The organism is Pseudomonas sp. EB271-G4-1 (assembly GCF_058791355.1).
This window is the reverse complement of the sequence record NZ_JBYTEO010000012.1, coordinates 1-51,727: the sequence shown is the minus strand read 5'-3', so window position 1 is coordinate 51,727 and position 51,727 is coordinate 1. Positions and strand designations below refer to the sequence as shown.

Annotated in this window: 45 protein-coding genes; 25 read left to right on the top strand and 20 right to left on the bottom strand. The window is 60.2% G+C overall.

Going from position 1 to position 51,727, the window contains the following annotated elements; all coding sequences use genetic code 11:
* Positions 1–272 precede the first annotated feature (272 nt).
* The 9 genes from glyA (at position 273) to AC3WWR_RS08465 (ending at position 10,214) form a co-directional block, all read left to right on the top strand.
* Positions 273–1,526 carry a serine hydroxymethyltransferase gene (gene glyA, locus AC3WWR_RS08505; RefSeq protein WP_020796061.1) on the top strand — a complete coding sequence of 418 codons (1,254 nt, stop codon included), beginning with the start codon at positions 273–275 and terminating at the stop codon, positions 1,524–1,526.
* A gap of 23 nt (positions 1,527–1,549) precedes the next feature.
* The gene (locus AC3WWR_RS08500) at positions 1,550–2,800 is read left to right on the top strand and encodes a sarcosine oxidase subunit beta (RefSeq protein ID WP_007980419.1); all 1,251 of its coding nucleotides are present in this window, start codon (positions 1,550–1,552) and stop codon (positions 2,798–2,800) included.
* A gap of 14 nt (positions 2,801–2,814) precedes the next feature.
* Positions 2,815–3,144 carry a sarcosine oxidase subunit delta gene (locus tag AC3WWR_RS08495; RefSeq protein WP_008057118.1) on the top strand — a complete coding sequence of 110 codons (330 nt, stop codon included), beginning with the start codon at positions 2,815–2,817 and terminating at the stop codon, positions 3,142–3,144.
* Complete coding sequence (locus AC3WWR_RS08490; RefSeq protein WP_168759054.1) at positions 3,141–6,158, top strand: sarcosine oxidase subunit alpha; 3,018 nt, start codon at positions 3,141–3,143, stop codon at positions 6,156–6,158. Before AC3WWR_RS08495 ends, AC3WWR_RS08490 begins: the two co-directional genes overlap by 4 nt.
* A gap of 148 nt (positions 6,159–6,306) precedes the next feature.
* On the top strand, positions 6,307–6,939 hold the full coding sequence (locus AC3WWR_RS08485; RefSeq protein WP_020796059.1) for a sarcosine oxidase subunit gamma: 633 nt from the start codon (positions 6,307–6,309) through the stop codon (positions 6,937–6,939).
* Positions 6,940–6,951: 12 nt separating this feature from the next.
* Complete coding sequence (locus tag AC3WWR_RS08480; protein ID WP_454866333.1) at positions 6,952–7,113, top strand: hypothetical protein; 162 nt, start codon at positions 6,952–6,954, stop codon at positions 7,111–7,113.
* The gene (gene purU / locus AC3WWR_RS08475) at positions 7,110–7,967 is read left to right on the top strand and encodes a formyltetrahydrofolate deformylase (protein WP_020796057.1); all 858 of its coding nucleotides are present in this window, start codon (positions 7,110–7,112) and stop codon (positions 7,965–7,967) included. Before AC3WWR_RS08480 ends, purU begins: the two co-directional genes overlap by 4 nt.
* A 190-nt stretch (positions 7,968–8,157) precedes the next feature.
* Positions 8,158–9,357, top strand: a complete 1,200-nt coding sequence (fdhA, locus tag AC3WWR_RS08470; RefSeq protein ID WP_020796056.1) for a formaldehyde dehydrogenase, glutathione-independent — start codon at positions 8,158–8,160, stop codon at positions 9,355–9,357.
* Between the two features lie 263 nt (positions 9,358–9,620).
* A complete protein-coding gene (locus AC3WWR_RS08465) occupies positions 9,621–10,214 on the top strand; it encodes a DUF2780 domain-containing protein (protein WP_492598643.1) in 594 nt (197 codons plus the stop codon).
* A gap of 1 nt (position 10,215) precedes the next feature.
* Here AC3WWR_RS08465 and yihG read toward each other — a convergent pair whose 3' ends face one another.
* Positions 10,216–11,103, bottom strand: coding sequence for a 1-acylglycerol-3-phosphate O-acyltransferase, YihG family (gene yihG / locus AC3WWR_RS08460; RefSeq protein ID WP_020796054.1), 888 nt, complete (start codon positions 11,101–11,103; stop codon positions 10,216–10,218).
* A gap of 274 nt (positions 11,104–11,377) precedes the next feature.
* Between yihG and rloA2 the strand changes: the two genes are divergently transcribed.
* Positions 11,378–11,884, top strand: coding sequence for a retropepsin-like aspartic peptidase RloA2 (gene rloA2, locus AC3WWR_RS08455; RefSeq protein WP_020796053.1), 507 nt, complete (start codon positions 11,378–11,380; stop codon positions 11,882–11,884).
* A gap of 29 nt (positions 11,885–11,913) precedes the next feature.
* On the opposite strand, the gene AC3WWR_RS08450 is transcribed toward rloA2, so the two are convergent.
* The 8 genes from AC3WWR_RS08450 to AC3WWR_RS08415 all read right to left on the bottom strand — a co-directional run bounded on the left by AC3WWR_RS08450 (position 11,914) and on the right by AC3WWR_RS08415 (position 21,085).
* Positions 11,914–12,543 (bottom strand): glutathione S-transferase, encoded by a 630-nt coding sequence (locus tag AC3WWR_RS08450; protein ID WP_033045382.1) that lies wholly within the window; start codon positions 12,541–12,543, stop codon positions 11,914–11,916.
* 174 nt (positions 12,544–12,717) lie between these two features.
* Positions 12,718–12,897 (bottom strand): hypothetical protein, encoded by a 180-nt coding sequence (locus AC3WWR_RS08445; protein WP_020796051.1) that lies wholly within the window; start codon positions 12,895–12,897, stop codon positions 12,718–12,720.
* Entirely contained in the window at positions 12,894–14,024 is a 1,131-nt protein-coding gene (locus tag AC3WWR_RS08440) for a PepSY-associated TM helix domain-containing protein (protein ID WP_020796050.1), read from the bottom strand. Before AC3WWR_RS08440 ends, AC3WWR_RS08445 begins: the two co-directional genes overlap by 4 nt.
* A 72-nt stretch (positions 14,025–14,096) precedes the next feature.
* On the bottom strand, positions 14,097–16,532 hold the full coding sequence (locus AC3WWR_RS08435) for a TonB-dependent siderophore receptor (RefSeq protein ID WP_020796049.1): 2,436 nt from the start codon (positions 16,530–16,532) through the stop codon (positions 14,097–14,099).
* 247 nt (positions 16,533–16,779) lie between these two features.
* Positions 16,780–17,754, bottom strand: coding sequence for a FecR domain-containing protein (locus tag AC3WWR_RS08430; protein ID WP_083349834.1), 975 nt, complete (start codon positions 17,752–17,754; stop codon positions 16,780–16,782).
* On the bottom strand, positions 17,751–18,269 hold the full coding sequence (locus AC3WWR_RS08425) for an RNA polymerase sigma factor (protein ID WP_033045381.1): 519 nt from the start codon (positions 18,267–18,269) through the stop codon (positions 17,751–17,753). Before AC3WWR_RS08425 ends, AC3WWR_RS08430 begins: the two co-directional genes overlap by 4 nt.
* Positions 18,270–18,432: 163 nt before the next feature.
* Positions 18,433–19,140, bottom strand: coding sequence for a 3'-5' exonuclease (locus AC3WWR_RS08420; RefSeq protein ID WP_454866329.1), 708 nt, complete (start codon positions 19,138–19,140; stop codon positions 18,433–18,435).
* 10 nt (positions 19,141–19,150) lie between these two features.
* Positions 19,151–21,085 carry a putative nucleotidyltransferase substrate binding domain-containing protein gene (locus AC3WWR_RS08415; protein ID WP_318646591.1) on the bottom strand — a complete coding sequence of 645 codons (1,935 nt, stop codon included), beginning with the start codon at positions 21,083–21,085 and terminating at the stop codon, positions 19,151–19,153.
* Positions 21,086–21,344: 259 nt separating this feature from the next.
* Here AC3WWR_RS08415 and AC3WWR_RS08410 point away from each other — a divergent pair, with 259 nt between their 5' ends.
* Positions 21,345–21,803 (top strand): response regulator, encoded by a 459-nt coding sequence (locus AC3WWR_RS08410; protein ID WP_033038636.1) that lies wholly within the window; start codon positions 21,345–21,347, stop codon positions 21,801–21,803.
* A gap of 381 nt (positions 21,804–22,184) precedes the next feature.
* Entirely contained in the window at positions 22,185–23,093 is a 909-nt protein-coding gene (locus tag AC3WWR_RS08405; protein ID WP_151143587.1) for an EamA family transporter, read from the top strand.
* A gap of 63 nt (positions 23,094–23,156) precedes the next feature.
* Here the strand turns inward: AC3WWR_RS08405 and AC3WWR_RS08400 are convergent, their stop codons facing one another.
* A complete protein-coding gene (locus AC3WWR_RS08400; RefSeq protein WP_151143584.1) occupies positions 23,157–25,334 on the bottom strand; it encodes a malate synthase G in 2,178 nt (725 codons plus the stop codon).
* 535 nt (positions 25,335–25,869) lie between these two features.
* On the opposite strand from AC3WWR_RS08400, the gene AC3WWR_RS08395 reads away from it, so the two are divergent.
* Positions 25,870–26,388 carry a glycine cleavage system transcriptional repressor gene (locus AC3WWR_RS08395; RefSeq protein ID WP_020796041.1) on the top strand — a complete coding sequence of 173 codons (519 nt, stop codon included), beginning with the start codon at positions 25,870–25,872 and terminating at the stop codon, positions 26,386–26,388.
* Positions 26,389–26,603: 215 nt separating this feature from the next.
* On the opposite strand, the gene rarD is transcribed toward AC3WWR_RS08395, so the two are convergent.
* The 5 genes from rarD to AC3WWR_RS08370 all read right to left on the bottom strand — a co-directional run bounded on the left by rarD (position 26,604) and on the right by AC3WWR_RS08370 (position 32,420).
* Positions 26,604–27,491 carry an EamA family transporter RarD gene (rarD, locus tag AC3WWR_RS08390; RefSeq protein WP_083349832.1) on the bottom strand — a complete coding sequence of 296 codons (888 nt, stop codon included), beginning with the start codon at positions 27,489–27,491 and terminating at the stop codon, positions 26,604–26,606.
* A 159-nt stretch (positions 27,492–27,650) separates the two neighbouring features.
* Positions 27,651–28,625 carry a serine/threonine protein kinase gene (locus AC3WWR_RS08385; RefSeq protein WP_020796039.1) on the bottom strand — a complete coding sequence of 325 codons (975 nt, stop codon included), beginning with the start codon at positions 28,623–28,625 and terminating at the stop codon, positions 27,651–27,653.
* Positions 28,626–28,811: 186 nt separating this feature from the next.
* On the bottom strand, positions 28,812–30,713 hold the full coding sequence (locus tag AC3WWR_RS08380; protein WP_033044568.1) for a PhoX family protein: 1,902 nt from the start codon (positions 30,711–30,713) through the stop codon (positions 28,812–28,814).
* A 139-nt stretch (positions 30,714–30,852) separates the two neighbouring features.
* Positions 30,853–31,617, bottom strand: a complete 765-nt coding sequence (locus tag AC3WWR_RS08375) for a TOBE domain-containing protein (protein WP_033043278.1) — start codon at positions 31,615–31,617, stop codon at positions 30,853–30,855.
* A 62-nt stretch (positions 31,618–31,679) separates the two neighbouring features.
* A complete protein-coding gene (locus AC3WWR_RS08370) occupies positions 31,680–32,420 on the bottom strand; it encodes a ComFC family protein (protein WP_033043279.1) in 741 nt (246 codons plus the stop codon).
* 94 nt (positions 32,421–32,514) lie between these two features.
* On the opposite strand from AC3WWR_RS08370, the gene bioB reads away from it, so the two are divergent.
* The 10 genes from bioB to AC3WWR_RS08320 all read left to right on the top strand — a co-directional run bounded on the left by bioB (position 32,515) and on the right by AC3WWR_RS08320 (position 45,026).
* Positions 32,515–33,570 (top strand): biotin synthase BioB, encoded by a 1,056-nt coding sequence (bioB, locus tag AC3WWR_RS08365; protein ID WP_020796035.1) that lies wholly within the window; start codon positions 32,515–32,517, stop codon positions 33,568–33,570.
* A gap of 147 nt (positions 33,571–33,717) precedes the next feature.
* Positions 33,718–34,896, top strand: coding sequence for an 8-amino-7-oxononanoate synthase (bioF, locus tag AC3WWR_RS08360; protein WP_033043280.1), 1,179 nt, complete (start codon positions 33,718–33,720; stop codon positions 34,894–34,896).
* Complete coding sequence (locus AC3WWR_RS08355; protein ID WP_020796032.1) at positions 34,889–35,620, top strand: alpha/beta fold hydrolase; 732 nt, start codon at positions 34,889–34,891, stop codon at positions 35,618–35,620. Before bioF ends, AC3WWR_RS08355 begins: the two co-directional genes overlap by 8 nt.
* Entirely contained in the window at positions 35,613–36,425 is an 813-nt protein-coding gene (bioC, locus tag AC3WWR_RS08350) for a malonyl-ACP O-methyltransferase BioC (protein WP_492598642.1), read from the top strand. The genes AC3WWR_RS08355 and bioC overlap by 8 nt, the downstream gene beginning before the upstream one ends.
* Positions 36,422–37,102, top strand: coding sequence for a dethiobiotin synthase (gene bioD, locus AC3WWR_RS08345; protein WP_179056990.1), 681 nt, complete (start codon positions 36,422–36,424; stop codon positions 37,100–37,102). Before bioC ends, bioD begins: the two co-directional genes overlap by 4 nt.
* Before the next feature lie 107 nt (positions 37,103–37,209).
* A complete protein-coding gene (locus AC3WWR_RS08340) occupies positions 37,210–37,506 on the top strand; it encodes a pyrroloquinoline quinone biosynthesis protein PqqE (protein WP_492598641.1) in 297 nt (98 codons plus the stop codon).
* 252 nt (positions 37,507–37,758) lie between these two features.
* Positions 37,759–39,564 carry a phenylacyl-CoA dehydrogenase gene (locus AC3WWR_RS08335; RefSeq protein WP_020796028.1) on the top strand — a complete coding sequence of 602 codons (1,806 nt, stop codon included), beginning with the start codon at positions 37,759–37,761 and terminating at the stop codon, positions 39,562–39,564.
* A 241-nt stretch (positions 39,565–39,805) separates the two neighbouring features.
* Positions 39,806–41,098 (top strand): GGDEF domain-containing protein, encoded by a 1,293-nt coding sequence (locus AC3WWR_RS08330; protein WP_432668666.1) that lies wholly within the window; start codon positions 39,806–39,808, stop codon positions 41,096–41,098.
* Positions 41,099–41,185: 87 nt separating this feature from the next.
* A complete protein-coding gene (locus tag AC3WWR_RS08325) occupies positions 41,186–42,982 on the top strand; it encodes an acyl-CoA dehydrogenase C-terminal domain-containing protein (protein WP_492598640.1) in 1,797 nt (598 codons plus the stop codon).
* Positions 42,983–43,247: 265 nt separating this feature from the next.
* Positions 43,248–45,026 carry an acyl-CoA dehydrogenase C-terminal domain-containing protein gene (locus AC3WWR_RS08320; RefSeq protein WP_033044806.1) on the top strand — a complete coding sequence of 593 codons (1,779 nt, stop codon included), beginning with the start codon at positions 43,248–43,250 and terminating at the stop codon, positions 45,024–45,026.
* A 227-nt stretch (positions 45,027–45,253) separates the two neighbouring features.
* Here AC3WWR_RS08320 and AC3WWR_RS08315 read toward each other — a convergent pair whose 3' ends face one another.
* Positions 45,254–46,183, bottom strand: a complete 930-nt coding sequence (locus AC3WWR_RS08315) for a LysR family transcriptional regulator (RefSeq protein ID WP_020796023.1) — start codon at positions 46,181–46,183, stop codon at positions 45,254–45,256.
* Positions 46,184–46,352: 169 nt separating this feature from the next.
* Here AC3WWR_RS08315 and AC3WWR_RS08310 point away from each other — a divergent pair, with 169 nt between their 5' ends.
* Both AC3WWR_RS08310 and AC3WWR_RS08305 read left to right on the top strand, forming a co-directional pair.
* Positions 46,353–47,636: an aspartate aminotransferase family protein gene (locus AC3WWR_RS08310; protein ID WP_033044804.1), complete on the top strand. Its 1,284-nt coding sequence runs from the start codon at positions 46,353–46,355 to the stop codon at positions 47,634–47,636.
* 217 nt (positions 47,637–47,853) lie between these two features.
* A complete protein-coding gene (locus tag AC3WWR_RS08305; protein WP_003228885.1) occupies positions 47,854–48,012 on the top strand; it encodes a YqaE/Pmp3 family membrane protein in 159 nt (52 codons plus the stop codon).
* A gap of 24 nt (positions 48,013–48,036) precedes the next feature.
* Here AC3WWR_RS08305 and AC3WWR_RS08300 read toward each other — a convergent pair whose 3' ends face one another.
* The 4 genes from AC3WWR_RS08300 to pqqC all read right to left on the bottom strand — a co-directional run.
* Positions 48,037–49,863, bottom strand: a complete 1,827-nt coding sequence (locus AC3WWR_RS08300; protein WP_033044802.1) for a S9 family peptidase — start codon at positions 49,861–49,863, stop codon at positions 48,037–48,039.
* Positions 49,829–51,001, bottom strand: a complete 1,173-nt coding sequence (gene pqqE, locus AC3WWR_RS08295) for a pyrroloquinoline quinone biosynthesis protein PqqE (protein ID WP_492598639.1) — start codon at positions 50,999–51,001, stop codon at positions 49,829–49,831. Before pqqE ends, AC3WWR_RS08300 begins: the two co-directional genes overlap by 35 nt.
* Positions 50,973–51,248 (bottom strand): pyrroloquinoline quinone biosynthesis peptide chaperone PqqD, encoded by a 276-nt coding sequence (gene pqqD, locus AC3WWR_RS08290; protein ID WP_492598638.1) that lies wholly within the window; start codon positions 51,246–51,248, stop codon positions 50,973–50,975. The genes pqqE and pqqD overlap by 29 nt, the downstream gene beginning before the upstream one ends.
* The coding region (gene pqqC / locus AC3WWR_RS08285; protein ID WP_492598637.1) for a pyrroloquinoline-quinone synthase PqqC at positions 51,245–51,727 on the bottom strand (483 nt) is incomplete at its 5' end. The genes pqqC and pqqD, both read right to left, overlap by 4 nt.

Here is a 51,727-nt window from a genome sequence, read left to right as displayed (position 1 = left end):
CGAGCCTGCTCGCGAAGAGGGAGTGTCAGGCGACATCAATGTTTCTGACTCATCGCCTTCGCGAGCAGGCTCGCTCCCACAGGGGATTGCAGTTGGTTCGCGGGTCGTGTCCGACCTGCCATTTCCCGCCATGTCGTAAACGCACCTTTACGTGGCGCGCGTAGGCATTTGACGACTCGAAGCCGGTCATACCATCGCTATCAAAGGGCACTGCCGAAAAGCCAGTGCCTCACCGAGACGAATGGCGCAGTGCCGCCGCTGGGAGAGACGCGATGTTCAGCAAGCAAGACCAGATCCAGGGTTACGACGATGCACTGCTGGCGGCGATGAATGCCGAGGAGCAACGCCAGGAAGATCACATCGAGCTGATCGCGTCAGAGAACTACACCAGCAAACGTGTGATGGAAGCGCAAGGCAGCGGCCTGACCAACAAATACGCCGAAGGCTATCCGGGCAAGCGCTACTACGGTGGCTGCGAGCACGTGGACAAGGTTGAAGCCCTGGCCATCGAACGCGCCAAGCAACTGTTCGGCGCCGACTACGCCAACGTCCAGCCGCACTCCGGTTCCTCGGCCAACAGCGCCGTGTACCTGGCGCTGCTGCAAGCCGGCGACACCATCCTCGGCATGAGCCTGGCCCACGGTGGTCACCTGACCCACGGTGCGAAAGTGTCGTCCTCGGGCAAGCTGTACAACGCCGTGCAGTACGGCATCGACACCAAGACCGGCCTGATCGACTACGACGAAGTCGAGCGCCTGGCCGTCGAGTGCAAGCCGAAGATGATCGTCGCCGGCTTCTCGGCCTACTCCAAGACCCTCGACTTCCCACGTTTCCGTCAGATCGCTGACAAAGTCGGTGCGCTGCTGTTCGTCGACATGGCCCACGTTGCCGGCCTGGTCGCCGCCGGCCTGTACCCGAACCCGCTGCCTTACGCCGACGTGGTCACCACCACCACCCACAAGACCCTGCGCGGTCCACGTGGCGGGCTGATCCTGGCCAAGTCCAACGAAGAAATCGAGAAGAAACTCAACGCTGCAGTGTTCCCCGGTGCCCAGGGCGGCCCGCTGATGCACGTGATTGCCGGTAAGGCGGTGTGCTTCAAGGAAGCGCTGGAGCCAGGCTTCAAGGCCTACCAGCAGCAAGTGATCGACAACGCCCAGGCCATGGCCGGCGTATTTATCAAACGCGGCTACGATGTAGTGTCCGGCGGCACCGACAACCACCTGTTCCTGGTCAGCCTGATCCGTCAGGGCCTCACCGGCAAAGAGGCGGATGCAGCCCTCGGTCGCGCCCACATCACCGTGAACAAGAACGCTGTCCCGAACGATCCACAGTCGCCGTTCGTGACCTCCGGCCTGCGTATCGGCACCCCGGCGGTGACCACTCGCGGCTTCAAGGTGACCCAGTGCGTGACGCTGGCCGGCTGGATCTGCGACATCCTCGACAACCTCGGCGATGCCGACGTCGAGGCCAATGTTGCGCAGCAAGTGTCGGCTCTGTGCGCGGACTTCCCGGTTTATCGCTGAGTGCGGTTTTGGAGTAAATGACTATGCAACGCTATTCGGGCTTCGGCCTCTTCAAACACTCTCTCAGTCACCATGAAAACTGGCAGCGCATGTGGCGCACGCCGACCCCTAAAAAGGTCTACGACGTAGTCATCGTCGGCGGTGGCGGGCACGGTCTGGCGACCGCCTATTACCTGGCCAAGGAACACGGCATCACTAACGTAGCCGTGGTCGAGAAAGGCTGGCTGGGTGGCGGTAACACCGCGCGCAACACCACCATCGTTCGCTCCAACTACCTGTGGGACGAGTCTGCGCACCTGTACGAACACGCGATGAAACTGTGGGAAGGCCTGTCCCAGGACCTCAACTACAACGTGATGTTCTCCCAGCGTGGCGTCTACAACCTGTGCCACACCCTGCAGGACATCCGTGATTCCGAGCGTCGGGTCAGCGCCAACCGCCTCAACGGCGTGGACGGCGAGCTGCTCGATGCCAAGCAAGTGGCCGATGAGATCCCGTACCTCGACTGCTCGAAGAACACCCGCTACCCGGTGATGGGCGCTACCGTCCAGCGTCGCGGCGGCGTGGCCCGTCACGATGCCGTGGCCTGGGGTTTTGCCCGTGCCGCCGACGCCTTGGGCGTGGACCTGATCCAGCAGACCGAAGTAATCGGCTTCCGCAAGGAAAACGGCGTGTGCATCGGCGTGGAAACCAACAAGGGCTTCATCGGCGCCAAGCGCGTCGGCGTAGTGACCGCCGGTAACTCCGGGCACATGGCCAAGCTGGCCGGTTTCCGTCTGCCGATCGAATCCCACCCGCTGCAAGCGCTGGTGTCCGAGCCGATCAAGCCGATTATCGACAGCGTGATCATGTCCAACGCCGTACACGGCTACATCAGCCAGTCCGACAAGGGCGACCTGGTGATCGGCGCCGGTATCGATGGCTACAACGGCTATGGCCAGCGTGGTTCGTACCCGGTGATCGAGCACACCATCCAGGCCATCGTCGAGATGTTCCCGGTCTTGTCCCGCGTACGCATGAACCGTCAGTGGGGCGGCATCGTCGACACCACGCCGGATGCGTGCCCGATCATTTCGAAAACCCCGGTCCCGAACATGTTCTTCAACTGCGGTTGGGGTACCGGTGGCTTCAAGGCAACACCTGGCTCGGGCAACGTGTTTGCCGCAAGCCTGGCCAAGGGTGAAATGCACCCGTTGGCCGCACCTTTCTCCATCGACCGTTTCCACAACGGTGCGTTGATCGATGAACACGGCGCTGCTGCGGTTGCCCACTAACAGGAGAAATCCCCATGTTGCATATCTTCTGTCCTCACTGCGGCGAACTGCGCTCCGAAGAGGAATTCCATGCATCCGGCCAGGCGCACATCCCGCGTCCACTGGACCCCAACAGCTGCACCGACGAGGAGTGGGGCGACTACATGTTCTTCCGCGATAACCCTCGCGGCTTGCACCACGAGTTGTGGGATCACGTTGCCGGTTGCCGCCAGTACTTCAACGTCACCCGCGACACCGTGACCTACGAGATTCTCGAAACCTACAAGATCGGCACCAAGCCACAATTTACCGACAAGACCGATAGCCCGAAAGCGGCCACCACGGCTCTGGGAGAGAAGGTATGAGCCAGATCAATCGCCTGTCCAACGGCGGACGGATCGACCGCAACAAAGTCCTGACGTTCACCTTCAACGGTCAGAGCTACAAAGGCTTTGAAGGCGACTCCCTGGCCGCAGCACTGCTGGCTAACGGCGTCGACATCATCGGTCGCAGCTTCAAGTATTCCCGTCCGCGCGGCATCTTCGCTGCCGGTGCCGAAGAGCCGAACGCGGTGCTGCAGATCGGTGCCACCGAAGCCACGCAAATCCCGAACGTGCGCGCCACGCAACAAGCGCTGTACCAGGGCCTGGTCGCCACCAGCACCAACGGCTGGCCAAGCGTGAACAACGACATGATGGGGATTCTCGGCAAGGTCGGCGGCAAGCTGATGCCACCGGGTTTCTACTACAAAACCTTCATGTACCCGCAATCGTTCTGGATGACCTACGAGAAGTACATTCGTAAGGCAGCCGGTCTTGGCCGCTCGCCGACCGAGAACGATCCGGACACCTACGACTACATGAACCAGCACTGCGACGTGCTGATCGTCGGCGCCGGCCCTGCAGGCCTGGCCGCTGCACTGGCGGCTGCGCGTAGCGGTGCCCGGGTGATCCTGGCGGACGAACAGGAAGAGTTCGGCGGCAGCCTGCTCGACTCCCGCGAAAGCCTCGACGGCAAGCCTGCGACCGAGTGGGTCGCCAGCGTCATCGCCGAGCTGAAGAACACCCCGGACGTGCTGCTGTTGCCGCGCGCCACGGTCAACGGCTACCACGACCACAACTTCCTGACCATTCACGAACGCCTCACCGATCACCTCGGTGACCGCGCGCCGATTGGCCAGGTACGTCAGCGCATCCACCGTGTTCGCGCCAAGCGTGTCGTGCTGGCGACCGGCGCTCACGAGCGTCCACTGGTCTACGGCAACAACGACGTGCCGGGCAACATGCTGGCCGGTGCCGTCTCGACTTATGTGCGCCGCTACGGTGTAGCACCGGGCAAGAAACTGGTGCTGTCGACCAATAACGACCACGCCTATCGCGTGGCCCTGGACTGGCTCGATGCCGGCCTGCAAGTGGTGGCCGTCGCCGACGCCCGCAGCAACCCGCGCGGTGCGCTGGTGGAAGAAGCACGCGCCAAGGGCATCCGCATCCTCACCGGCAGCGCCGTGATCGAGGCCCGTGGCACCAAGCACGTGACCGCTGCCCGCGTGGCCGCGATCGATGTCAAAGGCCACAAAGTCACCAGCCCTGGTGAATGGCTCGACTGCGACATCGTCGCCAGTTCCGGCGGTTACAGCCCGGTGGTTCACTTGGCCTCGCACCTGGGCGGCAAGCCGATCTGGCGCGAAGATATCCTTGGTTTCGTACCGGGCGAAGCACCGCAGAAACGTGTATGCGTCGGTGGAATCAACGGCGTCTACGGTCTCGGCGATTCCCTGGCTGACGGTTTTGAAGGCGGTGTTCGCGCTGCCAGCGAAGCCGGTTTCGGTGCGGTCGAAGCGACCTTGCCAAAAGCCCTGACCCGTCTGGAAGAGCCGACGCTGGCGCTGTTCCAGGTGCCGCACGAAAAGAACACCGCACGGGCGCCGAAGCAATTCGTCGACCTGCAGAATGACGTCACCGCCGCCGCCATCGAACTGGCGACCCGCGAGGGCTTCGAGTCGGTCGAGCACGTCAAGCGCTATACCGCGCTGGGCTTCGGCACCGATCAGGGCAAGCTCGGCAACGTCAACGGCTTGGCCATTGCTGCCCGTTCGCTGAACGTGACCATCCCGCAGATGGGCACCACCATGTTCCGTCCGAACTACACGCCGGTGACCTTCGGCGCGGTGGCTGGTCGTCACTGTGGGCACATTTTCGAGCCTGTGCGCTACACCGCGCTGCATCAGTGGCACCTGAAAAATGGTGCCGAGTTTGAAGATGTTGGCCAGTGGAAACGTCCATGGTACTTCCCGAAATCCGGTGAAGACATGCACGCGGCAGTCAAGCGCGAATGCAAAGCCGTGCGCGACAGCGTCGGCCTGCTGGATGCTTCGACCCTGGGCAAGATCGACATCCAGGGCCCGGATTCACGCGAGTTCCTCAACCGCATCTACACCAACGCCTGGACCAAGCTCGACGTGGGCAAGGCCCGCTACGGCCTGATGTGCAAAGAAGACGGCATGGTCTTCGACGACGGCGTAACCGCCTGCCTCGCCGACAACCATTTCGTGATGACCACCACCACTGGCGGCGCTGCACGCGTGCTGCAATGGCTGGAGATCTACCACCAGACCGAATGGCCGGACCTGAAGGTGTACTTCACTTCCGTGACCGATCACTGGGCGACCATGACCCTGTCCGGGCCGAACAGCCGCAAGCTGCTCAGCGAAGTCACCGACGCCGACCTGAGCAACGAAGCCTTCCCGTTCATGACCTGGAAAGAAGCCCAGGTCGGTGGCGTGCCGGCGCGGATTTTCCGGATTTCGTTTACCGGTGAGCTGTCGTACGAGGTCAACGTGCAAGCCGACTACGCCATGGGCGTGCTGGAAAAAATCGTCGACGCGGGCAAGAAGTACAACCTGACGCCGTACGGCACCGAAACCATGCACGTGCTGCGGGCCGAGAAGGGCTTCATCATCGTCGGCCAGGACACTGACAGCTCGATGACCCCAGATGACCTGAACATGGGCTGGTGTGTCGGTCGCAACAAACCGTTCTCGTGGATCGGCTGGCGCGGGATGAACCGTGAAGACTGCGTGCGTGATCAGCGCAAGCAGCTGGTCGGCCTCAAGCCGATCGATCCGAACAAGTGGCTGCCGGAAGGTGCGCAGCTGGTGTTCAACACCAAGCAGGCCATCCCGATGACCATGGTCGGTCACGTGACCTCCAGCTACCTGCACAACTCCCTGGGCTATTCGTTTGCCATGGGCGTGGTCAAGGGCGGCCTGAACCGCATGGGCGAACGTGTGTTCGCGCCACTGGCGGATGGCAGCGTGATCGAGGCGGAAATCGTTTCTTCGGTGTTCTTCGATCCGAAAGGCGAACGCCAGAACGTGTAATTGCCCGGGCCCTGTGGTGAGCCTGCCGACGCTTTCGCGAGCAGGCTCGCTCCCACAGAGATTGCGTAACCCTTGTGGGAGCGAGCCTGCTCGCGAAGGCGGCGGAACAGCCTCCACAGGGCCAACAGAATTCAGGAACAGGTGCTTTATGACCGCAGCCAATGTTTACCAACAGCGCCCAACCAACGGGGCCAAGGCCGAGTCGTCGCTGCATCACGCCGACCTCGCCAGCCTCGTGGGCAAGGGTCGCAAGAACGCCGGCGTTACCGTGCGTGAGAAAAAACTCCTTGGTCACCTGACCATCCGTGGTGATGGCCACGACGCTGCATTTGCCGCGGGCGTGCACAAGGCCCTGGGCATCGAATTGCCGGGCGCTCTGACCGTCATCGTCAAAGGCGAGACCAGCCTGCAATGGATGGGGCCGGATGAGTGGCTGCTGATCGTCCCGACCGGCGAAGAATTCGCCGCCGAGCAAAAACTGCGCAAAGCGCTGGGCGACCTGCACATCCAGATCGTCAACGTCAGCGGTGGCCAGCAGATCCTCGAACTGAGCGGCCCGAACGTGCGCCAGGTATTGATGAAGTCCACCAGCTACGACGTGCACCCCAACAACTTCCCGGTGGGCAAGGCTGTTGGCACGGTGTTCGCCAAATCGCAACTGGTGATCCGTCACACCGCTGAAGACACCTGGGAGCTGCTGATCCGTCGCAGCTTCTCGGATTACTGGTGGTTGTGGTTGCAGGATGCGTCTGCCGAATACGGGCTTAGCGTCCAGGCTTGATTAGAGCCAGTCATGGAGGCGATCAACTGTGGGAGCGAGCCTGCTCGCGATGAACTTGAGGGCAACGCGTTGATTCAGGAAATGCGCGTTATCGTTAACGTCCATCGCGAGCAGGCTCGCTCCCACAAGATGCAGCTTTCGTTTATCGATGCCTCAGGAGTCACCGCACTATGAGCCGCGCCCCAGACACATGGATCTTGACCGCCGACTGCCCCAGCGTGCTCGGCACCGTGGACGCGGTGACGCGCTTTCTGTTCGAGCAGGGCTGTTACGTCACCGAGCACCACTCCTTCGATGACCGGCTCTCGGGCCGTTTCTTCATTCGGGTGGAGTTCCGCCAGCCGGAGGGTTTCGACGAACAGTCGTTTCGCGCAGGCCTCGCTGAACGCGGTGCATCTTTCGGCATGGTCTTCGAACTGACGCCGCCGCATTACCGGCCTAAAGTGGTGATCATGGTCTCCAAGGCCGATCACTGCCTCAACGACCTGCTCTACCGCCAACGCATCGGCCAATTGTCGATGGACGTAGTCGCCGTGGTCTCCAACCACCCGGACCTCAAGCCGCTGGCCGACTGGCACCAGATCCCGTACTACCATTTCCCGCTGGACCCGAACGACAAACCATCCCAAGAGCGTCAGGTCTTGCAGGTGATCGAGGAGTCCGGTGCCGAGTTGGTGATCCTTGCCCGCTACATGCAGGTGCTGTCGCCGGAGCTGTGCCGCAAGCTCGACGGCAGGGCGATCAACATCCACCACTCCCTGCTGCCGGGTTTCAAGGGTGCCAAACCCTATCACCAGGCCTACAACAAAGGCGTGAAACTGGTCGGTGCCACGGCGCACTACATCAACAACGACCTGGACGAAGGACCGATCATCGCCCAAGGCGTCGAGGTGGTGGATCACAGTCATTACCCGGAAGACCTGATCGCCAAGGGGCGCGATATCGAAGGGCTGACCCTGGCGCGGGCGGTCGGTTATCACATTGAGAGAAGAGTGTTCTTGAACGCCAATCGTACGGTCGTTCTTTAGATCGCCTTCGCGAGCAGGCTCGCTCCCACAGGTTTTTTGTGTTGTTCCGAGATTCACTGTGGGAGCGAGCCTGCTCGCGAAGAGGCCCTGACAAGCAACACAAGACAAACAGGCAATAACCCGAGCAATCAACGCGCCGCCGATTCATGGCGACGCGACCGCTACATAAAAACAACAGCGAGGTGAAAGCATGTCTGGCAATCGTGGTGTGGTGTATCTCGGCGCTGGCAAGGTCGAAGTACAGAAAATCGACTATCCGAAAATGCAGGACCCGCGCGGCAGGAAAATCAACCACGCCGTCATCCTGCGCGTGGTTTCCACCAATATCTGTGGTTCCGACCAGCACATGGTGCGCGGCCGTACCACTGCGCAAACCGGCCTGGTCCTGGGTCACGAGATCACCGGTGAAGTGATCGAGAAGGGCAGCGACGTCGAGAACCTGCAGATCGGCGACCTGGTGTCTGTTCCGTTCAACGTGGCTTGCGGGCGCTGCCGTTCCTGCAAGGAAATGCATACCGGCGTGTGCCTGAGCGTTAACCCGGCGCGTCCCGGTGGTGCTTATGGTTACGTCGACATGGGTGACTGGACCGGTGGCCAGGCTGAATACGCGATGGTGCCTTACGCCGACTTCAACCTGCTGAAACTGCCGGACCGCGATCGCGCGATGGAAAAAATCCGCGACCTGACCTGCCTCTCCGACATCCTGCCGACCGGCTACCACGGCGCAGTGACCGCCGGCGTTGGCCCAGGCAGCACCGTATACATCGCCGGTGCTGGCCCGGTCGGCTTGGCGGCGGCCGCTTCCGCTCGCCTGCTGGGTGCGGCGGTGGTAATCGTCGGTGACGTCAATACTGTGCGCCTGGCCCACGCCAAGGCCCAGGGTTTCGAAATCGCCGACCTGTCCCTTGACACTCCACTGCACGAGCAAATCGCCGCACTGCTGGGCGAGCCAGAAGTGGATTGCGCCATCGACGCCGTAGGCTTCGAAGCCCGCGGTCACGGCCATGACGGCGTGAAACACGAAGCTCCGGCCACCGTGCTCAATTCGCTGATGGGCGTAGTACGCGTCGCCGGCAAGATCGGTATCCCAGGTCTCTACGTCACCGAAGACCCGGGCGCCGTGGACGCCGCCGCGAAAATGGGCAGCCTGAGCATTCGCTTTGGTCTGGGCTGGGCCAAATCCCACAGCTTCCACACCGGCCAGACCCCGGTCATGAAGTACAACCGCCAGCTGATGCAGGCGATCATGTGGGACCGTATCAACATTGCTGAAGTGGTGGGTGTGCAGGTGATTAGCCTGGATCAGGCGCCGGAAGGGTATGGCGAGTTTGATGCGGGCGTGCCGAAGAAATTTGTGATTGATCCGCATAAGTTGTTCAGCGCGGCGTAAACGCTGTATAGGTAAAAAAGGGCGATCTTGGATCGCCCTTTTTTTGTAAGTTGCATTTGCTCAATGCGCGTTTTTTAGAGCTGCGTGTGCACATCACTTTTTCGTTTGAAAATCTGATATTGCCGCAGGCTTCAGGGCTCCTTTGTGACGAACGGATGAGAAATGGATGCAGGCCTGAGGAACATGCCCGCGGCTACCCGGTCAAACCGGCAGCTTTGCGCCCGAAAGCCGGGTGTTTTTTCTCGACGCAAGAGGATGTCTGAATGAAGATTTCACGCGGTTTTGTCCTGGCATCGCTCATGACCCTGGTGGTCAGCCCGGCTTTTGCACAATTCAGCCTGAGCGATGCGGCCAGTGCCATTTCCGGCATGAAGGGCAACGCGGCCACGGAGGCTGCGCCGACCTCTGAGACAGCAGACCTGCTGGGCGCGCTCACCCAATTGAACATCACGCCAGAGCAAGCCGTCGGCGGCGCCGGGGCGATGCTTGGGTTGGCGAAGAATCAGCTGAGTTCGACCGATTATTCGGAGCTGGCCAAAAGCGTGCCGGGCATCGACATTCTCTCGGGTGGGGGAGAGTTGGGGGCGCTCGCCGGTTTGCTCGGTTCGAGCGGCAAGGCCGCAGGGCTGGATAACGCCCTGGGCAACGTCAAGGACACCAATGACCTGAACAACGCCTTCAGCGCCCTGGGCATGGACACCGGCATGATCGGGATGTTTACCCCGGTGATCCTGCAGTACCTAGGTCAACAAGGCGTCGGCGGTTCCCTGCTGAGTAGCTTGGGCAGCATCTGGGGCACAGGCACAGGCACAGGCACAGACACAGACACAGGATTCGGCACCAGCACCGGTAGCTGATTCAGCGACTCTCGGCGCGCAAATCGTCGATACGCCGGTCCTTCTCGTTCCAGAGCTGGTTGACCCAGTTCTGGACTTTCTCGCGAAACAGTGGATCGTTTTCGTAGTCGCCCTGCCAAAGCGCCGGGTCGAGTTCGCGGGTCTTGATGTCAATGATGACCCTCGGAACGTTGCCGCTGATCAAGTCCCAGAACCCCGGAATCGCTTGCTGTGGATAGACCACGGTGACGTCGAGAATGGCATCCAGTTGTTCGCCCATCGCTGCCAGCACAAAGGCTACCCCACCGGCCTTGGGCCTGAGCAGGTGAGTGAAGGGTGATTGTTGCTGGGTGCTTTTGGCGCTGGTGTAGCGAGTGCCTTCCAGATAGTTGACCACGGTCACGGGCTGGCGCTTGAACAGTTCGCAGGCCTGTTTGGTGATCTCCAGATCCTTGCCGGCCAGTTCCGGGTTCTTCGCCAGAAAAGCCTTGGTGTAGCGCTTCATGAATGGGTAATCCAGCGCCCACCATGCCAGGCCGAGGAACGGCACCCAGATCAGTTCTTTCTTGAGGAAGAATTTGAAAAACGGTGTGCGTCGGTTCAGCGTCTGGATCAGCGCCGGGATATCGACCCAGGACTGATGATTGCTGATCACCAGATACGAAGTGTCACGACGCAGATCGTCACCGCCGCGGATATCCCATCGGGTGGGAATGCACAGGCGAAAGATCAGCTTGTCGATTTCCGACCAGGTCTCGGCAATCCACATCACCACCCAGGACGCATAATCGCGAAAGCGGCCGGGCAGGACCAGCTTGAGCAGGGCAAACACCATCAAGGGGCCGATCAGGACCAGGGTGTTAAGTAACAGCAGCAATGTGACAAAACAGCCGGTGAGCAGGCGGCGCATAAAGAACTCTTGGAAGCGTTTGGGCGCGCCATGATAAGCAGCTTCGGGCGACAGGCCAAATCACCGGTGACGAATGTTTCACCTTTGACGCGCTAACCTCCTGACACCGATCATTCCCACGCTCCGCGTGGGAATGCAGACCGGGACGCGCTGCGTCCCAAATCAGGGGCCGAACGCAGAGCGTACGTTGAGGCAATCCTTTGCGCTGCGTGGGAACGATCTATTCGACAACGGTCTAAAATTGCGCTGCCCATCTCTCAAGGACTCCCCGTACGTGAAATCCCTTCTTGCACTGTTTTCACTCATCGCCCTGCCGGTCATGGCCGCCGAGCCGACCCTGTACGGTCGCTACGAATACATCGCGCTACCGGAAATCGGCGGCGAAGTGCTCAAGGCCAAGATGGACACCGGCGCCCTGACCGCGTCGCTGTCGGCCAAGGACATCGAAACCTTCACCCGCGACGGCGAAGACTGGGTGCGCTTCCGTCTCGCCACCAAGGGCGCGAGCAATAAGGTTTACGAACACAAGGTCGCGCGGATCAGCAAGATCAAGACCCGTTCCGAAGAGGACGAAGATGACAGCGAAGTGATCGCGCCCACCAAGCGACCGGTGGTGGATCTGGAGTTGTGCCTGGGCAATGTCAAACGCACGGTCGAGGTTAACCTCACCGATCGCAGTAGCTTCAATTACCCATTGTTGATCGGCGCCAAGGCCTTGCGCGAGTTTGGCGCGGCGGTGAATCCGGCTCGCAGGTTTACGGCGGACAAGCCGGATTGTTGATCGGTTCACAGGGTGTTGGTGTAGCTTCATCAAACCTTCGGCATCGTCGCCAACATCGAAGGCCTTTGACTCACCTCGAAATACCACGCCGCCAACTGCGGATTGGCCGATCGCCAGTCCAGGTCCGGATGGCGCAAATCCAGATACCCTAACGCACAGGCCACTCCGATCGCGGCGATGTCGAAATGGCTGGCCAGCTCGGCCATCGCATCTTTTTCCAGCAACGCCAGGGCACGGCGGATTTTGTCGCGCTGGCCGTCGAGCCATTGGTCCCAGTGTTTTTCCGGGGCGCGCAGGGCGACTTCGTAGCGCACCAGTACCGCGGCGTCCATGATGCCGTCGGCCAGGGAGGCGAGTGTCAGGCGCCGCCAGCGGGCCGAGCCTTCGCGGGGGATCAGCGGGTTGCCGACGTGCTGGTGATCCAGATAGTCGAGGATCACCCGGCTGTCGTGGATGATGCTGCCATCGGCCAGTCGCAGGGCGGGGATCTTGCTCAAGGGGTTGTCGTCGATCAGGGTCTGGTCCGGATCAACCGGTGTGAGCACGCAATTCTGTAGGGCAACGCGGTCCTGTTGACCGGTTTCGTGCAAGAGCACCATGACTTTGCGGACGAAGGGGGAGAGGGGGTTGTGGTACAGGGTCATGCTCGGGGTGGACATGGCAGTGACTCGGTTGGTGGCGGTGTCACGCAGCATAACGTGTGGAGGCGAGAGCTCAAGATCACATTCAATTGTGGGAGCGAGCCTGCTCGCGAAGAGGCCGTGTCAGTTGACATCAATGCTCTCTGACACACCGCTTTCGCGAGCAGGCTCGCTCCTACAGGGGGATGTCCGTTACCGGCATTGCAGGAGGCCGCGCAGGGCGAGGACGGCAGGGATGCCTAATCCAAGCCAGCTCAGGGCATCCCAAACGCCATCGCCGAGCAACGCGGCAAATAACCCGCCCGCGCTGAACAAGGCGATAACAGTTGGGGTGGCGAACACCTTCCAGAAACTCGACTGGCGGGGCCTCATGCCACGCTCTCCGCTTTCTCCAGTACGGGTTTCACCGCCTTGCGCCGCACCACCCACAGGTAAACGCCACTGCCGAGCACAATGATCGTCAGCACATCCAGGGTGGCCCAGAGGATTTGCATCGGCATGCCGCCGTAGTCACCGAAATGCAAAGGCTGCGACATGCCCATGGCGTCCATGTACCAGGGACGCTCGGCCACGGCGGTGACTTTCAGGGTGCTGGCGTCGATCAGCACCGGTGTCAGCAAGTGCGAGGTCAGGTGCGTGCTGCCTTTCATGAACACAGCGTAATGGTGTTCGCTGGAGAACCGCGTGCCGGGAAAGGCAATGAAGTCCGGTTGCATGCCGGGTGCGACTTCCTTGGCGATATCGAGCAAACGTGTAGCCGGCGCCAGTTGCGACAGCGGGGGCGCATCGCGATACGGCGCAACCATCGCGCTCAGGCTGTCGTTGCGCCACGCGGCGATCAACAGGTCGGCGCAGGCACTGATCACGCCGGTTACGCCGACCACCAGGGCCCAGGTCAGGGTCACCACGCCGATCAGGTTGTGCAGGTCGAGCCAGCGCAGGCGGGTGGATTTGTCCTGGCGCACGGTGGCGAATTTCAGGCGACGCATGAATGGCAGGTACAGCACGGTGCCGGACACGATCGCGACGACGAACAGCAAACCCATGAACGCCAGCAACAACTTGCCCGGCAGCCCGGCGAACATGTCTACATGCAAGCGCAGCATGACCATCATGAAGCCGCCATTGGCCGATGGCATCTCCAGCGCTTCGCCGGTGCGGGCGTCGAGCATGAAGGTGTGGGAAGAGTTCGGCTCGGTGCCGGCGGTGGCCGCCATGATCGCGATTGCGCCGTTGGGCTCATCATCGTCGAAACCGAAATACTGCATGACGTCACCGGGACGATGCTTTTCAGCCGCCTGCACAAGCTGCTGCAGATTCAGTTGCGGTGTGTCTGCCGGCATTTGCTTCAATTCGGCGGCATCGCCCAGCAAATGGTCGATCTCATGGTGAAAGATCAACGGCAGGCCGGTGAGTGCCAGCATCAGCAGGAACACCGTGCAGATCAGGCTGGTCCAGGTGTGGACAAAGGACCAGCGGCGAATTGTTTTACTTTTCATTTCGTAGCCTCCAGAAATACCCAGGCCGTCCTCGAAGGACGGCCTGGGTACCGGGCGTGTCAGATCAAGTCGTTACCACTTGTAGTCAAGGCTGGCCATGACGTTGCGACGGTCGCCGTAGTAGCAGTAGAAACCGTCACAGGTCGAGATGTATTCCTTGTCGAATACGTTGTTGGCGTTGACGCTGACACTGACGCCCTTGAGTGCATTGTCCAGGCGGCCCAGGTCGTAATGAACGGCCGCGTCATAGACGGTATAGGAATCGCTGTGGCCGTCTGACGGATCGCGTACAAAGGCCATGCTGCCGATGGCGATGTTGTCGGTTTCGCCGATATAGCGCACACCAAAGCCGATTCCAAAGCCATCCAGAACACCGGTATGCCAGGTGTAGTCAGCCCATGCCGCGGCCTGGTTTTCCGGGGTCAGTGGCAGCGGGCGATTTTTGTCCAGCGGATCGGTGACTTTGGTCATCTTGCTGTTGGCGTAGGTGTACGAAGCCGTCAGATTCAGGTTTTCGTTGACGTTGCCGGTTGCCTCCAGCTCGAAGCCTCGGACTTTCGCTTCACCCAGCGGGCGAGAAACGCCCAGGGTGTCGCTGAGTACGATGTCCTTGCGGGTCAGGTCATAGGCGGCAGCCGTGAACAGCATGTCGGTGCCCGGTGGTTGGTACTTGAGTCCGATTTCATATTGCTTGCCAGTGCCAGGGCGGAATGCCTCGCCGTTGGCGCCACCTGCTTCTGCCTGGAAGGATTCGGCGTAGGAGATGTAGGGAGTGAAGCCGGAGTCGAACACATAGCTGATGGCCGCGTTGCCGCTGAAGTTGGTGTCGTCGCGGGTGTCCTTGGCATTGTTCATGTTGTAGAACGTCGATTCCGTGTGCAGCCAGTCCTGACGACCGCCCAGGGTCAGGCGCCAGTTGTCGAGGGCCATCTGGTCCTGGACATAGAGGCCTGTGTCATGGGTCTTCTGGTTGTAGTCATTGAACGCGGTGTATTGGACGTTACTGAAGTCCTGCCCGTAGATCGGGTGGGTGATGTTGCTGGTTGGCGCGTTGCCGAACAGCCATTTGTAGTTGGTGTTGACGCGTTGGTGATCCAGCCCCAGCAACAGTGTGTGCCTGATGGCAGCGGTGTCGAAATCGGCCTGGAAATTGTTATCCACGGCAAACTGGCTGAGGTCTTCGTCAACTACGTTGGCACCCCGGGACAGGGTGCCGTCGTCTTCGACCGAACCATAGAAACCGCCCGCGGTAATGCTCTGGAAGGACAGATCGCTCTTGGTATAGCGAAGGTTCTGACGGAACTGCCAAACGTCGTTCATCCGGTGCTCAAAGGCATATCCCAACGCGTAATAGGTCTTGTCGTAGAACTCCCATTCCGGATCACCGAGATTCTTGTGGAACTTCACTTCTCCAGCGGGCGAGGACAGTTTGGTGCCCTGTAGCGGAAGGAACTGGCTGGTGGTGCCGGTATCGTCACGGTTGTACTGGCTGAGGAAAGTCAGCGTGGTATCGGGATCGATGTTCCAGGTCAGGCTGGGAGCGATGTTGTAACGCTTGTCGTCGATGTGCTCGATGGTGGTGTTGCTATCACGCACCACACCGCTGACGCGGTACAGAAAACGCCCTTCGTCATCGACCGGACCGGTACTGTCGAAACTGATCTGCTTACGCTCGTAGCTGCCAACTTGCAATTGCACTTCGTTGCTGGCCAACGCATCAGGGCGTCGGCTGACCATGTCGAGCAAGCCGCCAGGCGGTGTCTGGCCGTAAAGCGAGGAGGCAGGGCCACGCAGCAGTGCTACTCGCTCAAGGTCCCAGGTCTCTATTTTCGGCATGGTGTAAGTGCCCTTTGGCAGCGGCAATCCATCGAGGAACTGAGTGGGCTCAAATCCACGAACTTTCAGCCACTCGGCACGGCTATCGCTGCCGTAGCTGCTGGCAATGACCCCGGGCATGTAGCGTACAGCGTCATCGAGATTCTGTACGGCACGGTCTTGCATCTGCTCGCGGGTGGCAACAGAAATCGAGCGTGGTACTTCTGCCAGTGCCGTGTCGGTCTTGGTGCCGGCAGCGGTGCGCTTGGCCAGGTAGCCTTGCACCGGACCCCAGGCGTTTTCAGTCTCTGCTTCTACACCGATGACGCTGGTTGCCGGCAAAGCCATCACACCCTCAGGCACGGTCACCAGGGTGTAGGTGCCGCCGCTTTGCTCCAGTTGCAGCCCGGTGCCACGCAGGGCTTCGCGCAGGGCGCCGGCAGCGTCGAACTGGCCCTGGACCGGGGCCGAACTCTTGCCGGCGGCCAGCGACGGGTTCAACGACAACGCCAGGCCGGCCTGGCTAGCAATCTGGTTCAGGGTGCTGGCCAGTGGTGCGGCCGGCAGGTTGTAGGCACGAACGCTGGACGCCTGTTCAGCGGCGATCAATTGGCTGCTGGCCAAAGGCGTGCAAAGAGCAATGGCAAGCGCCAGCAAACCGGGGCGCAACAAGGCGTCTAACGAACGGGACATACAGCGGCTCCTGAAAGTGAATACTTCTCAATTGCCTAAGTACCGAACGAAAATCAAAAAGTGATAGGGCTGGATGGAAATAATTTCGATTCAGTAAACAAAGTTGGGTTTTGTGGCAGATCTGATGGCCTCACCGCGGGCAAGACCGCTCCCACAGGTTCTGCACTGACTGGTAATTTTGTGACCGACACAAAACCTGTGGGAGCGTGGCTTGCCCGCGAAGGCGGCTTCACTGACACAGCACCTTTTAGGGCTTGGCCTCGGTCTTCGCCGCCACCGTCACCCACCATTGCGTACGATGCTCAATCTGCACCGGCAGCGTTGGCAACAGCGCGCTCAGGGCCAGGTCGGTGTTTTGCAACGGGAAGCTACCGGTGATCCGCAGGTCGGCCACTTCCGGTGCCACACCCAGTAGACCCGGGCGATAGCGACCGATTTCACGCACCAGATCTTCCAGTCGCGCGTTGTCCACTACCAGCATGCCGCGGGTCCAGGCATCGGCGCCGAGGTTGAGCGCGACAATCGGGCCCAGGCCGTCGCTGCGGATCAGCATTTGCTGGCCTTCGCGCAGGACCTGCTCTTCAGGACTCGATTGTGGATGGGCAGCCACCGCCGATTGCAACACGCTCAGGCGCGTACCTTGCTCTTCACGCTTGACCAGGAACCTTGTGCCCAAGGCACGCATGCGGCCTTCGCGGGTTTCAACGATGAACGGCCGTGCGTCGCCGTGGCCGGTTTCGATCAGTATTTCGCCTTCCTGGAGGATGACTCGCCGCTGCTTGTCATCGAAGCGCACGTCCACGGCACTGTGGGTGTTGAGGTTGATCAGGGTGCCGTCGTCCAGGCGAATCGTGCGTTGTTCGCCGGTGGCAGTGCGCTGGTCGGCCAGCCAATAATCGATCGGCAAATAGCGCTCACCGGCAAACAGTGCCAGCCCGAACACCGCAACGATGCTGGCCAGGCCGCTGCCGAGCTTGCGCACCCGGCGGCGAATGCCTTCGCGCGATTGCAGCAGGGCGGCGCGGGCGGGGCCGCTGGCGACGCTGAAACGCTGGTCGAGCATGCCCAATTGACGCCAGGCGCGGGCATGTTCTTCGTGGGCGGCGTGCCATTTGGCGAACTCTTCGCGTTCCACAGGGCTGCCGGAGTCCAGGGACAGTTGCCAGGCGATGGCAGCGTCGAGCACCTGTGCCGACACCGGCTTGGAACTGACCGGGTTCATGTCGGCTCCCCGTACAAGGCGATGTAGCACTGACGGATGCCTTGGGCCAGGTACTGGCGCACTCGCGGCACCGACACACCAAGGCGCTCGGCGATTTGCGCGTGGCCGAGGCCATCGAGTCGATTGTAGAGGAACGCCGCACGGGCCTTGCTCGACAGCTTGCCGAGCAGGCGATCGATGTTTTTCAGGTCTTCGAGGATCATTTGCTGTTCTTCCACCGACGGTTGTTCGGCTTCTGGAATCAGCATCAGTTCGGTGAGATAAGCCTGCTCCAGCGCGGCGCGGCGGAAGTAGTCGAACAGCAGGCCCTTGGCAATCGCCACCAGCAATGCCCGCGGCTCGCGCGGCTCTTTCAGTTCTTCGCGCCCGAGCAAGCGCACGAAAGTGTCCTGGCTCAAGTCCTCGGCCCGTTGCGGGCAGGTGACATTGCGACGTAGCCAAGCCAATAGCCAACCACGGTGGTCGCGATACAACGCACCGACGAGCTCACTTTGGGGGCTTGGAACTGACGACACGCAGCATCACCGATTGGGAAATGTTAACTAACGAGAATTGTTCGCGATTGTGTCAGAGGCGGGGGAGTGAAAGCAATCGGCGTTGGTCGGGCAGGAGATTGTCGTATGACCCTGTAGGAGCTGCCGCAGCCTGCGGCAGCTCCTACACGGGACGGCGTGACCGTTAGAAAGAATGTGTTTGCTGCCGCCGCTTCCACTGGTTCAACCGCTGCTGCAGGTTCAGCGGGCTGTGGATCTGCTGCTGACGTGCACGGCTGAACAGGATCAGCGCCAGTTCGGCGGTTGCCAGGGCGTCGGCGCTGGCGTTATGCCGCTCGAAGACTTCCAGTTTGAACCAATCGATCCACTCGTCCAGGCCGGCCTCGCGGATATTGGCCTGCGGACACAGCAGCGGGGCGATGTCCGCCACATCCATAAAGGGATGTTGCAACTTGTAGCCCAGGTGCTCTTTCGATGCGCGTCCGAGCATGTGCTGGTCGAAAGGCGCATGAAAGGCCAGCACCGGGCTATCGCCGACAAACTCCATGAACTCGAGCAACGCCTCAGCCGGGTCACTGCCGGCGGCGATTGCACTGGGCCCCAAGCCGTGAATCAGCACACTGGGGCCGAGTTTGAGTTCGTCGCACTGCAAGGTGCGCTCGAACTGCCGGCTGAAATCGATCGCGCCATCCTCGATCACCACGGCGCCGATGGACAGTACCCGGTCCTTGTTCATATTCAGCCCGGTGGTTTCCAGGTCGAGCACTACCCAGCGCTGTTCGCGCAGGCTGCATTCACTTAATCCCTGGACCACAGGCAGGCGTTGAAGGCGTTGTTGCAGGTCCGCGGACAAGCTCGGGCCGGCGGGGCGCAACCATGAAAAAAGACTCATAGTTGGTAGCTCATAATTGGTATCGCAGGGACAGGCTGCTTTGCAGGCGTTGGGCCTGGCGCAGGGATTCGCGCAGGATTCGTCGATCCAGATGATTGAGGCTGTCGGGGTCGACCCGGTTGGAGTAGGGCAAATTCTCCCGGGTCTGTAGCTGATGTTGCTGCATGCGGGTTTGCTGGATGAAGTGATAGGCCTCTTCATACGCCGCACCGTCCAGTGGCTCGATGACCTCTTTGGCCACCAGTTGGCGAAAGCGCTCCAGGGTATTGTTCGCTTCGATGCCGTGGGCGAGGGCGAGTAACCGCGCCCCGTCGACAAAGGGGGTCAGGCCCTGGATCTTCAGGTCCAGCGTGGCTTTTTCGCCATTTTTACGCGCCAGCACGAACTCACGGAAACGTCCTACAGGCGGACGATTTCGCAACGCGTTTTCAGCCATCATGCGCTGGAACAGTCGGTTGTCGGCCACCTGGTCGAGAATCGCACGGCGCAGTTGTTCGCAGCCTAGCTCGCTGCCCCAGACCACGCGCAAATCGAAATAGATGCTCGACCCTAACAGGTTCTCCGGCGTGGCTTCGCGAATGAACGCGCTGAAGCGTCGGGCCCATTCGACCCGCGACAGGCACAGTTCTGGATTGCTGGCCATGATGTTGCCTTTGCACAGCGTGAAACCGCAAAGCGCCAGGCTTTGGTTGATCTGATGGGCAATGGGCAGCAATTTCCCACGAATCTCGGCGGCGTGGGCCGCGTCCCGCGCTTCGAACAGAATGCCGTTGTCTTGATCGGTGTGCAGTGTCTGTTCGCGGCGACCTTCGCTGCCGAAACACAGCCAACTGAACGGGATGCCCGGATCGCCTTTCTCAGCCAGGGTCAGCTCGATCACCCGGCACACGGTGTGGTCGTTGAGCAGGGTAATGATGTGGGTGATCTGGGTCGAAGACGCACCGTGGGCCAGCATGCGCTCCACCAGTTGACCAATTTCGCCACGCAGCAGCACCAGGTTTTCCACACGCTGGGCGCTGCGGATGGTGCGCGCCAGGTGAACCAGGTCGACCCGTTGCAGGGAAAACAGATCGCGTTCCGAAACCACACCGCACAGGCGCTGATCCTTGACCAGGCAGACGTGGGCGATATGCCGCTCTGTCATCGCAATCGCGGCATCGAAGGCACTATGGTCTGGAGACAGGTAAAACGGCGACGGGGTCATGTGCCGCTCGATCGCCTCGCTGAAATCGCCGATACCGTTGGCCACGACATGGCGCAAATCGCGCAGGGTGAAAATGCCCAGCGGCGCTTTATGTTCATTGACGATCACGATGCTGCCGACCTGCTGCTCGTGCATTTGGGTCACGGCTTCACGCAAGGGTGTGGTTGGGGCGCATGTCACCGGATGGCGCATGGCCAATTCGCCCAGGCGGGTATTAAGCGAGTATTGGGTGCCGAGGGTTTCCACGGCTTTTTGCTGGACCTGCTGGTTGACCTGGTCCAACAGGCTGCTCACCCCGCGTAGGGCAAAGTCGCGGAAGGTGCCGGAAATGGCGAACAGCTTGATGAATGCAAGTTTGTTCAGCTGTAGGCAAAAAGTGTCTTCGGCAGCCAGGTGTTCGGTGCGTGTCGCACGCTCCCCCAGCAGCGCAGCGAGTGGAAAGCACTCGCCCGTGGTGATTTCGAAGGTGGTTTCGGTCCCGCCCTTGGCCGAGTGCGGGCGTTCACCGACAACACGACCCTGTTTGACGATGTAAAAATGCTCAACCGGGCCGTCGGCGGGTTTGATGATGCTCTCGCCGGGGGCATAAAAACGCAGCTGACATTGCTCGACCAGATACGCCAGGTGGGCGTGTTCCATCTGGTTGAAGGGCGGGAAGCGCTGAAGGAATTGCAAAGTGCCCTGAATGTTTTGCAACACCGCGGTTTTCCCTGCCTGGGTGAAGGCGTCCGCTTTACTCATAACCATTACCGCAGTCTTTTTTTGAATTGTTGTTGTCGGATGACTCACCCATGGTCGACCCCTACGGTCGGGGTGCCCATTGGACGTAAGTCTAGGTAGGCTGGAAAAGTGATGCATTGTCGGAAAGAACCTACCTAAATGTGAGAAAAACCTCACCTTTCCCCATTGGAAAATTATCCGACGGAGTGCACATTGATGGTGTGCTTAGCGATGTCTTACCACTGTGCTAGGGAATTGAATTGAACATGTAGAGAATGCCATGTCCGACCACGATATTTTGAGTGATGCCGAGCGCCAGGCACTCAGTGACGTCATGCTGGAACCCGACCTGCCGCCGCAGCGGGTGCTGATCGTTGACGACGACAAGGATGCCCGGGAGCTGTTGTCGGAGATTCTGGCACTGGACGGCATTCGTTGCATGACGGCAGCCAGTGGCGAGACCGCACTCAAGATGCTGGTGTCAGAAGCGGAGATCAAGAAACCTTCAATTGGCCTGCTGATTACCGATTTGCGCATGGGCAATGTGGATGGTCTGGAACTGGTTCGGCAGATTCGTGAAACCGTACGAGCCGCGCTGCCGATTATCATCGTTTCCGGCGATGCCGACGTCAAAGACGCCATTGCCGCGATGCATTTGAGCGTGGTCGACTTTTTGCTCAAACCGATTGATACCGGAAAGTTGTTAGCACTGGTCAAACATGAGTTGGGGATTGAGTAACCAAAGATTTGTAAGTGATAGTTGCCTGAAAGCCAACGCGCAGAGGTATTCGAGTTAAGTCTGCGTCTATTCGATGTAATGAAGTTTTTCTGCCGTGGTTGAGAAATATCCATTCATAAATGTCTGTCAGCTGCGGCTGTAGTTTCAGATATCGTCGTGATGATTGAAGTGCGGGTGGCTGTTTATAGTTAGCCTTTGTTTTAATCAAATTCGAAAATATTAATTTATTATTCCACGCTGAAGTTTACGCCCGTGCTTGTGACCTCCTTGAGGAGGACTATTGAACGAACGTTTGTTTCCATGCGCCTGAAAAACTATGGCTTGATCGGGAAAGGCGATTTTCCTGGTTTGCATGCGTGTGAATGATAATCAGGACACAACATGATAAAAATGGATTTGCGCGACCTGCTCCTGATTCTTGTTGTAACGGTTATGTGGGGAAGTAACTATTCGGTCATTGATATCAGTCTCGACGGTATAGACCCGTATATGCTGACGGCCTTGCGTTTAACTTTCTGCGCCTTTCCGTTGGTGTTCTTCGTTCCCAAGCCGAAAAACATCAGTTCCTCAACTATCGCTTTATATGGTTTTTTGTTCGGAGTCGGGATGTGTTGGCTGATGAACTATGGCATGTTTCTCGGGGTCAGTGCCGGTGTGACTTCTCTGCTCCTGCAATTCAGTGCCTTTTTTACAGTCATCTGGGGGGTGATGTTGTTCGGCGAAAAAATGTCGGGGATCCAGGTGGCAGGAATTCTCCTGGCATTGGTGGGGCTTATGTTCATCATCAATGTGACCGAGACGCAAGGCCAGAGCCATGGTCTGTTTCTGATACTGCTGGCAGCTTTGTGCTGGAGTCTTTGCAATGTCGTGATCAAGAAAAGCAAGGTAATCGACATTTTTTCCTTCGTTGTCTGGTCGAGTCTGTATGCAATTGCGCCGTTGTACTTGATGACCTACTGGGCCAAGGGGGCTGCGCCTTTCCAGGCGTTATTGACGGACTTCAAGGCTCCGGTGCTGCTGTCCATTCTGTTCCAGGCCTATGTGGCGACGATTTTCGGTTATTGGGCATGGAACCGCTTGATCAGGAAATATCCGGCGAGCCAGGTTGCCCCATTGTCGATCATCATTCCGATATCCGGCATCGTGACTTCCTGGTATGTGCTCGACGAACCCATTGGGGGCGAGAAACTGTTCGCCCTTTTGCTTACGGTCCTGGGTATTGCCTTGTTCATGTGTGCACCGAAAATCGCTAACTGCATCGCTGAAAGCGCGTTGCGCCACAGGAAATGACCGGTCAGAAACTACAATCCCCCGGTCGTGAGGCCGGGGGATTGTTGTCTGGCAGACTATTTTTTACAGCGCGTTCCTGGCCTTGAACTCGCGACGACGACGGTGCAGGACCGGCTCGGTGTAGCCGTTGGGCTGCTTGGTACCTTCCACCACCAGCTCGACTGCCGCCTGGAAGGCGATGTTGCTGTCGAAGTTCGGTGCCAGCGGACGGTACAGCGCATCACCGGCATTCTGACGGTCCACCACCGGCGCCATGCGCTTAAGGCTGGCCATCACCTGCTCTTCGGTAACGATGCCATGACGCAGCCAGTTGGCGATGTGCTGGCTGGAAATACGCAGCGTCGCACGGTCTTCCATCAGGCCGACGTCATTGATGTCCGGCACCTTCGAGCAACCAACGCCCTGGTCGATCCAGCGCACCACATAACCCAGAATGCCTTGGCTGTTGTTGTCCAGTTCGTTCTGGATCTGTTCTGCGGTCCACTGTGGGTTCACTGCCAGCGGGATGGTCAGGATATCGTCCACCGACGCAGGAGCACGCTTGGCCAGTTCGGCCTGACGGGCGAACACGTCAACCTTGTGGTAATGCAGCGCGTGCAGCGCGGCAGCGGTCGGCGAAGGCACCCATGCGGTGTTGGCACCCGCCAGTGGGTGAGCGATTTTCTGTTCCAGCATCGCCGCCATCAGGTCGGGCATGGCCCACATGCCTTTACCGATCTGCGCACGGCCTTGCAGGCCGGTGCTCAAGCCGATATCAACGTTGGAGTTCTCGTAGGCGCCAATCCATTTTTCGGCCTTCATGTCGGCCTTGCGCACCATCGGGCCGGCTTCCATGGAGGTGTGGATTTCATCGCCCGTGCGATCGAGGAAGCCGGTGTTGATGAACACCACGCGCTCGCTGGCAGCCTTGATACAGGCCTTGAGGTTGACCGTGGTACGGCGCTCCTCGTCCATGATCCCGACCTTCAGGGTGTTGCGAGGCAGGCCCAGCACGTCTTCGATGCGCCCGAACAGCTCGTTGGTGAACGCAGCTTCTTCAGGACCGTGCATCTTTGGCTTCACGATGTAGACGGAACCGGTGCGGGTATTTTTGCGCGAGGTATTGCCGTTCAGGTTGTGCATCGCCGCCAGAACAGTCACCAGACCGTCGAGGATGCCTTCCGGTACTTCGTTGCCATCTTTATCGAGGATCGCATCGATGGTCATCAGGTGACCGACGTTACGCACGAACAACAACGAACGACCATGCAGGCTCAATTCGCTGCCGTCGACGGCGGTGTAGGTGCGGTCGGCGTTCATGGTGCGAGTAAACGTCTTGCCGCCCTTGGCGACTTCTTCCGCCAGGTCGCCCTTCATCAGGCCGAGCCAGTTGCGGTAGATCACTACCTTGTCATCGGCGTCGACGGCGGCGACGGAGTCTTCGCAGTCCATGATGGTGGTGAGTGCGGCTTCCATCAGGATGTCTTTGACACCGGCAGCGTCGGTCTGGCCGACCGGGGTGCTGGCATCGACCTGGATTTCGAAATGCAGGCCATTGTTTTTCAGCAGGATCGCGGTGGGTGCCGCCGCATCGCCCTGGAAACCGATCAGTTGGGCGTCGTTGCGCAGGCCGCTGTTGCTACCGCCTTTAAGGGCGACGACCAGTTTGCCGTCAACGATTTTGTAGTGTGTCGAATCGACGTGGGAGCCGGCCGCCAATGGCGCCGCTTCGTCGAGGAAGGCCCGGGCGAAGGCGATGACCTTGTCGCCGCGAACCTTGTTGTAGCCTTTGCCTTTTTCCGCGCCGTCAGCCTCGCTGATGGCGTCGGTGCCGTAGAGCGCGTCGTACAGCGAACCCCAGCGGGCGTTCGAAGCGTTAAGCGCGAAGCGGGCATTCATCACCGGCACCACAAGCTGTGGGCCGGCCATGTGGGCGATTTCTTCATCGACGTTTTGCGTCGTTGCCTGGAAATCGGCCGCTTCTGGCAGCAGATAACCGATGTCTTGCAGAAAGGCTTTGTAGGCCACGGCGTCGTGCGCTTGACCTGCGCGTTCCTGGTGCCAGGAATCGATACGAGCCTGGAAATCATCGCGTTTGGCGAGTAGGGCTTTGTTCTTCGGCGCCAGGTCATGGATGACCTTGTCGGCACCGGCCCAGAATTGGTCGGCGGTGAGGCCGGTTCCGGGAATGGCTTCGTTGTTCACGAAGTCGAACAGGACTTTGGCGACCTGCAGGCCACCGACTTGAACGTGTTCAGTCATTGCTTGCCTCACTCTGCTCAGCTATTTCGCTTTTCAGCTCTTCAATTTAACAATGAAGCCTCTGGCCATTTAAACCACAAACCCTGCGACCAGTACATGCCATTTCTGACGGCTGGGTGGGGACCAATCAACGGCTTTAGGGCCTTGCTGACAGGGCTTTCAGGGATGCGTCTGCGCCTGTGGCGGACATCGATCCAACGTTATGTAGTGCGCGCAGCGGCATACTACATGATGAGTTGCGGTTGTGAAAATTAGACTAATTACGTCGTTCTGCGACCCCATGACGCATTGCAGTCACGTCGGGGATGAGGATGTTCTCAAAAAAGCATGAGATTGTTCCAGTTAAATATAAAAAGTTGTACACGATTTATGTTGCGCAGGTTCTTGGGCGGGACTCATTCGCGAGCAGGCTCGCTCCCACAAAGCCCTGCGCCGACCTTGTGGGAGCGAGCCTGCTCGCGAAGAGGTCGGACCTGCCAGCGCCGAATCAACCCTTGCCTATACTTCTCTTTCAATAACAAAAGAGGGCTGCGCCATGGACCACCTCGTACTCACTGTTTTTGCACCGGACAAGCCTGGGCAGGTCGAGCGCATAGCCCAATGCATCGCCGAGCATGGTGGCAACTGGCTGGAAAGCCGCATGTCGCGCATGGCCGGGCAATTCGCCGGGATTCTTCGGGTGGGGGTCCCGGCGGAAGCCTACGACTCACTGGTCGACGCCCTGCAAGGATTATCGTCCCACGGCATTCGCGTCTTGATCGCCGAAAGCGGTATCGAACAGTCGTGCACCTGGAAGCCGATCGCCATGGAGTTGGTGGGCAATGACCGGCCGGGGATCGTGCGCGACATCACGCGCTTGCTCAGTGAGCAGGGGGTGAACCTGGAGCGGCTGGTGACGGAGGTGCGTCCGGCCCCCATGAGCAGCGAGCCGCTGTTCCACGCCGAAGCGATACTGGCGGTGCCCCTGACGCTGTCACTGGACGTGCTGCAATCGCGCCTGGAAACCCTGGCGGACGACCTGATGGTGGAATTGGTGCTGCGCAGTGAACCTTGATCAGGTTATCCAGTTTAAACGTGCACCTGCCTGTGGATAACCTGTAGAGACAGCCCGCCAGGCCACGCCGGCCGTGGCTCTTCAAAGATTGATCAAAAAACCAGCAGTTTCAGTAACTTGCGCACAAACGGCGGGGATCACGCTGTGGATAACCTTGGGAAGGATCTATGCAGGCCACGGATAACGTGGCCTGTAGAGAGTTGTGTATTTTTTGATCAGCTGCGGCGGCGCAGGCTGAACCAGGCATCGACGCTGTAAACCGCCAGGCCTGCCCAGATGAAGATGAACGCAACCAGCGTACTCGACGATAGGTGCTCATCAAACAGCAGGACGGCCTGCAGCAGCACCAGGGTCGGTGCCAGGTATTGCAGGAATCCCAGGGTCGTGTAGGGCAAATGCCGCGCGGCAGCGTTGAAGCAGACCAGCGGCACCAGCGTTACCGGACCGGCAGCCACCAGCCACCAGGCTTCGGAGGTGGTCCAGAATTCAGCCTGGGCGCTGCTGGCGGTTGGATTGAGCAGTAACCAGGCCAGCGCTATCGGCACCAACATCCAGGTTTCGACCACCAATCCCGGGAGCGCCTTGACCGGCGCCTGCTTGCGAATCAACCCGTAGAAACCGAAGGTCAATGCCAGCACCAGCGACACCCAAGGCAGGCTGCCCACTTGCCATACTTGTTGCGCCACGCCAACCGCCGCCAGCCCCACGGCAATCCATTGCATGCGTCGCAGCCGCTCACCGAGGATCAGCATCCCCAGCAGCACGTTCACCAAGGGGTTGATGTAGTAACCGAGGCTGGCCTCCAACATGCGCCCGTTGTTCACCGACCACACATACGTCAGCCAGTTGGCGGCGATCAGCGTACCGCTCAGGGCCAGGATCGCCAGCCGACGTGGGTTCTCCCGTAGCTCGCGCCACCAGCCCGGATGTTTCCAGACCATCAGCAACAAGGCGCCGAACAACGCCGACCACAGCACGCGGTGAATGATGATCTCCACGGCGGGCACGTTGGCAATGGCCTTGAAGTAGAGCGGGAAAAGTCCCCAGATGATGTAGGCACTCAGGCCCAGAATGTACCCGCGACGCAGGTTGGCGGCTTGCATGCAGAATCCTTGCTTAGGCAGCTAACAAAGGAGGGATTGTAGGGCGGTTGTATAGATGTGTCGCTTCTGAAAGCAAAAGATCGCAGCCTGCGGCAGCTCCTACAGGGAATGGTGTACACCCGTAGGAGCTGCCGCAGGCTGCGATCTTTTGATCCCGGATTAAAAAAGCTTCAGTGGTTCTTCATTGAGCGCCGCGAGCTGCTCGCGCAACGCCAACACCTGGTCGCCCCAATAGCGTTCGGTGCCGAACCACGGAAAGCTGCGCGGGAATGCCGGGTCGTCCCAGCGACGGGCGAGCCAGGCGCTGTAGTGCATCAGGCGCAGCGCGCGAAGGGGTTCGATCAGCGCCAGTTCCCGGGGATTGAAATCGTGGAATTCGTTGTAGCCATCCATCAATTCCGACAACTGGCCCAGGCATTCCTGGCGATCGCCGGCCAGCATCATCCAGATGTCCTGTACCGCCGGGCCCATGCGGCAGTCGTCGAGGTCGACGATGTGGAACATCTCATCACGGCACATCATGTTGCCGGGGTGGCAATCGCCGTGCATGCGGATGTTCTGGTGCGGCGTATTGCTGTAGACATCCTCCACACGCTTGAGCAGATCGCGGGCCACGGACTCGTAGGCCGGCAGCAGGCTGCGGGGAATGAAGTTGCCTTCGAGCAAAGTCGTCAGCGAATCATGGCCAAAGTTTTTCACCGCCAGCGCCTCACGGTGCTCAAACGGTTTGGTCGAGCCCACTGCATGCAGTCGGCCGAGCAGTTGACCCAGGCGATACAGCTGATCGAGATTGCCAGGTTCCGGCGCGCGTCCGCCGCGGCGGGGGAACAGGGTGAAACGGAAGCCGTTGTGCTCGTGCAGGGTTTCACCGTTGTGGATCAGCGGCGCGACGACCGGTACCTCGACCTCGGCGAGCTCGAAGGTGAACTGGTGTTCTTCCAGAATCGCTTCGTTGGTCCAGCGCTGCGGGCGATAGAACTTGGCGATCAACGGTTCGGCGTCTTCGATACCAACCTGGTAGACACGGTTTTCGTAGCTGTTGAGCGCCAGAATGCGGGCATCGCTGAGAAAACCGATGCTTTCGACGGCATCGAGCACGAGGTCTGGGGTGAGCGTTTCAAACGGGTGGGCCATGCTGACTCCTGCGCGCAGCAGGCTGCTGCGTCCGGCCAGGCATGGTAGCGCAGACGGACACATAGGTGGTGTCTGTACTGACGCCTTCGCGAGCAGGCTCGCTCCCACAGTTGATCTCCTGTGTGGCACATGTTGCAGGCTCACTGCTTACCCTGTGGGAGCGGGCTTGCCCGCGATGAGGGCCGATCAGGCGCCGACGACCCCTCCGTCTTCACGCGAAATGGCAATCACCGAAGACCGCGGCTTTCCATTCGGCAAGTGCTCAGGGAAGGTCGAACCGCCGTTCTCCCCCGGGTGCTGAATGCCGACGAACAAGGTCTTCTGGTCCGGCGAAAAGCTGATCCCCGTTACTTCACAACCAATCGGCCCGACCATGAACCGACGGATCTCGCCGGTCGTCGGGTCGGCGCAGAGCATCTGATTGTTGCCCATGCCGGCAAAGTCACCGGCATTACTCGAATCGCCGTCGGTTTGAATCCACAGCCGTCCTGCGTTATCGAACGCCAATCCATCCGGACTGTTGAACATATTCTGCGGGGTGATGTTCGACGAGCCGCCCTTCGGTGTACCGGCGTGCACTTGTGGGTTGCCGGCGACCACGAACAGGTCCCAGGCAAAGGTGTTCGAGGCGTGGTCGTCGCGGTCGGTGCGCCAGCGCAGGATCTGCCCGTAGACGTTCTTCTCACGCGGGTTCGGCCCGCCTACCGGTTGCCCGTCTTCGCCACGCTTGGCGTTGTTGGTCAGGGTGCAGTAAACCTGACCGTCCTTGGGGCTGACGACAATCCATTCCGGGCGGTCCATGCGCGTCGCCTTCACCACGCTGGCTGCCAGGCGCGCGTGAATCAGCACTTGGCCCTGGTCGGCAAAACCGCTGCTGACGTCGATGCCGTTCTTGCCATGGGTCAGTTCGATCCATTGCCCTTGGCCCTTGGGGTGATCGGCATTGCCGTCGCCCGCGTCGAAACGTGCCACGTACAAGGTGCCGTGGTCCAGCAGGTCGCGGTTGGCCTTGGGATTCTGGTGATTGATCTTGTCGCGGCTGACGAACTTATAGATGAATTCGCCGCGCTCATCGTCGCCCATGTAAACCACGGCGCGGCCGTCTGTGGTTTCAGCCAGGGCGGCGTTTTCATGTTTGAAGCGGCCCAGTGCAGTGCGCTTGACCGGGGTCGACTGCGGGTCGAACGGGTCGATCTCGACGACCCAGCCATGACGGTTGAGCTCGTTGGGATTGTGCGCCATGTCGAAGCGCGAGTCGTGTTGATGCCAGTTGATGTCTTTGCTGGTTGCCACCACGCCATAGCGTTTCTGTGCGGCATCGAATTTCTGTTCGGCATCGCTGCTGCCAAAGCAGTCGGTAAAGTTCTCTTCGCAGGTCAGGTAGGTGCCCCATGGCGTCTTGCCGTTGGCGCAGTTCTGGAACGTGCCGAGGACCGTTTTACCTTGTGCATCTGCACGGGTTTTCAACAGTTCGTGACCGGCGGCCGGGCCGCTCAGATGGATCGGCGAGTTACCGTGAATGCGCCGGTTATAGCGCGAGCCCTGCACAAACTGCCAATGACCATTCTCACGCTGTACTTCGATTACCGACACGCCTTCGCAAGCCAGGGCCTTATGCACTTCCTGCGCCGATTGCGGCATGCCCGCGTGGGGGTAGAGGTAGCGGTAATTGGTGTATTCGTTGTTGATCGCCATCAGCGCCCGATTGTTGTCATCCGGGAAGGCAAACAGGCTCATGCCATCGTTGTTGTCGCCGAACTGGACTTCCTGATGCTCGGCGGTGCCGTTGCCACTCATGTCGAACGCCGGGCCGTTTTTCTGCAGGGGCTGACCCCAACTGATCAGTACCGAAGATTTGTAGCCGGGGGGCAAGCTGATCGCGTCGGCAGTCGCGGCGGGAATGCTTTCGAAACCCAGCAACTGGCTGGTGCCGGCGCTGACGCTGGCGGCCAGTACGCTACGGCTCAGCAGGTTGCCGCCGAGGAACATGGCGGCACCGCACAAGGCGCCTGCGCTGATAAAGCCACGACGGCTGAGGCCGACCATCTGTTCGAGGTCGGTGGACTGGTTTTCTTCTAATAGGCTCACATCAGGCTCCCTGCGAATTTTGCAGTCACCTTAATGGTGGGTGATGAAGCTTTTGTTGCAGTAGGAGCTGCCGCAGGCTGCGATCTTTTGATCTTGATCTTGAAAAGCAAAGTCAAAAGATCGCAGCCTGCGGCAGCTCCTACAACGGAGTGCCGAGCAATACATTGGAGGGAGAGAACTGCGCGCGTACCGATGTTCCGCGGGCCAGCTTGCGTGATTGCAAATGCCGGGGTTCGACCAGAGCACAGAGCGTCTGGCCATTAGGCAAACTGATTCGCACTTCGCAGGGGCCGTCTTCGGCGTCGAGGATTTCCTCGATGACACCTTCGAGGCAATTGTGACCGGGTGTTGCCTCGTCGCGGCCGCCCAGCAGATCGAGCCAACCGGCCTTGATCAGGGCGACAACTTCAGTGCCGGTTTGCAGGTCCAGGCGCACGGTACTGTCGTGGGTGATCTGCGCCGCGATACTCAGGCCTTCGGGCAGCTCAAGGCGAACCCGATCGTTATGGCCCTGGGTTTCAATGGCCGCGACTTTTCCATGCAACTGGTTGCGTGCGCTGGTCCTGAGCATCAGGCGACCGAGCAGGTCAAGGTCGCTTGCGTCTTCAGCGGCTTCCAGTACCTGGGCTTGCAGCGCCTGCAGCTTTTGATAGAGGCGCAGCACACGCTCGCCTTCAGCTGACAGTTTGGCGCCACCCCCTCCTTTGCCGCCGACACTGCGTTCCACCAGCGGTTTCTGCGCCAGGTTGTTCAGCTCATCGATAGCATCCCAAGCGGCCTTGTAGCTCAGGCCCGCGCTTTTCGCCGCGCGGGTGATCGATCCCTGCTCGGCGATGTGTTGCAGCAAGGCAATGCGTTGCGGGCGACGGACAATGTGCTGGGACAACAACGTAGGCAAGGACATGGCAAGACGCTTTGGCTATGACGGTGGTGAGGACGTTGGCGGCTCGGGACCCGGGAGTCAAGTCACGGCGACTCGCCAGGTTTGGGTGTGCGCGCCAGGCAATAGACGTCGACCCGTATGGCGCCTGCGTCCAGCAGCAGCAGGGCCAGTGCCTGCGCCGTGGCACCGGTGGTCAGAACGTCGTCCACCAGCGCCAGGTGGCGACCCTTCACTGATGCGTCGCTTGCCATGGCGAAGGCGTGGTGCAGGTTGCGTTTGCGTGCCTCGGCGTTCAGGTCTTGCTGGGCGTTGGTGTCTTGAGGCCTCAATAGCAATCGTTCATCAATAGGCACGTCGAGGCGTTCGCTGAGCCAGCGCGCCAGCATGGCAGCCTGATTGAAGCCGCGTTGGCGCAGGCGCCGGGTAGACATCGGCACGGGTACCAGCACATCGGGACGCGGCAGGTCATCGTTGAAGCGATGTTGCAGTGATTGAGCGAGAAGGTCGCCGAGCAGATGGCCATACGGCCATTTCGCGCTGTGCTTGAAGCGAGTAATCAGGCTGTCGATCGGGAAGTTGTAAGTCCAGGGCGCGACCACTCGCTCGAAGGCCGGTGGCTGCATGAGGCATTGGCCGCACGTCATGCCCGCAGCGGGCAAGGGCACTGCGCAGCGCTGGCAATGATCGCCGAGCCATGGCAACTCGGTTTCGCAAGCCATGCAAACGGGCGTGGTGCCATCGGCTACTTCATCACACAGTAAACAGTGGTGGTTATTTTTTAACCAGATGTAAACCGGCCTATCGTATCGTGGTTGACAGCGCATGACTCTTCCTTAAATATGCCGAAACACCTGTGATGCGCCGGTGGAAATTCCATTTCCCGGTCGCCTGCCAAAGCATAAAACAAAGGAAACGCCCATGAGCGCCAGCACCTCTGCAACTTTGCGTCATGACTGGTCTTTGGCCGAAGTCAAAGCACTCTTCGTTCAGCCATTCAATGACCTGTTGTTCCAGGCGCAGACGGTGCACCGCGCGCATTTCGACGCTAACCGCGTCCAGGTATCGACCTTGCTGTCGATCAAGACCGGTGCTTGCCCGGAAGATTGCAAATATTGTCCGCAGTCGGGTCACTACAACACCGGCCTGGAAAAAGAAAAGCTGATGGAAGTGCAGAAGGTCCTCGAAGAGGCCGCGCGGGCCAAGGCCATCGGGTCGACCCGTTTCTGCATGGGCGCGGCGTGGAAGCACCCGTCGGCCAAAGACATGCCGTATGTGCTGAAGATGGTCGAAGGCGTCAAGGCCCTTGGCCTGGAAACCTGCATGACCCTCGGTCGCCTCGATCAAGACCAGACCGAAGCGCTGGCCAAGGCTGGCCTTGACTACTACAACCACAACCTCGACACCTCGCCTGAGTTCTACGGCAGCATCATCACCACCCGCACTTACAGCGAGCGCCTGCAAACCTTGGCCTACGTCCGTGAATCGGGGATGAAGATCTGCTCCGGTGGCATCCTTGGCATGGGCGAGTCCCTCGATGACCGTGCCAACCTGCTGATCCAGCTGGCCAACCTGCCGGAGCACCCGGAGTCGGTGCCGATCAACATGTTGGTGAAAGTCGCCGGCACGCCCCTGGAGAATGCCGACGACGTCGACCCGTTCGACTTCATCCGCATGCTCGCCGTCGCGCGGATCCTCATGCCCAAATCCCACGTGCGCCTGTCCGCTGGCCGCGAAGCCATGAACGAGCAGATGCAGGCACTGGCGTTCTTTGCCGGTGCCAACTCGATTTTCTACGGCGAAAAACTGCTGACCACCGCCAACCCGCAGGCCGACAAGGACATGCAACTGTTCGGGCGCTTGGGGATTTTGCCGGAAGCCCGCGAAGAACACGCCGACGAAGTGCACCAGGCCGCCATTGAACAGGCGCTGGTGGAGCAAAAGAGCAGCGAGCAGTTCTATAACGCGGCTGTTTGATCCTTCTGAAGGAAGGCAAAACCCTGTGGGAGCGAGCCTGCTCGCGAAAGCTATGTAACAGTCGACACTTATGTTGAATGTGAAGGCCTCTTCGCGAGCAGGCTCGCTCCCACAGTGGAGATGTGTCATTTGATAGTCGAGGCCTGCATGTCTTTCGATCTCGCCGCACGCCTGGCTGCCCGTCGTGCCGAAAACCTCTACCGCCAACGTCCGTTGCTCGAAAGCCCGCAAGGGCCGCAAGTGGTGGTCGACGGTCAGCCATTGCTGGCGTTTTGCAACAACGACTACCTGGGCCTGGCCAGTCACCCCCAAGTGATCGAAGCCTGGCGCGCAGGGGCTGCCAAGTGGGGCGTGGGGGGTGGGGCGTCGCATCTGGTCATCGGCCACAGCGGCCCGCATCATGCCTTGGAAGAAGCCTTGGCCGACCTCACCGGTCGTCCGCGCGCCCTGCTGTTCACCACGGGCTACATGGCCAATCTCGGGGCGGTCACGGCGTTGGTGGGGCAGGGCGATACGGTGCTCGAAGACCGGCTCAACCATGCTTCGTTGCTCGATGCGGGCCTCTTGTCAGGGGCACGTTTCAATCGCTACTTGCACAACGATGCGGCGAGTCTGGCCAATCGTCTTGAGAAAGCCACCGGCAATACGCTGGTCGTGACTGACGGCGTCTTCAGCATGGACGGTGACATCGCCGATCTGCCAGCGCTGGCGCGAGAAGCCAAGGCCAAAGGTGCATGGCTGATGGTCGATGATGCGCACGGTTTCGGCCCGCTGGGCGCCAATGGCGGCGGGAGCGTCGAACATTTCGGCCTGAGCCAGGACGACGTGCCGGTACTGGTCGGCACGCTCGGCAAGGCGTTCGGAACGGCGGGGGCTTTCGTAGCCGGCAGCGAAGAGTTGATCGAGAGCCTGATCCAGTTCGCTCGCCCCTACATTTACACCACCAGCCAACCACCGGCCCTGGCCTGTGCGACCCTCAAAAGCCTGGAACTGCTGCGCAGCGAGCATTGGCGCCGCGAGCATTTGCAGACGCTGATCCGCCAGTTCCGGCAGGGCGCCGAGCAAATCGGCCTGGAGCTGATGGACAGTTTCACGCCGATCCAGCCGATCATGATTGGTGACGCCGGGCGCGCGGTGCGCTTGTCGCAGATGCTGCGCGAACGCGGCTTGATGGTGAGTGCGATCCGTCCGCCAACCGTGCCGGCCGGCAGTGCCCGACTGCGCGTAACCCTGACTGCCGCCCATAGCGAGGCGCAAGTGCAGCTATTGTTGGAGGGACTGGCCGATTGTTATCAACGACTGGGAGCGGAGCCTGGCCATGCGTGATCGATTGATTCTGTTGCCCGGTTGGGGCCTCGGAATTTCGCCGCTGCAACCATTGGGCGCTGCCCTGCAGGGCCTGGACGAACACATGCGGGTCGAAATCGAGCCGCTGCCCGAGCTGGATTCGAGCAATCTTGAACATTGGCTCGATGAACTCGACGCCAGCGTGCCGCAGGACGCCTGGCTCGGCGGCTGGTCACTGGGTGGCATGCTCGCGTCCGAGTTGGCGGCGCGCCGTGGCGACCGTTGCTGTGGTCTGCTGACCTTGGCGAGCAATCCTTCTTTTGTCAGCCACGACCAATGGCCAAACGCAATGCCTGGCGAAACGTTCGATGCCTTTCTGGCAGGCTGCGCTGCCGATCCGCGCATGACCTTGAAGCGTTTTTCATTGCTCTGCGCCCAAGGTGCCGAAGACCCGCGCGGCTTGTCTCGCCTGTTGCTCGCAGGGGCGCCGCACTCAACGGCGGCAGTGCTATTGAGTGGCCTGGAATTGCTCGCGCAGATGGACACTCGCCAAGCCCTGCAGACATTCCGCGGTCCGCAATTGCATCTGTTTGCCGGCCTCGACGGGCTGGTGCCGGCCGAAGCCGCCGAGGCCTTGCTGGCGTTGCTACCCGATGTCGAAATCGGTCTGATCGAACAGGCCGGCCACGCGTTTCTCCTGGAAAATCCCCACGGTGTCGCGGGGGCGATCCAGGCCTTTTTGCATGAGTGCGGCGATGACTGATTTATCCTTTCCCAAGTTGCCCGGTGGTTTGCCCGACAAGCGCCAGGTAGCCGCGTCGTTTTCCCGTGCCGCGGCAAGCTACGACAGCGTGGCCGAGTTGCAACGTGATGTCGGTGGCCAGTTGTTGCACCGTTTGCCGCAGGCGTTCGTACCCCGGCGCTGGCTCGATCTCGGGTGCGGCACCGGCTATTTCAGTCGTGCGCTGGGCGAGCGGTTTCCCGACGGCCAGGGCGTGGCGCTGGACATCGCCGAAGGCATGCTCAATCACGCCCGACCGTTGGGCGGCGCCGCGCACTTCATCGCCGGCGACGCCGAGCGGATGCCATTGCGCGATGCGACGTGCGACCTGATTTTCTCCAGCCTGGCCGTGCAGTGGTGCGCGGACTTCGCGTCGGTGCTCAGCGAAGCGCATCGGGTGCTCAAGCCGGGCGGTGTCTTTGCATTTGCTAGTCTCTGTGTAGGCACGTTGTTCGAGTTGCGTGACAGCTGGCGTCAGGTGGATGGCATGGTGCACGTCAACCGCTTCCGCGAGTTCAACGTTTATCAACAGCTGTGTGCGGCCAGCGGCTTGCGCGTAATCAGTCTGGACAACCAGGCACATGTGCTGCATTACCCGGACGTGCGCAGCCTGACCCATGAGCTCAAGGCCTTGGGGGCGCACAACCTGAACCCTGGGCGTCCGGGCGGCTTGACCGGTCGGGCGCGGATTCTCGGCCTGGTCGAGGCTTACGAGCAGTTTCGTCAGGCCCAAGGCCTGCCGGCGACTTATCAAGTGGTGTACGCCGTTTTGGAGAAACCCTTATGAGCTCCGCGTATTTCATCACCGGTACGGACACCGATGTCGGGAAAACCACGATCGCCGCCGGTCTGTTGTATGCCGCGCGATCAGCCGGGTTAAGCACGGCAGCAGGCAAGCCGGTGGCCTCTGGTTGTTCGGTGACGCCCAAGGGGCTGCGCAATGCTGACGCGCTGGCGTTACTGGCGGAGTGTTCGCTGCCCTTGACCTACACCCAGGTCAATCCTGTGGCGCTGGAGCCGGCGATTGCGCCGCACCTGGCCGCGCGTGAGGCCGGCATCGCGTTAACCGTGCAATCGCTGCTGACTCCGATGCAGCAGATACTCGACATGCAAGCCGACTTCACCCTGGTCGAGGGGGCTGGAGGCTGGCGCGTGCCATTGGCCGACCAGGACAACCTGTCGGACCTGGCGATGGCGCTGGGTCTGCCGGTCATCCTGGTGGTCGGCGTACGCTTGGGCTGCATCAACCACGCGTTGCTGACGGCCGAAGCGATTGCCCGGGACGGTTTGCAGCTGGCGGGATGGGTGGCGAACATCATAGATCCGAAGACTTCGCGCCTTGAAGAAAATCTGGCGACCCTCGCCGAACGCTTGCCAGCGCCCTGCCTGGGGCGGGTGCCGAAGCTCAAGGTGGTCACGGCCGAAGCAGTCGCGGAGCACCTGCAACTCGACCTCCTGGACTAGATGTTGGCTATGGTGCGGCACTGTGCCATTAGTGTTTTTGACGGGCGATTTCTCGGTATGTCTGCTTCAATGAACACTGATGACTCTTTGCAAGGACGAGCACTTCCATGGAAATCTCGGGAAATACCGCTTTCTATGCCGGCCTGAGCACTGTTCAGGCGGGGCAAGACCGTATTGATCAAGCCGCCGGAAAAATCGCCAACGCGACGATCGAGCGTTCGGTGAGCAGCCAGTCCTCCGAGGCTCAGGTCGATCGCCTGCGCTCGGTCGACCGCAGTCGGCAGTCGGACCTCGTGAGCCATGAGATCGAAATGGCTCAAGGCCGGTTTCAGGTGGAGTTGGGCGCCAAAGTCGCCAAGGCTTCCGATGAAATGCTCGGCACCTTGATCGACACCTACGCCTGAACTCACGCTGAAAGCGCACCGTCTGGCGGTACGCTTTCAGCGTGAGTTCCTGTACCCATCTTCTTTTCTCGCGCTGCGCGCTGCTCGTGCAATAGCGTCAGGCTCGCGTGCGCGCTGTTTATTGGTTGGATGACGAATGGCAAAAGATCGGTGCTTGACAAGATTTGGGCGTAAACGTATGTTTCAAACAACTGTTTGATCGTTTCGACAACGGTCGCTCATTCCCGGTTACATCAGCAGAGGTTTATCGCTATGCCTGACTACAAGGCCCCCTTGCGTGATATTCGCTTCGTTCGTGACGAACTGCTCGGCTACGAAGCGCACTATCAGAGCCTTCCGGCTTGTGCAGACGCAACTCCGGACATGGTTGACGCCATTCTCGAAGAAGGCGCCAAGTTTTGTGAGCAGGTACTGGCTCCGCTGAACCGCGTGGGCGACACCGAAGGCTGCACCTGGAGCGAGTCCGGCGTTAAGACCCCGACTGGCTTCAAAGAGGCCTACAAGCAATTCGTCGAAGGCGGCTGGCCAAGCCTGGCCCACGACGTTGAGCACGGTGGCCAAGGCCTGCCGGAGTCTCTGGGCCTGGCAGTCAGCGAAATGGTTGGCGAAGCCAACTGGTCGTGGGGCATGTACCCGGGCCTGTCCCACGGCGCGATGAACACCATTTCCGAGCACGGCACGCCTGAGCAACAAGAGGCATACCTGACCAAGCTGGTTTCCGGTGAATGGACCGGCACCATGTGCCTGACCGAACCGCACTGCGGCACCGACCTGGGCATGTTGCGCACCAAGGCTGAACCTCAGGCCGACGGTTCCTACAAAGTCTCCGGCACCAAGATCTTCATCTCGGCCGGTGAACACGACATGGCCGACAACATCGTGCACATCGTGCTGGCCCGCCTGCCCGATGCGCCGGCTGGCACCAAAGGCATTTCGCTGTTCATCGTGCCAAAGTTCCTGCCAAACGCCGATGGTTCGATCGGTGCGCGTAACGCCGTGTCCTGTGGCTCCCTGGAACACAAGATGGGCATCCACGGTAACGCCACCTGCGTGATGAACTTCGACGCGGCCACCGGTTTCCTGATCGGCCCGGCGAACAAAGGCCTGAACTGCATGTTCACCTTCATGAACACCGCACGTCTGGGTACCGCGCTGCAAGGCCTGGCCCACGCCGAAATCGGTTTCCAGGGTGGCCTGAAATACGCTCGTGATCGTCTGCAAATGCGCTCGCTGACTGGCCCGAAAGCGCCGGAAAAAGCCGCTGACCCGATCATCGTGCACCCGGATGTACGTCGCATGCTGTTGACCATGAAGGCATTCGCCGAAGGCAACCGTGCGATGGTCTACTTCACCGCCAAGCAAGTCGACATCGTCAAGTACGGCGTGGACGAGGAAGAGAAGAAGAAGGCCGATGCGCTGCTGGCGTTCATGACTCCGATCGCCAAGGCCTTCATGACCGAAGTCGGTTTCGAATCGGCTAACCACGGCGTGCAAATCTACGGTGGCCATGGCTTCATCGCCGAGTGGGGCATGGAGCAGAACGTTCGCGACAGCCGTATTTCGATGCTGTACGAAGGCACCACCGGCATCCAGGCACTCGACCTGCTGGGCCGTAAAGTGCTGATGACTCAAGGCGAGGCCCTCAAGGGCTTCACCAAGATCGTGCACAAGTTCTGCCAGACCAACGAAGGCAACGAAGCTGTCAAAGAGTTCGTCACACCGCTGGCTGCATTGAACAAGGAGTGGGGCGAGCTGACCATGAAGGTCGGTATGGCTGCCATGAAAGACCGCGAAGAAGTCGGCGCGGCCTCGGTGGACTACCTGATGTACTCGGGTTACGCCTGCCTGGCCTACTTCTGGGCTGACATGGCACGCCTGGCCGCCGAGAAACTGGCTGCCGGCACTTCTGACGAGGCGTTCTACACCGCCAAGCTGCAGACGGCGCGCTTCTACTTCCAGCGTATCCTGCCGCGCACCCGCACTCACGTTGCAACCATGCTGTCGGGCGCCAACAACCTGATGGACATGAAGGAAGAGGACTTCGCGCTGGGCTACTAAGCCTTAACGCGGTACTTCAAGAAAACCGCTGCTCCTTCGGGGGCAGCGGTTTTTTTTTTTGCCTGTTGGTTGATGCTCTTTGTAGGAGCGAGCCTGCTCGCGATGCAACGCTGCACCACCCGGCAAGCCGCAGACGCTGTCTTAAAAATTTCTTGGTAATTGACTCAGCAAGTCGAGATCGGTGCCGTTACAGTTGTTGGCACATTGCCATCAATCGAAATGACGGGTCGGAGCTTTACCTTTGCCGCGTTCATCCGCTGTCCGTGTGGGTCATTTTTTGCCGTCGTCAGTGCTGTTACTGGCGGGACTCGCGGCTGCCTACATCAAGGACCTGAACGTGTTCTTCACGTCGTTGTTCCAGGTGCTTCCAACCTTGGTGTTGTTGCTCGGCGGTGCCTACTGTGCGGTTTACCGACGCCAGCGCGAGCTGTTTCTGATGGCCACGGTGTACATCGCCTACTTCCTGCTCGACACCCAGACCGATTACTACCGTGACAATGGCAAGGTGCGGGACGACGCCGCAGTGGTCTTTCATTTGTGTTGCCTGCTGTTGCCATTGCTGTTCGGCGTATTCGCCGCGTGGCAGGAGCGTACGCATCTGTTCCAGGACATGGTCGCCCGTTTCGCCGTTTTACTGGCCGTCGGTAGCGTCGCATTGGCACTGGAACAAAGTTACCCACAGGCCTTGCTGGGGTGGCTGTCGCAGATTCGCTGGCCTGCCTTGCACGGCGCCTGGATGAGCCTGATCCAGCTGTCCTATCCCGTGTTCATCGCATCGTTCGCGCTGCTGGCCTACCAGTACTGGCGTCACCCAAGACCGCTGCATGCGGCACAGCTGGTGGGGTTGCTCGGGCTGTTCTGGATGTTGCCGAAAACCTTCATCCTGCCCTTCACCCTGAACATAATGTGCAGCCAGGTGATGCTGATGATCGCGGCCGCCGTTGCCCATGAGGCCTATCAAATGGCCTTCCGTGACGAACTCACCGGCCTGCCCGGGCGCCGCGCATTGAATGAGCGCATGCAGCGCCTGGGGCGCAACTATGTGTTGGCCATGAGTGACGTCGACCACTTCAAGAAATTCAACGATACCCATGGCCATGACGTCGGTGACCAGGTGCTGCGACTGGTCGCCAGCAAACTGTCGAAAATCGGCGGAGGCGGTAAGGCCTATCGTTATGGTGGAGAGGAGTTCGCCCTGGTGTTTGCCGGCAAGACCCTCGAGGAGTGCATGCCGCACCTGGAGGTCATTCGCGAATCCATTGCCACCTACAACATTCATCTTCGCAATCAGGAAAGCCGTCCACAGGATGACAATCAGGGCCGCCAGCGTCGCGCCGGCGCCAGTGCCTCGAGTGTGTCGGTGACTGTCAGCATCGGCGTTGCCGAACGGGTGGAACAACGCTCGCCCGAGAAAGTGCTCAAGTCCGCCGACCAGGCGCTTTACAGCGCCAAGGGCGCCGGACGCAACTGCGTGATGGCGTTCGGCCAGAACCGCCGTGGCGCCGTGCGCATGGACGCTGCTGCGGTTGAGTGATGACGGCGCATTCAGCGTCTGGACTGTCATTGTGAAGGGCGGGGCGGCGGCAGTAGGTTTGAGTCATCTACTGCCGGAGAAACGACCATGCCCGCCTACAAGGCTCCCCTGCGCGACATGCGCTTCCTGATTGACCACGTCTTCGATTTCCACAGCAACTACGCAGCGCTCGGCGCCACCGAGGCCAGTCCGGACATGGTCAGTGCGATCCTCGAAGAGGGTGCCAGGTTTTGTGAAAACGTGCTGTCGCCTCTCAACCGTAGCGGCGACGAAGAGGGCTGCCATTTCGACAACGGTGTGGTCACGACGCCTGCAGGTTTCAAGCAGGCTTTCGCCCAATACGTCGAAGGTGGCTGGCATGGCCTGGCGGCTGATCCGGCGTATGGCGGTCAGGGTCTGCCCGGCTCGCTGGGGCTGGTCATCAGCGAGATGGTGGGTTCGAGCAACACGTCGTGGGGCATGTACCCAGGCCTGACCCATGGCGCCATGTCGGCGATCCACGCCCATGGCACTGAAGAACAGAAACAAACCTACCTGAGCAAACTCACCGCCGGCCAATGGACCGGCACCATGTGCCTGACCGAAGCCCATTGCGGCACCGACCTGGGCATCATCAAGACCCGCGCCGTGCCTGCAGCCGACGGCAGTTATACGATCACCGGCAGCAAGATTTTCATCTCCGCCGGCGAGCACGACATGAGCGCCAACATCATTCACCTGGTACTGGCGAAACTGCCGGATGCGCCGGCCGGGACCAAGGGTATTTCGCTGTTTATCGTGCCCAAGTTCCTGCCCGATACCGAGGGCGAAGCGGGCGAGCGCAATGGGGTTTCCTGCGGCGCCATCGAGCACAAGATGGGGATCAAGGCGTCGGCCACCTGCGTGCTGAATTTCGACGGGGCCAAGGGCTTTTTGATCGGGGAAGCGAACAAGGGCCTCAACTGTATGTTCACCATGATGAACCACGCGCGACTGGGCACGGGCATGCAGGGTTTGTGCCTGGGCGAAGCGAGTTTCCAGGGCGCGATCCAGTACGCCAACGACCGTTTGCAGATGCGCGCATTGACAGGCCCGAAAGCCCCGGAAAAAGTTGCCGACCCTATCATCGTGCATCCGGATGTACGTCGGATGTTGCTGACCATGAAAGCCTTCAACGAAGGCAATCGGGCACTGACTTATTTCACTGCGCAGTTGCTCGACGTAGCGCACCTGAGCGCGGATGCAACGGCACGCCAGGATGCCGAAGACCTGCTGGCCTTCCTGACGCCGATCTGCAAAGCCTTCATGACTGAAACCGGGCTGGAAGTGACCAACCATGGCATGCAGGTATTCGGCGGCCACGGATTCATTCGTGAATGGGGTATGGAACAGCTGGTTCGCGACTGCCGGATCGCGCCGATCTATGAGGGCACCAATGGCATCCAGGCGCTGGACCTGCTCGGGCGCAAAGTGCTCGGCAGCCAGGGCAAGCTGTTGCGCGGCTTCACTAAAATCGTCCACAAGTTTTGCGCGGCCAACGTCGCGCATCCACAGTTGGGCAACTATGTGGCGCAGCTCGATGCGCTGAATCAGCAATGGGGCGAGTTGACGACCAAGGTCGGCATGGCGGCGATGAAAAACCCGGATGAAGTCGGCGCCGCATCGGTGGATTACCTGATGTACAGCGGTTACATCATCCTCGGCTACTTGTGGTTGCGTATGGCGTTGGTGGCGCAGGCGCAGCTCGATGCTGGCAGCGGCGACGCGGATTTCTGCCGGGCCAAACTGGCGACCAGTGAGTTTTACTTCAAGCGCCTGTTGCCGCGTACCGACGCTCATCGGGCGGCGATCGAAGCGGGGAGTGATTGCCTGATGCAGTTACCGGCGGAGTTGTTTGCGCTCTGATGGGCTTTTCTGTAGGAGCGAGCATGCTCGCGATGGTCGTTAACGATAACGTTGGAAGCCAGGTGCCCCGAGGCGTCCTCAGGTTTATCGCGAGCAGGCTCGCTTCTACAATTCTTGCGGTTCCCCTCTACATTTCGCCGGTGACTAAAAATTACAAAACAGTCATGTGCTGACCCTATGTGTCGCAAAAGTTGTTGGGTTACACTCGGACCCAAAGAAAAGCATCTTTCCTACGAGCCATCTGTTTAGATTTGCGAGGTTTGCCATGGCTGACTACAAAGCGCCCCTGCGCGATATGCGCTTCGTCCTCAATGAGGTGTTCGAGGTCGCCAAACTCTGGGCCGAGCTGCCAGCATTGGCCGATTCCATTGATGCTGAAACGGTCGAAGCCATTCTCGAAGAAGCCGGCAAGGTCACCAGTAAAAGCGTTGCGCCCCTGAGCCGTGCGGCTGACGAGGAAGGTTGTCACTGGGCGGACGGTGCTGTCACCACGCCGGCGGGTTTCCCACAGGCTTACCAAACCTACGCTGAAGGTGGTTGGGTCGGTGTAGGTGGAGATCCGGCCTACGGCGGCATGGGCATGCCCAAGGCCGTTTCGGCCCAGGTCGAGGAAATGGTCAACTCGGCCAGCCTGTCGTTCGGTCTGTACCCGATGCTGACCGCCGGCGCTTGCCTGTCGATCAACGCCCACGCCAGTGAAGAACTGAAGGCCGCCTACCTGCCGAACATGTACGCCGGCGTCTGGGCCGGTTCCATGTGCCTGACCGAACCGCACGCCGGCACCGACCTGGGGATCATCCGCACCAAGGCCGAGCCTCAGGCCGACGGTTCCTACAAGGTCAGCGGCACCAAGATCTTCATCACCGGCGGCGAACACGACCTGACCGAAAACATCATCCACCTGGTGCTGGCCAAATTGCCCGATGCGCCGGCTGGACCTAAAGGGATTTCGCTGTTCCTGGTGCCCAAGTTCATGGTCAATGCCGATGGCAGCCTGGGCGCGCGCAACCCGGCCAACTGCGGCTCGATCGAACACAAGATGGGCATCCAGGCCTCTGCGACCTGCGTGATGAACTTCGATGAAGCCGTGGGTTACCTGGTCGGCGAGCCGAACAAGGGCTTGGCGGCAATGTTCACCATGATGAACTACGAGCGCCTGGGCGTCGGCATCCAGGGCCTGGCCACCGGCGAGCGCTCCTACCAGAACGCTGTCGAGTACGCTCGTGATCGTCTGCAGAGCCGTTCGCCAACCGGCGCGCAGAACAAAGACAAAGTCGCTGACCCGATCATCGTCCACCCGGACGTGCGTCGCATGTTGCTGACCATGAAGGCCGCGAACGAAGGCGGTCGTGCCTTCTCCACCTACGTGGCGATGCAACTGGACACCGCCAAGTTCAGCGAAGACGCCACCACCCGCAAGCGCGCGGAAGACCTGGTGGCCTTGCTGACCCCGGTGGCCAAGGCGTTCCTCACCGATCTGGGCCTGGAAACCACGGTTCACGGCCAGCAGGTATTCGGCGGCCACGGTTACATCCGTGAGTGGGGCCAGGAGCAACTGGTGCGCGACGTGCGCATCACCCAGATCTACGAAGGCACCAACGGTATCCAGGCGCTGGACCTGGTGGGACGCAAGATCGTCGGCAGCGGCGGGGCGTTCTACAATCTGTTTGCCGACGAGATTCGTCACTTCACCGCAACGGCCAGTGCTGACTTGGCGGAGTTCACCAAGCCGCTCAACGATGCGGTGACGACGCTCGACGAGCTGACGGCATGGCTGCTGGACCGGGCGAAAAACAACCCGAATGAAATCGGCGCGGCGTCGGTCGAGTACCTGCAAGTATTTGGCTACGTAGCCTATGCCTACATGTGGGCCTTGATGGCCAAGGCGGCTCTCGGCAAGGAAACGCAGGACGATTTCTACGCCAGCAAGCTGGGCACCGCGCGCTTCTATTTCGCCCGTTTGCTACCGCGTATTCACTCGCTGAACGCGTCGGTGAAGGCCGGTAGCGAATCGCTGTTCCTGTTGGAGGCCGGGCAATTCTGAGTTTGTAACCTGATGTAAGCATTCTCTTACATGACGTGCTGCTGTTCTCCCATAGTCGTAAATTGGATCCACAGCTAATCTACTGCTTATGGACGTAGCGCAGGAAGCGCAAAGCAACAACACGGACACGTAGGATTCTGCCAGGACGGCGGAGTGAAATGGATGTCAGGGAAACAGTCTGCAAAGCCCCGCTTCGGCGGGGTTTTCTTTTGCCTCGAGAAAAGTGTTCAGCTCAGGCCATCCAGTGCCGGCGGGCTGTTCAAGCGTTCATCCGGCCGATTGATCACCTCTTCCAGCAATGTGCGCAGCAAGGCCAGCGATGCCTGTTGCCGTTGCACATCGCGACAGACCAACCCGACTTTCAGCGGCACCCGCGGTTCGCTCAGGGGTTTCCACAACAATTGCTGGTTGCCATGGGTCTTCTGCGAGCGTCCAGGCAGCACCGTCGCCAGTCGCGTGTGCGGCAGGCTGTCGAGTATGCCGGCCATGTTGTTCAGCTCGGCCTGCACTTGCGGACGCCGTCCCAGGCTGGCCATTTGCGCCTGCCAGATCTGCCGTATCTGAAACTCTTCGCCCAGCAGCAACATCGGCAATTCGGCAGCCTGGCTCATGGAGACTTTCTTGAATTCGCGCAATGGATGGTCTGCCGGGATGACCAGCGTCAGTTCGTCTTCGTACAACAGCACTCCGTGCAGACCCGGCTGACGAGGCGGCAAGTAGCCGATGCCGATGTCCAGCGAACCATTGAGCAGGCGTCGCTCGATTTCCAGTCCCGTCAGTTCATAGATCTGCACCACCAGATGAGGTTGCGCCTTGCGCACCCGCTCGAGCATTTGTGGCACCAGGCTGGTGTGCACGGTTTGCAGTACGCCAATGGCCAGGGTGCGCAGCGCATGCCCCTTGAAGTTGCCCAGTGCTTCACGTGCCCGTTGCAGGCCATCGAGCAAGGGCAGGGCATGGTTATAGAGCGTATGGGCCGCAAGGGTCGGCAATAGGCGTTTGCTGCTGCGTTCGAACAGGCTCACATCCAGGGTTTGTTCAAGGTGGCGGATCTGTTGAGACAGCGCCGGCTGTGAAATGGACAGGCGCTCGGCAGCCCGGCCCACATGGCCCTCTTCGTAGACCGCGACGAAATAACGCAGTTGCTTGAAATCCATAAGTAATTCTTATCGAAAATGCTGGGAAATCGAAATAGCTCATCGCCTTGGGTGAGCCTAGTCTAACCCTATTCACAAGGCTTACAGGGCCCCGGAACGCGATGAACTCCCTTCGCTTCGATGACGTTTGCATAGGTAACGCAAAAAACCTTCTGCGAGGGTTGCACCTATGAATCTGTTCAGCCTGCGCCGACATGCGCCCAGTCTCGACGATTTGCTGGAGGACAGTTCCTCTGCCCCCAACGCAGACAATCTTTGCAGCGAGTACCTGATGCCCAGTGTCGATCGACCCCAACAGGTTTTTGCCCGCGGCCAGGGTTCCTGGTTGTGGGACAGCGATGACCGTGCGTATCTGGATTTCTCCCAGGGCGGCGGTGCCAATAGCCTTGGTCACAGTCCCAAGGCACTGGTCAGCGCCATTACTGCGCAGGCGCAAGCGTTGATCAATCCCGGTTTCGCCCTGCATAACCGCGGCATGCTCAAGCTCGCCGAGCGCCTGTGTGCCATCACCGGCAGCGACCAGGCGTACCTGCTCAACAGCGGCAGCGAGGCCTGTGAGGCGGCGATCAAGCTGGCGCGCAAATGGGGTCAACGGCATCGCGGCGGGGCTTCGCGGATTATCGTGGCCAATCAGGCTTGCCATGGTCGTAGCCTGGGGACGATTTCGGCGTCGGACAGTTCGACCCTGGTCAACCGCTTCGAGCCGCAGCTTCCGGGGTTCAGTCGCGTCCCCTTCAATGATCTTGCGGCGCTGAATGCGGCGGTGGATGAACGGACCGTGGCGATCATGCTCGAGCCGATCCAAAGTGAAGCTGGGGTGATTGCGGCTACCGCACATTACCTCAAGGGGGTCGAGCGCCTGTGTCGCGAGTTGGGCATCCTGCTGATCTTCGACGAGGTGCAAACCGGTGTCGGTCGCTGTGGCAGCCTGCTGGCTGAACAGTCCTTCGGTGTGCGTGCCGATATCGTCGTGCTCGGCAAAGGGCTTGGCGGTGGCGTACCGGTGGCGGCGCTGCTGGCGCGGGGCAAGGCCTGCTGCCTGGAAACCGGCGAAATGAGCGGTACCCATCATGGCAACGCACTGCTGACCGCAGCCGGCCTGGCGGTGCTCGATAGCGTGCAGGACAAAGGCTTTCTCGAGCATGTCGGGGAAATGGCGCAGCACCTGCGCGAAGGCCTGCAGCGTTTGTCCCATCGTTACGGACACGGCGAATTACGCGGGCAAGGGTTGCTCTGGGGGTTGACGCTTTCCGACGACTCGGCAGACGCCGTGGTCAAGGCCGCGTTGTACGAAGGGCTGCTGCTCGACGCGCCGCGAGCCGATTGCCTGCGATTTACCCCGGCGCTGACGGTCAGCAAGTCCAATATCGATGAAATGCTGCTGCGCCTGGCCCGTGCCTTCTCCCGCGTACGCACCGCACAGCTGCAATGCCGTAAAGGGATTGCCGTCTGAGCGGACGCTTCCTGCACGAATTCCCGAACCGTCTCGCGGTATAACGCACGCCCCACGCCTGATTCTTTTGGCGTGGGGCGTTTTTTTATGGCGGTTGCATCGTTCAGAAACATGGCCTGGGTACATTGGCCTGAACAGTCGGGCTGAACCCTGACCAACGGTACAGGTCGATAGGGTATGGGCTCGCGTGAGCCCACTTCAATCAGGAGCTATGTCCATGGACTTTATCCGCATCATCATCGCCATTCTGTTGCCACCACTGGGTGTATTTCTGCAAGTGGGGTTCGGTGGAGCGTTCTGGCTGAATATTCTGCTGACGCTGTGCGGTTACATTCCCGGGATCGTGCATGCGGTGTACATCATCGCCAAGCGGTGAGGCGTTTCTCCCTGTGTGGCGCTCTCAATTTGTGAGCGCCATCACCCGCCGATAGAACAACCATTCCTGCTCCAGCGCATGCGCCTGGTTGCCGGCTTTGCGAAAACCGTGACGTTCGTCCGCGTAGTAATGGGCTTCGACCAGGATACCGTTGTTCTGCAGGGCCTCGACCATGTCGCGGGTTTGCTGAGGTACTACCACGGCATCCAGCTCACCTTGAAAGAAGATCACCGGCACGCGAATGTTGCTGGCATGCAATAGCGGCGTGCGTGCGGCGTAGCGTTCGGCATCCTGTTGTGGGTCACCGATCAGCCAGTCCAGGTAGTCACCCTCGAATTTGTGCGTCGCCCGTCCCAGCGCCACAGGGTCGCTGACCCCATAAAGACTGGCACCGGCACGAAACACCTGGTGGAACGCCAACGCGCACAGCGCCGTATAGCCTCCGGCGCTGCCACCACGAATGAAAGCTCGCTGGCCATCGATCAAGCCACGTTCGGCGAGATGGCTGACCACCGCGCAAGCGTCTTCGACATCGACTTCGCCCCAGCGCAAATGCAGGGCCTGGCGATAGTCCCGGCCGTATCCGCTGCTGCCGCGATAGTTGAGATCGGCCACGGCAAAACCTCGTTGCGCCCAGTACTGGATGCGCGGATCGAGCATCGGGTAGCACGCCGAGGTTGGGCCGCCATGGATGAACACCACCAATGGCGGCTTGGCGTCGCCGTTCATTGCAGGGTAGAAGAAACCGTAGGCTTCACCCGAACCGCTTGGGTAGTGCAGCGTTTGCGGGCGACTGATTTGTTCGGCGGGCAGCGGTGCAATACCGCCGGCGAGGACTTTCACTTGGTGGGTCTGGCGATCGATGGCGATCACCGCCGCTGAGCTGACGGGGGACGCAGCAATGCAGTAGATGAAATGATCATCCACGGCAAGATGGCGGAAGCGGCTGTAATCGCCGGTAAAGTCTTTGCACGAATTACCGCAAAGCCCCAATCGGCCAAAACCGCCTTCCGTCCAGCTGGCCAGATAAGTACCTTCGCTTAGCGGTAACCAGGTACAACCACCCAGTTGCCAGGGTGCCGGGCCGTGGTCGGCGGCGGTGCTGGGCAATGGTGTCAGGCCATCGGCCGATTCCATCCAGGGCTGCCAGAAACCACCGCGATCGGTCAGGCAGAACAAGCGACTGTCAGCATCGAAACGAGGTTGTTGCAGCGATTCCTGCGCCTGGTCGCCGGCCACGCAGCAAGGGGCAGCGAAGCCGCCATCGGCCTGGCGTCGGGCGACCATCAAACGGGTCGCGGTCCAGGGTTGATCCGGGCGACTCCACTCAATCCAGGCCAGTCGTTGCGCATCGGGACTCAAGGTCGGTGCGGCGTAAAAGTCCGCGCCTTCGGCCAACAAATGCCGCGCGCCATCCACCAGGTCGATCGCCACCAGGCGGTGTACATTGCGGTTTTCCTCTACCGCCAGTACCTGGCCATTGGCGAACTGCAGATCACCATATCGACACACACCTGAGGTCAGCACCTCTGGCGTCTCGCCTTGCAGTGATTGGCGATAAAGCTGCTGATCCGCCTCATTGACGAACACCACGCCGTCGTCGGTCAGGCAAAACGCGCCACCGCCATATTCATACACTCGACTGCGCACACTGAACGGGGGTGGCGTCAGGCAACTGGCCACACCATCACGCCAGTGCCAGATCCGACACGCGGCATCCTCCGGGCGGTATTCGTTCCAGAACAAACCATGGGCGCCGACCTGCAGCTCGGCAAAATCGATGCCGGCCGCGACGGCGTTGGCGGCGCTGAAGGGTTCAGCTTTTGGCGATGAGGCGTGAGTTTCGTTCATTGCGAAAGGCCAGTTGTTCAATGGTCTGGGTCGCGTGCTCGGCCTCTTCGCGGGCCTTGAGGATCACGCCGTGATGAGGCGACTTGCTGCACACCGGGTCCGCGTTGCGCGCATCCCCCGTGAGCATGAAGGCCTGGCAGCGACAGCCGCCGAAGTCCTTTTCTTTCTCGTCGCAGGAGCGGCATGGCTCGGGCATCCAGTCGTAACCGCGAAAGCGGTTGAAGCCGAACGAGTCGTACCAGATGTGCTGCATGCTGTGCTCGCGCACGTTGGGAAACTGCACCGGCAGCTGTCGGGCGCCATGACAGGGCAGGGCGGTGCCGTCCGGTGTGACCGTCAGGAAGATACTGCCCCAGCCGTTCATGCAGGCTTTCGGGCGTTCTTCGTAGTAGTCCGGGGTGACGAAAATCAACTTGCAGGGATGCCCTTCGGCTTCCAGTTTGGCGCGGTATTCGTTGGTAATGCGCTCCGCACGAACAAGCTGTTCCCGGGTCGGCAGCAGCCCCACCCGGTTGAGTTGCGCCCAGCCGTAGAACTGGCAGGTGGCGAGTTCGACGAAGTCGGCCTCCAGGGCAATGCACAGCTCGATGATGCGGTCGATCTTGTCGATGTTGTGCCGATGGGTGACGAAGTTCAGCACCATCGGGTAGCCATGGGCTTTCACGGTGCGGGCCATTTCCAGCTTTTGCGCGAAGGCTTTTTTCGAGCCCGCCAGCAGGTTGTTCACCTGCTCGTCGCTGGCCTGGAAACTGATCTGGATGTGATCGAGACCGGCCTTTTTGAAATCGCTGATTTTCTGCTCGGTCAGGCCGATGCCGGAGGTGATCAGGTTGGTGTAGAACCCCAGCTGGCGCGCTTCGCCAATCAGCTCGGCGAGGTCCTGGCGCACCAACGGCTCACCCCCGGAAAAGCCCAGCTGCGCCGCGCCCATCTCGCGGGCCTCGCGGAACACCTTGATCCACTGCTCGGTACTGAGCTCCTGGCCTTGTTCGGCAAAATCCAGCGGATTGGAGCAGTACGGGCATTGCAGCGGGCAGCGATAAGTCAGCTCGGCCAGCAACCAAAGGGGCAGGCCGATCTCGGGCTTGGGCGGCACTTGCCTGGATGAATCAGGCAAGTTCGATCCAGTGCTGTGCACGGGCAACCTCCATGAATTGCTCGATGTCGTCAGCGAGCTCGGGCACGCCAGGGAACTGCTGGTCGAGCTCGTTGATGATCGCGGCGACATCACGCTCGCCATCGATCAGGCCGCCGATCAGCGCGGCGCTTTCATTGAGTTTAATCATGCCTTCCGGGTACAGCAGCACGTGGCCTTTCTGTGCCAGTTCGTACTGGAAACGGTAGCCAGGACGCCAGGTCGGGGTCTTGCTGCGATCGAAACTCATAGGGGGATTCCTTTGTGCCAGACCCGTTCACTCGTCACCGTATGGTAGGGCGGGCGGTTCAACTCATAGGCCATGCTCATGGCATCGAGCATGCTCCAAAGTATGTCCAGTTTGAACTGGAGAATTTCCAGCATGCGTTCCTGGCCTTCCCGGGTCGTGTAGTGCTCGAGGGTGATGGCCAGGCCGTGCTCGACATCGCGCCGCGCCTGGCCCAGGCGCGTGCGGAAATACGCGTAGCCGGTGGGGTTGATCCACGGGTAGTGCTGAGGCCAACTGTCCAGGCGCGATTGGTGGATCTGCGGGGCGAACAGCTCGGTCAGCGAGCTGCTGGCCGCTTCCTGCCAACGGGCGCGACGGGCGAAGTTGACGTAGGCGTCGACAGCAAAACGCACGCCGGGCAGTACCAGTTCCTGGGAGCGCAATTGGTCCGGGTCGAGACCGACGGCCTGGCCCAGGCGCAGCCAGGCTTCGATACCGCC

Coding starts and splice junctions, on each gene's coding strand:
- glyA (WP_020796061.1), top strand. CDS start 273: ATGTTCAGCAAGCAAGACCAGATCCAGGGTTACGACGATGCACTGCTG.
- AC3WWR_RS08500 (WP_007980419.1), top strand. CDS start 1,550: ATGCAACGCTATTCGGGCTTCGGCCTCTTCAAACACTCTCTCAGTCAC.
- AC3WWR_RS08495 (WP_008057118.1), top strand. CDS start 2,815: ATGTTGCATATCTTCTGTCCTCACTGCGGCGAACTGCGCTCCGAAGAG.
- AC3WWR_RS08490 (WP_168759054.1), top strand. CDS start 3,141: ATGAGCCAGATCAATCGCCTGTCCAACGGCGGACGGATCGACCGCAAC.
- AC3WWR_RS08485 (WP_020796059.1), top strand. CDS start 6,307: ATGACCGCAGCCAATGTTTACCAACAGCGCCCAACCAACGGGGCCAAG.
- AC3WWR_RS08480 (WP_454866333.1), top strand. CDS start 6,952: ATGGAGGCGATCAACTGTGGGAGCGAGCCTGCTCGCGATGAACTTGAG.
- purU (WP_020796057.1), top strand. CDS start 7,110: ATGAGCCGCGCCCCAGACACATGGATCTTGACCGCCGACTGCCCCAGC.
- fdhA (WP_020796056.1), top strand. CDS start 8,158: ATGTCTGGCAATCGTGGTGTGGTGTATCTCGGCGCTGGCAAGGTCGAA.
- AC3WWR_RS08465 (WP_492598643.1), top strand. CDS start 9,621: ATGAAGATTTCACGCGGTTTTGTCCTGGCATCGCTCATGACCCTGGTG.
- yihG (WP_020796054.1), bottom strand. CDS start 11,103: ATGCGCCGCCTGCTCACCGGCTGTTTTGTCACATTGCTGCTGTTACTT.
- AC3WWR_RS08450 (WP_033045382.1), bottom strand. CDS start 12,543: ATGTCCACCCCGAGCATGACCCTGTACCACAACCCCCTCTCCCCCTTC.
- AC3WWR_RS08445 (WP_020796051.1), bottom strand. CDS start 12,897: ATGAGGCCCCGCCAGTCGAGTTTCTGGAAGGTGTTCGCCACCCCAACT.
- AC3WWR_RS08440 (WP_020796050.1), bottom strand. CDS start 14,024: ATGAAAAGTAAAACAATTCGCCGCTGGTCCTTTGTCCACACCTGGACC.
- AC3WWR_RS08435 (WP_020796049.1), bottom strand. CDS start 16,532: ATGTCCCGTTCGTTAGACGCCTTGTTGCGCCCCGGTTTGCTGGCGCTT.
- AC3WWR_RS08430 (WP_083349834.1), bottom strand. CDS start 17,754: ATGAACCCGGTCAGTTCCAAGCCGGTGTCGGCACAGGTGCTCGACGCT.
- AC3WWR_RS08420 (WP_454866329.1), bottom strand. CDS start 19,140: ATGAGTCTTTTTTCATGGTTGCGCCCCGCCGGCCCGAGCTTGTCCGCG.
- AC3WWR_RS08415 (WP_318646591.1), bottom strand. CDS start 21,085: ATGAGTAAAGCGGACGCCTTCACCCAGGCAGGGAAAACCGCGGTGTTG.
- AC3WWR_RS08410 (WP_033038636.1), top strand. CDS start 21,345: ATGTCCGACCACGATATTTTGAGTGATGCCGAGCGCCAGGCACTCAGT.
- AC3WWR_RS08405 (WP_151143587.1), top strand. CDS start 22,185: ATGATAAAAATGGATTTGCGCGACCTGCTCCTGATTCTTGTTGTAACG.
- AC3WWR_RS08400 (WP_151143584.1), bottom strand. CDS start 25,334: ATGACTGAACACGTTCAAGTCGGTGGCCTGCAGGTCGCCAAAGTCCTG.
- AC3WWR_RS08395 (WP_020796041.1), top strand. CDS start 25,870: ATGGACCACCTCGTACTCACTGTTTTTGCACCGGACAAGCCTGGGCAG.
- rarD (WP_083349832.1), bottom strand. CDS start 27,491: ATGCAAGCCGCCAACCTGCGTCGCGGGTACATTCTGGGCCTGAGTGCC.
- AC3WWR_RS08385 (WP_020796039.1), bottom strand. CDS start 28,625: ATGGCCCACCCGTTTGAAACGCTCACCCCAGACCTCGTGCTCGATGCC.
- AC3WWR_RS08375 (WP_033043278.1), bottom strand. CDS start 31,617: ATGTCCTTGCCTACGTTGTTGTCCCAGCACATTGTCCGTCGCCCGCAA.
- AC3WWR_RS08370 (WP_033043279.1), bottom strand. CDS start 32,420: ATGCGCTGTCAACCACGATACGATAGGCCGGTTTACATCTGGTTAAAA.
- bioB (WP_020796035.1), top strand. CDS start 32,515: ATGAGCGCCAGCACCTCTGCAACTTTGCGTCATGACTGGTCTTTGGCC.
- bioF (WP_033043280.1), top strand. CDS start 33,718: ATGTCTTTCGATCTCGCCGCACGCCTGGCTGCCCGTCGTGCCGAAAAC.
- AC3WWR_RS08355 (WP_020796032.1), top strand. CDS start 34,889: ATGCGTGATCGATTGATTCTGTTGCCCGGTTGGGGCCTCGGAATTTCG.
- bioC (WP_492598642.1), top strand. CDS start 35,613: ATGACTGATTTATCCTTTCCCAAGTTGCCCGGTGGTTTGCCCGACAAG.
- bioD (WP_179056990.1), top strand. CDS start 36,422: ATGAGCTCCGCGTATTTCATCACCGGTACGGACACCGATGTCGGGAAA.
- AC3WWR_RS08340 (WP_492598641.1), top strand. CDS start 37,210: ATGGAAATCTCGGGAAATACCGCTTTCTATGCCGGCCTGAGCACTGTT.
- AC3WWR_RS08335 (WP_020796028.1), top strand. CDS start 37,759: ATGCCTGACTACAAGGCCCCCTTGCGTGATATTCGCTTCGTTCGTGAC.
- AC3WWR_RS08325 (WP_492598640.1), top strand. CDS start 41,186: ATGCCCGCCTACAAGGCTCCCCTGCGCGACATGCGCTTCCTGATTGAC.
- AC3WWR_RS08320 (WP_033044806.1), top strand. CDS start 43,248: ATGGCTGACTACAAAGCGCCCCTGCGCGATATGCGCTTCGTCCTCAAT.
- AC3WWR_RS08315 (WP_020796023.1), bottom strand. CDS start 46,183: ATGGATTTCAAGCAACTGCGTTATTTCGTCGCGGTCTACGAAGAGGGC.
- AC3WWR_RS08310 (WP_033044804.1), top strand. CDS start 46,353: ATGAATCTGTTCAGCCTGCGCCGACATGCGCCCAGTCTCGACGATTTG.
- AC3WWR_RS08305 (WP_003228885.1), top strand. CDS start 47,854: ATGGACTTTATCCGCATCATCATCGCCATTCTGTTGCCACCACTGGGT.
- AC3WWR_RS08300 (WP_033044802.1), bottom strand. CDS start 49,863: ATGAACGAAACTCACGCCTCATCGCCAAAAGCTGAACCCTTCAGCGCC.
- pqqD (WP_492598638.1), bottom strand. CDS start 51,248: ATGAGTTTCGATCGCAGCAAGACCCCGACCTGGCGTCCTGGCTACCGT.